This window comes from uncultured Eudoraea sp. (assembly GCF_947260015.1).
Lineage (GTDB): Bacteria > Bacteroidota > Bacteroidia > Flavobacteriales > Flavobacteriaceae > Eudoraea.
In genome coordinates this window covers 80,127-137,797 of sequence record NZ_CAMYOM010000001.1, presented here as the reverse complement: position 1 = coordinate 137,797, position 57,671 = coordinate 80,127, and the positions used below count along the sequence as shown (strand labels likewise).

At 35.2% G+C, this 57,671-nt stretch carries 62 protein-coding genes (2 of these 62 cut by a window edge); 26 read left to right on the top strand and 36 right to left on the bottom strand.

Annotation, left to right across the window (positions count from 1 at the left end; translation table 11 throughout):
• Both Q0X66_RS00655 and Q0X66_RS00650 read left to right on the top strand, forming a co-directional pair.
• Window positions 1-187 carry the 3' end of a sigma-70 family RNA polymerase sigma factor gene (locus tag Q0X66_RS00655; RefSeq protein ID WP_297702544.1) on the top strand. 395 nt of this gene lie to the left of the window's left edge, so 187 of the gene's 582 nt are visible here — the last part of the coding sequence; its start codon lies off the left edge, out of view; the stop codon is at window positions 185-187.
• Window positions 188-762: 575 nt separating this feature from the next.
• Window positions 763-1,344 (top strand): sigma-70 family RNA polymerase sigma factor, encoded by a 582-nt coding sequence (locus Q0X66_RS00650; protein ID WP_297702543.1) that lies wholly within the window; start codon window positions 763-765, stop codon window positions 1,342-1,344.
• 241 nt (window positions 1,345-1,585) lie between these two features.
• Here Q0X66_RS00650 and nth read toward each other — a convergent pair whose 3' ends face one another.
• On the bottom strand, window positions 1,586-2,248 hold the full coding sequence (gene nth, locus Q0X66_RS00645; protein ID WP_297702542.1) for an endonuclease III: 663 nt from the start codon (window positions 2,246-2,248) through the stop codon (window positions 1,586-1,588).
• Between the two features lie 55 nt (window positions 2,249-2,303).
• Between nth and bcp the strand changes: the two genes are divergently transcribed.
• A complete protein-coding gene (gene bcp / locus Q0X66_RS00640; protein WP_297702541.1) occupies window positions 2,304-2,753 on the top strand; it encodes a thioredoxin-dependent thiol peroxidase in 450 nt (149 codons plus the stop codon).
• A gap of 63 nt (window positions 2,754-2,816) precedes the next feature.
• Here the strand turns inward: bcp and Q0X66_RS00635 are convergent, their stop codons facing one another.
• A complete protein-coding gene (locus tag Q0X66_RS00635) occupies window positions 2,817-4,274 on the bottom strand; it encodes a TonB-dependent receptor (protein WP_297702540.1) in 1,458 nt (485 codons plus the stop codon).
• Window positions 4,275-4,359: 85 nt separating this feature from the next.
• On the opposite strand from Q0X66_RS00635, the gene Q0X66_RS00630 reads away from it, so the two are divergent.
• Window positions 4,360-5,124, top strand: a complete 765-nt coding sequence (locus Q0X66_RS00630) for an MBL fold metallo-hydrolase (protein ID WP_297702539.1) — start codon at window positions 4,360-4,362, stop codon at window positions 5,122-5,124.
• A 49-nt stretch (window positions 5,125-5,173) separates the two neighbouring features.
• Window positions 5,174-5,668: a hydrolase gene (locus tag Q0X66_RS00625; protein ID WP_297702538.1), complete on the top strand. Its 495-nt coding sequence runs from the start codon at window positions 5,174-5,176 to the stop codon at window positions 5,666-5,668.
• Here the strand turns inward: Q0X66_RS00625 and Q0X66_RS00620 are convergent.
• From Q0X66_RS00620 to Q0X66_RS00590, 7 genes are all read right to left on the bottom strand, one after another.
• Entirely contained in the window at window positions 5,665-6,324 is a 660-nt protein-coding gene (locus tag Q0X66_RS00620) for an alpha/beta fold hydrolase (RefSeq protein WP_297702537.1), read from the bottom strand. The genes Q0X66_RS00625 and Q0X66_RS00620 overlap by 4 nt on opposite strands.
• Window position 6,325: 1 nt before the next feature.
• Window positions 6,326-6,655 carry a hypothetical protein gene (locus Q0X66_RS00615; RefSeq protein WP_297702536.1) on the bottom strand — a complete coding sequence of 110 codons (330 nt, stop codon included), beginning with the start codon at window positions 6,653-6,655 and terminating at the stop codon, window positions 6,326-6,328.
• A 39-nt stretch (window positions 6,656-6,694) separates the two neighbouring features.
• Entirely contained in the window at window positions 6,695-7,948 is a 1,254-nt protein-coding gene (locus Q0X66_RS00610) for a dihydroorotase family protein (RefSeq protein ID WP_297702535.1), read from the bottom strand.
• The gene (locus Q0X66_RS00605; protein WP_297702534.1) at window positions 7,945-9,867 is read right to left on the bottom strand and encodes a BatA domain-containing protein; all 1,923 of its coding nucleotides are present in this window, start codon (window positions 9,865-9,867) and stop codon (window positions 7,945-7,947) included. Before Q0X66_RS00605 ends, Q0X66_RS00610 begins: the two co-directional genes overlap by 4 nt.
• Before the next feature lie 163 nt (window positions 9,868-10,030).
• Window positions 10,031-11,038, bottom strand: coding sequence for a glycosyltransferase family 2 protein (locus tag Q0X66_RS00600; RefSeq protein ID WP_297702533.1), 1,008 nt, complete (start codon window positions 11,036-11,038; stop codon window positions 10,031-10,033).
• A 171-nt stretch (window positions 11,039-11,209) separates the two neighbouring features.
• Window positions 11,210-11,902: an SGNH/GDSL hydrolase family protein gene (locus Q0X66_RS00595; RefSeq protein WP_297702532.1), complete on the bottom strand. Its 693-nt coding sequence runs from the start codon at window positions 11,900-11,902 to the stop codon at window positions 11,210-11,212.
• A gap of 164 nt (window positions 11,903-12,066) precedes the next feature.
• Window positions 12,067-12,927 carry a hypothetical protein gene (locus Q0X66_RS00590; protein WP_297702531.1) on the bottom strand — a complete coding sequence of 287 codons (861 nt, stop codon included), beginning with the start codon at window positions 12,925-12,927 and terminating at the stop codon, window positions 12,067-12,069.
• Between the two features lie 404 nt (window positions 12,928-13,331).
• Here Q0X66_RS00590 and Q0X66_RS00585 point away from each other — a divergent pair, with 404 nt between their 5' ends.
• Window positions 13,332-14,462 carry a Gfo/Idh/MocA family oxidoreductase gene (locus Q0X66_RS00585; protein ID WP_297702530.1) on the top strand — a complete coding sequence of 377 codons (1,131 nt, stop codon included), beginning with the start codon at window positions 13,332-13,334 and terminating at the stop codon, window positions 14,460-14,462.
• Window positions 14,463-14,547: 85 nt separating this feature from the next.
• On the opposite strand, the gene Q0X66_RS00580 is transcribed toward Q0X66_RS00585, so the two are convergent.
• The 3 genes from Q0X66_RS00580 to Q0X66_RS00570 all read right to left on the bottom strand — a co-directional run bounded on the left by Q0X66_RS00580 (window position 14,548) and on the right by Q0X66_RS00570 (window position 16,600).
• Window positions 14,548-14,943 (bottom strand): hypothetical protein, encoded by a 396-nt coding sequence (locus Q0X66_RS00580; protein ID WP_297702529.1) that lies wholly within the window; start codon window positions 14,941-14,943, stop codon window positions 14,548-14,550.
• Between the two features lie 157 nt (window positions 14,944-15,100).
• Window positions 15,101-15,865, bottom strand: coding sequence for a TIGR02757 family protein (locus tag Q0X66_RS00575; protein ID WP_297702528.1), 765 nt, complete (start codon window positions 15,863-15,865; stop codon window positions 15,101-15,103).
• A 33-nt stretch (window positions 15,866-15,898) separates the two neighbouring features.
• Entirely contained in the window at window positions 15,899-16,600 is a 702-nt protein-coding gene (locus tag Q0X66_RS00570) for an ABC transporter ATP-binding protein (protein WP_297702527.1), read from the bottom strand.
• A 196-nt stretch (window positions 16,601-16,796) separates the two neighbouring features.
• Between Q0X66_RS00570 and folE the strand changes: the two genes are divergently transcribed.
• Window positions 16,797-17,396: a GTP cyclohydrolase I FolE gene (gene folE, locus Q0X66_RS00565; RefSeq protein ID WP_297702526.1), complete on the top strand. Its 600-nt coding sequence runs from the start codon at window positions 16,797-16,799 to the stop codon at window positions 17,394-17,396.
• A gap of 56 nt (window positions 17,397-17,452) precedes the next feature.
• Window positions 17,453-17,746, top strand: a complete 294-nt coding sequence (locus Q0X66_RS00560) for a hypothetical protein (protein ID WP_297702525.1) — start codon at window positions 17,453-17,455, stop codon at window positions 17,744-17,746.
• Here the strand turns inward: Q0X66_RS00560 and Q0X66_RS00555 are convergent.
• From Q0X66_RS00555 to Q0X66_RS00540, 4 genes are all read right to left on the bottom strand, one after another.
• The gene (locus tag Q0X66_RS00555) at window positions 17,743-19,992 is read right to left on the bottom strand and encodes a TonB-dependent receptor (protein WP_297702524.1); all 2,250 of its coding nucleotides are present in this window, start codon (window positions 19,990-19,992) and stop codon (window positions 17,743-17,745) included. The genes Q0X66_RS00560 and Q0X66_RS00555 overlap by 4 nt on opposite strands.
• Before the next feature lie 417 nt (window positions 19,993-20,409).
• Complete coding sequence (locus Q0X66_RS00550) at window positions 20,410-20,727, bottom strand: DUF6787 family protein (RefSeq protein ID WP_297702523.1); 318 nt, start codon at window positions 20,725-20,727, stop codon at window positions 20,410-20,412.
• A 26-nt stretch (window positions 20,728-20,753) separates the two neighbouring features.
• On the bottom strand, window positions 20,754-21,215 hold the full coding sequence (locus tag Q0X66_RS00545) for a DUF6146 family protein (RefSeq protein ID WP_297702522.1): 462 nt from the start codon (window positions 21,213-21,215) through the stop codon (window positions 20,754-20,756).
• Between the two features lie 86 nt (window positions 21,216-21,301).
• Entirely contained in the window at window positions 21,302-21,934 is a 633-nt protein-coding gene (locus Q0X66_RS00540) for a DUF937 domain-containing protein (RefSeq protein WP_297702521.1), read from the bottom strand.
• A gap of 307 nt (window positions 21,935-22,241) precedes the next feature.
• Between Q0X66_RS00540 and Q0X66_RS00535 the strand changes: the two genes are divergently transcribed.
• Genes Q0X66_RS00535 through Q0X66_RS00520 form a run of 4 tightly spaced genes read left to right on the top strand, consistent with a single transcriptional unit; the run spans window position 22,242 to window position 25,118 of the window.
• Window positions 22,242-22,784, top strand: coding sequence for a hypothetical protein (locus Q0X66_RS00535; RefSeq protein ID WP_297702520.1), 543 nt, complete (start codon window positions 22,242-22,244; stop codon window positions 22,782-22,784).
• Window positions 22,781-23,638, top strand: a complete 858-nt coding sequence (locus tag Q0X66_RS00530) for an ABC transporter ATP-binding protein (protein ID WP_297702519.1) — start codon at window positions 22,781-22,783, stop codon at window positions 23,636-23,638. The genes Q0X66_RS00535 and Q0X66_RS00530 overlap by 4 nt, the downstream gene beginning before the upstream one ends.
• Window positions 23,635-24,468, top strand: coding sequence for an ABC transporter permease (locus Q0X66_RS00525; protein WP_297702518.1), 834 nt, complete (start codon window positions 23,635-23,637; stop codon window positions 24,466-24,468). Before Q0X66_RS00530 ends, Q0X66_RS00525 begins: the two co-directional genes overlap by 4 nt.
• Window positions 24,465-25,118: a hypothetical protein gene (locus tag Q0X66_RS00520; protein WP_297702517.1), complete on the top strand. Its 654-nt coding sequence runs from the start codon at window positions 24,465-24,467 to the stop codon at window positions 25,116-25,118. Before Q0X66_RS00525 ends, Q0X66_RS00520 begins: the two co-directional genes overlap by 4 nt.
• Before the next feature lie 116 nt (window positions 25,119-25,234).
• Here the strand turns inward: Q0X66_RS00520 and Q0X66_RS00515 are convergent, their stop codons facing one another.
• The 3 genes from Q0X66_RS00515 to Q0X66_RS00505 form a co-directional block, all read right to left on the bottom strand.
• Window positions 25,235-26,185 (bottom strand): D-2-hydroxyacid dehydrogenase, encoded by a 951-nt coding sequence (locus Q0X66_RS00515; protein ID WP_297702516.1) that lies wholly within the window; start codon window positions 26,183-26,185, stop codon window positions 25,235-25,237.
• 46 nt (window positions 26,186-26,231) lie between these two features.
• On the bottom strand, window positions 26,232-27,296 hold the full coding sequence (serC, locus tag Q0X66_RS00510) for a 3-phosphoserine/phosphohydroxythreonine transaminase (protein ID WP_297702515.1): 1,065 nt from the start codon (window positions 27,294-27,296) through the stop codon (window positions 26,232-26,234).
• Window positions 27,297-27,372: 76 nt separating this feature from the next.
• Complete coding sequence (locus Q0X66_RS00505) at window positions 27,373-28,434, bottom strand: acyl-CoA reductase (RefSeq protein WP_297702514.1); 1,062 nt, start codon at window positions 28,432-28,434, stop codon at window positions 27,373-27,375.
• Between the two features lie 112 nt (window positions 28,435-28,546).
• On the opposite strand from Q0X66_RS00505, the gene Q0X66_RS00500 reads away from it, so the two are divergent.
• The 5 genes from Q0X66_RS00500 (at window position 28,547) to Q0X66_RS00480 (ending at window position 36,046) form a co-directional block, all read left to right on the top strand.
• Window positions 28,547-28,897 (top strand): 4Fe-4S dicluster domain-containing protein, encoded by a 351-nt coding sequence (locus Q0X66_RS00500; RefSeq protein WP_297702513.1) that lies wholly within the window; start codon window positions 28,547-28,549, stop codon window positions 28,895-28,897.
• Window positions 28,898-29,193: 296 nt separating this feature from the next.
• Window positions 29,194-30,288, top strand: coding sequence for a redox-regulated ATPase YchF (gene ychF / locus Q0X66_RS00495; protein ID WP_297702512.1), 1,095 nt, complete (start codon window positions 29,194-29,196; stop codon window positions 30,286-30,288).
• 149 nt (window positions 30,289-30,437) lie between these two features.
• Entirely contained in the window at window positions 30,438-32,291 is a 1,854-nt protein-coding gene (locus Q0X66_RS00490; RefSeq protein ID WP_297702511.1) for a DNA topoisomerase IV subunit B, read from the top strand.
• Between the two features lie 31 nt (window positions 32,292-32,322).
• Window positions 32,323-34,998 carry a DNA gyrase/topoisomerase IV subunit A gene (locus tag Q0X66_RS00485; RefSeq protein ID WP_297702510.1) on the top strand — a complete coding sequence of 892 codons (2,676 nt, stop codon included), beginning with the start codon at window positions 32,323-32,325 and terminating at the stop codon, window positions 34,996-34,998.
• A gap of 121 nt (window positions 34,999-35,119) precedes the next feature.
• Complete coding sequence (locus Q0X66_RS00480; protein WP_297702509.1) at window positions 35,120-36,046, top strand: sterol desaturase family protein; 927 nt, start codon at window positions 35,120-35,122, stop codon at window positions 36,044-36,046.
• A gap of 62 nt (window positions 36,047-36,108) precedes the next feature.
• On the opposite strand, the gene Q0X66_RS00475 is transcribed toward Q0X66_RS00480, so the two are convergent.
• The 3 genes from Q0X66_RS00475 to Q0X66_RS00465 form a co-directional block, all read right to left on the bottom strand.
• Complete coding sequence (locus tag Q0X66_RS00475; RefSeq protein WP_297702508.1) at window positions 36,109-36,924, bottom strand: TerC family protein; 816 nt, start codon at window positions 36,922-36,924, stop codon at window positions 36,109-36,111.
• Window positions 36,925-36,926: 2 nt separating this feature from the next.
• Window positions 36,927-37,301 (bottom strand): DNA topoisomerase IV, encoded by a 375-nt coding sequence (locus Q0X66_RS00470; protein WP_297702507.1) that lies wholly within the window; start codon window positions 37,299-37,301, stop codon window positions 36,927-36,929.
• A gap of 68 nt (window positions 37,302-37,369) precedes the next feature.
• Complete coding sequence (locus Q0X66_RS00465) at window positions 37,370-37,738, bottom strand: helix-turn-helix transcriptional regulator (RefSeq protein ID WP_297702506.1); 369 nt, start codon at window positions 37,736-37,738, stop codon at window positions 37,370-37,372.
• Between the two features lie 268 nt (window positions 37,739-38,006).
• Here Q0X66_RS00465 and Q0X66_RS00460 point away from each other — a divergent pair, with 268 nt between their 5' ends.
• From Q0X66_RS00460 to Q0X66_RS00450, 3 genes are all read left to right on the top strand, one after another.
• The gene (locus tag Q0X66_RS00460) at window positions 38,007-39,110 is read left to right on the top strand and encodes a M14 metallopeptidase family protein (RefSeq protein ID WP_297702505.1); all 1,104 of its coding nucleotides are present in this window, start codon (window positions 38,007-38,009) and stop codon (window positions 39,108-39,110) included.
• 106 nt (window positions 39,111-39,216) lie between these two features.
• Window positions 39,217-39,696 carry a winged helix-turn-helix transcriptional regulator gene (locus Q0X66_RS00455; RefSeq protein WP_297702504.1) on the top strand — a complete coding sequence of 160 codons (480 nt, stop codon included), beginning with the start codon at window positions 39,217-39,219 and terminating at the stop codon, window positions 39,694-39,696.
• 135 nt (window positions 39,697-39,831) lie between these two features.
• Complete coding sequence (locus Q0X66_RS00450; protein WP_297702503.1) at window positions 39,832-40,353, top strand: DinB family protein; 522 nt, start codon at window positions 39,832-39,834, stop codon at window positions 40,351-40,353.
• On the opposite strand, the gene Q0X66_RS00445 is transcribed toward Q0X66_RS00450, so the two are convergent.
• Both Q0X66_RS00445 and aroB read right to left on the bottom strand, forming a co-directional pair.
• Entirely contained in the window at window positions 40,350-40,670 is a 321-nt protein-coding gene (locus tag Q0X66_RS00445; protein WP_297702502.1) for a hypothetical protein, read from the bottom strand. The genes Q0X66_RS00450 and Q0X66_RS00445 overlap by 4 nt on opposite strands.
• A 116-nt stretch (window positions 40,671-40,786) precedes the next feature.
• A complete protein-coding gene (gene aroB / locus Q0X66_RS00440) occupies window positions 40,787-41,848 on the bottom strand; it encodes a 3-dehydroquinate synthase (protein ID WP_297702501.1) in 1,062 nt (353 codons plus the stop codon).
• Window positions 41,849-41,986: 138 nt separating this feature from the next.
• Between aroB and Q0X66_RS00435 the strand changes: the two genes are divergently transcribed.
• A complete protein-coding gene (locus tag Q0X66_RS00435; protein WP_297702500.1) occupies window positions 41,987-43,153 on the top strand; it encodes a proline dehydrogenase family protein in 1,167 nt (388 codons plus the stop codon).
• A gap of 106 nt (window positions 43,154-43,259) precedes the next feature.
• On the opposite strand, the gene Q0X66_RS00430 is transcribed toward Q0X66_RS00435, so the two are convergent.
• From Q0X66_RS00430 to tsaE, 6 genes are all read right to left on the bottom strand, one after another.
• The gene (locus Q0X66_RS00430) at window positions 43,260-44,924 is read right to left on the bottom strand and encodes a hypothetical protein (protein ID WP_297702499.1); all 1,665 of its coding nucleotides are present in this window, start codon (window positions 44,922-44,924) and stop codon (window positions 43,260-43,262) included.
• A gap of 416 nt (window positions 44,925-45,340) precedes the next feature.
• Window positions 45,341-45,727: a DUF4258 domain-containing protein gene (locus Q0X66_RS00425; protein ID WP_297702498.1), complete on the bottom strand. Its 387-nt coding sequence runs from the start codon at window positions 45,725-45,727 to the stop codon at window positions 45,341-45,343.
• A gap of 3 nt (window positions 45,728-45,730) precedes the next feature.
• Complete coding sequence (locus tag Q0X66_RS00420; protein ID WP_297702497.1) at window positions 45,731-46,930, bottom strand: alanine dehydrogenase; 1,200 nt, start codon at window positions 46,928-46,930, stop codon at window positions 45,731-45,733.
• A gap of 138 nt (window positions 46,931-47,068) precedes the next feature.
• A complete protein-coding gene (locus Q0X66_RS00415) occupies window positions 47,069-47,716 on the bottom strand; it encodes a hypothetical protein (RefSeq protein ID WP_297702496.1) in 648 nt (215 codons plus the stop codon).
• A 97-nt stretch (window positions 47,717-47,813) separates the two neighbouring features.
• Window positions 47,814-47,951, bottom strand: coding sequence for a hypothetical protein (locus Q0X66_RS00410; RefSeq protein ID WP_297702495.1), 138 nt, complete (start codon window positions 47,949-47,951; stop codon window positions 47,814-47,816).
• Window positions 47,952-48,443: 492 nt separating this feature from the next.
• Window positions 48,444-48,830 (bottom strand): tRNA (adenosine(37)-N6)-threonylcarbamoyltransferase complex ATPase subunit type 1 TsaE, encoded by a 387-nt coding sequence (tsaE, locus tag Q0X66_RS00405; protein ID WP_297702494.1) that lies wholly within the window; start codon window positions 48,828-48,830, stop codon window positions 48,444-48,446.
• 156 nt (window positions 48,831-48,986) lie between these two features.
• Here tsaE and Q0X66_RS00400 point away from each other — a divergent pair, with 156 nt between their 5' ends.
• The gene (locus Q0X66_RS00400) at window positions 48,987-50,243 is read left to right on the top strand and encodes a hypothetical protein (protein ID WP_297702493.1); all 1,257 of its coding nucleotides are present in this window, start codon (window positions 48,987-48,989) and stop codon (window positions 50,241-50,243) included.
• A gap of 2 nt (window positions 50,244-50,245) precedes the next feature.
• Here the strand turns inward: Q0X66_RS00400 and Q0X66_RS00395 are convergent, their stop codons facing one another.
• Entirely contained in the window at window positions 50,246-50,611 is a 366-nt protein-coding gene (locus tag Q0X66_RS00395; RefSeq protein ID WP_366938649.1) for a hypothetical protein, read from the bottom strand.
• Window positions 50,612-50,893: 282 nt separating this feature from the next.
• On the opposite strand from Q0X66_RS00395, the gene Q0X66_RS00390 reads away from it, so the two are divergent.
• Window positions 50,894-51,178: a DNA-binding protein gene (locus tag Q0X66_RS00390; protein WP_297702491.1), complete on the top strand. Its 285-nt coding sequence runs from the start codon at window positions 50,894-50,896 to the stop codon at window positions 51,176-51,178.
• Between the two features lie 366 nt (window positions 51,179-51,544).
• Here the strand turns inward: Q0X66_RS00390 and Q0X66_RS00385 are convergent, their stop codons facing one another.
• The 4 genes from Q0X66_RS00385 to Q0X66_RS00370 form a co-directional block, all read right to left on the bottom strand.
• A complete protein-coding gene (locus Q0X66_RS00385; protein WP_297702490.1) occupies window positions 51,545-52,288 on the bottom strand; it encodes a VIT1/CCC1 transporter family protein in 744 nt (247 codons plus the stop codon).
• A gap of 56 nt (window positions 52,289-52,344) precedes the next feature.
• A complete protein-coding gene (locus Q0X66_RS00380; protein WP_297702489.1) occupies window positions 52,345-53,457 on the bottom strand; it encodes a histidinol-phosphate transaminase in 1,113 nt (370 codons plus the stop codon).
• Between the two features lie 220 nt (window positions 53,458-53,677).
• A complete protein-coding gene (locus Q0X66_RS00375; protein WP_297702488.1) occupies window positions 53,678-53,968 on the bottom strand; it encodes a hypothetical protein in 291 nt (96 codons plus the stop codon).
• Between the two features lie 27 nt (window positions 53,969-53,995).
• Entirely contained in the window at window positions 53,996-54,439 is a 444-nt protein-coding gene (locus Q0X66_RS00370; RefSeq protein ID WP_297702487.1) for a hypothetical protein, read from the bottom strand.
• Window positions 54,440-54,877: 438 nt separating this feature from the next.
• Here Q0X66_RS00370 and pxpA point away from each other — a divergent pair, with 438 nt between their 5' ends.
• Genes pxpA through Q0X66_RS00355 form a run of 3 tightly spaced genes read left to right on the top strand, consistent with a single transcriptional unit; the run spans window position 54,878 to window position 57,196 of the window.
• Complete coding sequence (gene pxpA, locus Q0X66_RS00365) at window positions 54,878-55,624, top strand: 5-oxoprolinase subunit PxpA (RefSeq protein WP_297702486.1); 747 nt, start codon at window positions 54,878-54,880, stop codon at window positions 55,622-55,624.
• On the top strand, window positions 55,621-56,358 hold the full coding sequence (pxpB, locus tag Q0X66_RS00360) for a 5-oxoprolinase subunit PxpB (protein WP_297702485.1): 738 nt from the start codon (window positions 55,621-55,623) through the stop codon (window positions 56,356-56,358). Before pxpA ends, pxpB begins: the two co-directional genes overlap by 4 nt.
• Window positions 56,351-57,196: a biotin-dependent carboxyltransferase family protein gene (locus tag Q0X66_RS00355; RefSeq protein ID WP_297702484.1), complete on the top strand. Its 846-nt coding sequence runs from the start codon at window positions 56,351-56,353 to the stop codon at window positions 57,194-57,196. The genes pxpB and Q0X66_RS00355 overlap by 8 nt, the downstream gene beginning before the upstream one ends.
• Here the strand turns inward: Q0X66_RS00355 and Q0X66_RS00350 are convergent.
• Window positions 57,193-57,671 carry the 3' portion of a nitroreductase family protein gene (locus Q0X66_RS00350; protein ID WP_297702483.1) on the bottom strand. Its footprint extends 256 nt past the window's final position, so the window shows 479 of its 735 coding nt (coding positions 257-735); its start codon lies off the right edge, out of view; the stop codon is at window positions 57,193-57,195. The two genes, Q0X66_RS00355 and Q0X66_RS00350, sit on opposite strands and share 4 nt — an antisense overlap.

The window sequence follows — 57,671 nt, the reverse complement described above, 5'->3', positions numbered from 1 at the left end:
ATTAATAGAAGAACTCCCAGATGATCAAAAAGAAGTCCTGGTAATGCGTATATATAAGGATATGAGTTTTAAAGAAATAGCTGAAAATACAGGAGTAAGTATTAATACTGCTTTAGGACGAATGCGCTATGCCTTAATTAACCTAAGAAAAATCATAGAAAAGAATAATATTGTTTTAACGAATTAATAGGTTCTATAGCGATTAATACACATGGTTCCATACTAGTTGCGTTATTTAGACATAACAATATTATATATGGAACAGATTTACCCCAGACAGCAAAACAAATGCAAACTTGTAAAAGTTAAACCAGAGCGTGTAAAGTTATTACTTCAGTATTCCAAGGCATTAAATATTGTAAATCATAAAGGACTTACATTTGAAAATAATTTGAATTGATCATATACCCATTTTATTAGGATATACACTGATCCCTTTGATAATACATCAAGGGGATTTTTAGTTTCTGGTAGTTACTAAAGTCTCTTATTTAATTAAATCGAACTAAACCGGGGATATATTCAGGCTTCTGGAAAATCAATTTGCAACTAATTTATTTTGGATTTATTGTGTCTAAAATTGCTAAATCGCTCTTTGACATCAAAAATCAGGGGTTTGACAACATAGTTTTTCTCAGACCTCGCTATTTAGATACTTTTAAAGTATAATTATGAAATCATAGCTACTAAAATATTTAAACTATTAACCCAAGGGCCACCAAAAAGAAGCTCCTTTATATTAACCAAAAAATACTACCGATTATGGAATTTAAAATTGATGATTCAGAATTAGTAAGAGATTATATCAGTGGCGACGAAAAAGCACTTGAAGTTCTTATAAACAGACACAACCAACGTATAAGTAGCTTTATTTATTCCAAGGTAATGGACAGGGATATAACTGAGGATATTTTTCAGGATACCTTTATCAAGGTAATCAAAACCCTTAAAAAAGGATCTTATAGTGAAGAGGGAAAATTCTTGCCATGGGTAATGAGAATTTCACATAACTTGATTATTGATCACTTTAGAAAGAACAAGCGTATGCCTAAGTTTGAAGGAAGTGATGATTTTAATATTTTCTCAGTTATAGGTGACGACAAGCTTAATGCAGAAAAGCAGATTATTAAAGATCAGATAGATAGTGATCTTGGATCTTTGATTGAAGAATTACCTGATGACCAAAAAGAAGTTCTTCTTATGCGAATTTACAAGGACATGAGTTTTAAAGAGATTTCTGAAAATACCGGAGTTAGCATAAATACAGCTTTAGGAAGAATGCGATATGCACTTATAAACCTCAGAAAGATAATAGAAAAGAATAATATTGTTTTAACAAATTAAGAGCAAGGAATACAAAGGAATACATCAGAGCAATATTTCCATATTAGTTGCGTTATTAGTAATAATAATACTATAATAATATGGAAAAAATTTACTCTGAAGAACAAAACGCTTGTAAACTGGCCAAAACCAGTCCTGAAACAATACAGTTCTTACTGAATTATTCCAGGTCCTTCAGAATTACGAGGTACAAGACATTCAAATTTGAAACAACTTTGAATTAAGACAAGATGGCCCGCAGTTAGCGGGCCTTTTTTATTTTATAATAGTCGTGTAATACTTTTTTTCTCCCTATCGTTTTGGTTATTAAGTCTTTGTCTAGATCCCAGCCTCTGGCAGGGGAATATTGACGACCATACCAAATAATTTGAAGATGCAAATCGTTCCATATTTCTTTGGGAAATAACCTCTTTGCATCTCTCTCGGTTTGAACCACATTTTTACCATTGGAGAAACCCCAACGATACATCAAACGGTGAATATGGGTATCAACCGGGAAAGCAGGTATACCAAATGCCTGAGAGACCACTACACTTGCAGTTTTATGACCCACTGCCGGTAATTCTTCCAATAAGCTTAATTCCGATGGAACATTACCCTCGTACTTTTCTATCAATATTTCGGATAAGCCATGGATTCCCTTCGATTTCATAGGTGAAAGTCCTACCGGCTTAATGATTTCCTTTATTTCCTCAACAGACATTTTAATCATATCGTAGGGATTGTCGGCTTTTGCAAATAATATAGGTGTTATCTGGTTTACACGTACATCAGTACTTTGGGCCGATAATAATACGGCGATTAACAATGTATATGGATCTTTATGTTCTAACGGTACGGGTATTTCAGGATATAATTCCTTCAGTACTTTTATTGCAAAGGATACTTTTTCCGATTTGGTCATTTTTGTTTAATTTTACAATGAATAAAATAAACACAAAATTAATTGAAAATAAATTATGAACACACTTAAAGAAGGTGATAAAGTCCCTGACTTTTCATCTGTTGATCAGGATGGCAATTTGGTAAAATTAAGCGATTATTCCGGTAAAAAGTTAGTTGTATTTTTTTATCCGAGGGCTAATACCCCAGGATGTACTGCTGAAGCCTGTAATCTTAGGGATAATTATGCAGAACTGCAGTCAAAAGGCTATGAACTATTGGGGGTCAGTGAGGATTCTCAAAAAAAACAAGCTGGTTTTAGGAATAAATACGAATTTCCTTTTCCACTTTTGGCCGATGAAGATCATACCGTAATTAATGCATTTGGAGTCTGGGGTCCTAAAAAATTTATGGGCAGGGAATACGATGGTATTCACAGAAAGACCTTTATTGTTGACGAAAACGGTTTCGTTCTAAAGGTTATTGACAAAGTTAAAACCAAAGATCACGCTGCCCAGATTCTTTAGAATGAAACTATCAGCATTAAAAAAGGCCCTAATAATTAAGGCCTTTTTTTATCGAATTTAGCGTTAAACTTTTTCTTTTAGTTTATCGTCAGTTCGCATAAAAAGGTGTTCTTTCTTTATTATTTCCGAAATACCTTCTGGCAACATTTTCTCCCAACCACCTTCTCCACTCGTGATTTTTTTCAATACATCTCTGGAGAATATGTCCATAATTTCAGTATCGTAGTCTATAATATCCATTACTTTCCCATTGTACTTAAAAAATTTGTATAACTCTTTCATTCTCGGATGAACCTTCACATTGTTACTAGTCATGATCTGACCGGTCTCCGGATTCTTCATTGGATAGAGATATACAATGAGTTCTTTAAAGAATAACTTGCCAAAAGCTTCTAAAATACCACCACTTAGATGTCTGTAATATTTTTCATCAAAAATGTCTACAAGATTATTAACTCCCATTGTAAGACCAATTTTCGCTTTCGTATAGTTGTTAAAGTATTCAACCAACTTAAAATATTCCTGAAATTTGGATATCATTACCGAATGTCCTAATGAACACAATAATTTGGCCCGGTCCATAAAATCACTTTCATCTATTTCACCAGAAGCTCTTAAATTAGACAATGTAATTTCAAATATTACTATGGAATTATCTTCATCAACTGCCGGATCACGTATAAAAATTTCATAGGATTTTTCAAACATATCCATGTTCACCTTAGTCACAGGCCTAAAACTCCCCCTAAGTGCAAGGATATTCTTCTTATATAGAATAGCAGCCGGAAGAAGATTATTTCCGTCAGGGCCAAACATGACCGCATCAGTCATATCATTTCTGATAAGCTGAAGACTCATTAGCCTATTGTCAACATTATTGAAATTTGGACCCGAGAAATTTACCATATCAATCTCCAGGGTATCCCGGTCAATATGATCATAGAGGTATTTTAATAATTTTCTGGGTTTATTATACTTGTAAAATGCACCGTAAATGAGATTTACACCAACTATACCTAGGGTCTCCTGCTGTAGTCGTGCTTCGTTTTGCATAAACCTGACATGCAAAATGATTTCGTCAAATTCCTTTTGAGTTGGATCTAATTGAAAACGAATTCCTACCCAGCCATGGCCTTTATATCGCTTTGAAAAGTCTATAGTTGCGACCGTATTTGCATAAGTAAAGAAAAGTTTATCCGGATTTTCTTCTCTACTAATCCGTTCTTCCATAAGTTGCATTTCATGCGAAAGCATTTTTTTAAGCCTGCTTTGAGTAACATACCTTCCTGCAGATTCTACACCATAAACGGCATCGCTAAAGGATTTGTCATAGGCACTCATAGCCTTAGCTATTGTGCCTGAGGCGCCACCTGATCTGAAAAACCACCTGGCGGTTTCTTGTCCGGCACCTATTTCCGCAAAGGTCCCGTAGATATCGGGATTTAGATTTATTCTAAGGGTCTTAGCCTTTATTGAGGGCATATTTTCAAAAGCCCGATCCTTTTTGAATACTGAAGCCATATATAGTTTGCTTTAAGCAAAGTTAATAAGATTGGGGTATCTATTAAATAAATAAGTTATAAATTTGAAATAAATAGATGACAGGTTGAAAATAACTTTTTTAGGCACTGGCACATCGCAGGGAATTCCGGTTATTGGCAGTAATCATCCGGTCTGTTTAAGTAAAAATCCCAAGGATAAAAGACTTCGAGTTTCTGTTCTGATTTCATGGAAAGACTATAATTATGTAATTGATTGTGGTCCTGATTTCAGGCAGCAGATGTTAACTCATAAAGTTACCAAATTAGATGGTATTTTATTTACTCATGAACATGCAGATCATACATCAGGTATAGATGATATCCGCCCTTTTTTCTTTAGACAGGGGGATATTCCTGTTTATGCTCATGAAGATGTAATACTCGCATTAAAAAGGAGATTTGACTATATTTTTGCAGATGAGAACAGGTATCCGGGGGCTCCGGCGATAAAGGTTAAGCTGATACAGAATAATGAACCCTTCATAATCGGAGACCTGCAAGCAATACCAATTGAGGCATTTCATAATCGGTTAAGGGTTTATGGATATAGAATAGGTGACTTTGCATACCTTACAGATGTTAAGACTATTTCTGATGAAGAAATAAATAAAATAAAAGGAGTTAAGGTGCTGTCAGTAAATGCATTACGTATAGAGCCACATCATTCTCATTTAAACCTGGAAGAAGCTCTTGAATTAGTTGATATAATTAAACCAGACATAGCGTATCTTTCTCATATCAGCCATTATATGGGTTTTCATGATGAAGTGGAAGAGAAATTACCTAAAAATGTGCATTTAGCATATGACAATCTTGTTGTCTCGGTTTGAGCTACAAAAAAATAATTTTAGATAGTTTGATAATTGAATCTTTAATTTTATGAAAAGTAGAATATTTATTTACCTGTTCATTTTTGCCGCTTTGTTATCGCTTTACTTATTTGTAAGTAGCAATACCATGCTGGAGAATAAGGATTTAAAAATTCAGAACCTGGAGTCTGAAGTTAACGTACTTCAGGATTCTGTGCAAAAATTACAACTTCAGGTTTTTGATATGCAATATTTTTCATTGCAAAATAATGATGATGCCTTGTCATATTATGATCACCTTAGACTGGAAAACCCTTCGCGCTATATTTCAGATAAGTTATTGGAAACCAATGAAAAGAAAGGAGATAATCCATTAGTTCCGTATGAAGGTATGGAAAGTGATTTTAAGATCAATAAGATAAAAATACTGAATCATCAATGGATAATAGCCGATTTTTCCGATGGTAAATATTGGGGAGAACTATTTTTGAGATACGAGTTAAAAGATGATATGGGTGTTGATTTTACAATGATGGATCATCTTTTATATACCAGGAGTAATTAAATATTTTCTTCTAGCCATTTTCTAAAGGAATAAAAATTTTCGGCCGAAACCCCATGACCTACTGGAAATTCCTCATATTTATGGTTAATGCCCAGTTTTTTTAAGAGAATGGGCGCTTTTTGAGCCCATTCAGATGGGATTACCTGGTCTACCTGACCGTGGGATGCGTAAATGTTAAGATTTTTATGGTCTTTTTGAGCATAATCCTTCTCGAGGATATTCTCGTCTATATAGCCGCTTAGGGCCACTACATTTTTAACCTTATCCGGAAATGAAAGTGCAACCGCATAGCTCAATACTGTACCCTGGCTAAAGCCCAGCAAGGTGACATTGTCTTTATCCAATTGATAAGCTTCACAAGCTTCCTCAATAAAATTTACAATTTTGTTTCTGGATGAGATTGCCTGTTCCTCATCACTCCATTTTCCATATGATGCATCAAAGTTGATGGCATACCAGGCATTACCAAATGGAGGTAATTGGTATGGACCTCTGGTAGAAATAATAAAACATTCTGAAGGTAATTCTGAGGCGAATGAAAACAAATCTTCTTCGTTGCTGCCGTAACCATGAAAGAGAAAGATAACAGGTGGTCGCCTATCTTCTATTAAGGAAGGACGAATTATATGGTATAAGGATAAGGGAACTGTTTTCATATTATTGAATAAATGTAAACCAATGCTGAAATGAAGATCCGAAGATTGGAACAGCTTGTTTTTTATTATTTAGGGCGCCCAAAAGTCCATACATCCAAAGGACAAAATAAAATATATAAAGGCCCAACCATACAAAAAAATTGAACCACTGACTTAAGAATAGTGCGCAGCCCATAAAAACCAGATGTAAACCAAATGCCTGCCTGGTATGGAATCTGGCAAATTCATTTTTTGGCTCCATATTCATGGTTATTGCTATTAAAGAGCCAATAATAGTGAAATAAGCTATTATTGCTGTTGTTTTACCTTTTGCTACTGAATCTTGTCCCAAAGCCTTATTTTTATAACAATTACTTAAATTATTCTTTGATCAGACTATTATTTGATTGTTTGCTATTATTCCGTAAACCTTACCTTTCATTTTTTCGCCAAAGAACATACTGTTCTTAGAAGTCGATTTACTATGTTTTTTTGTGTAAATAAATTCAGACTCAGGATCAAAAAGAGTAAGATTCGCCAAAGAACCCTTTTTTATCGTCACCGGACTTAATCCGAAACGTTCCCTCCCTTTAGATAAAAAGGAGACGGCCGTTTCGGTGTCGAACAGCTCATTTAAAACACCAAACGCATTTTCAAGACCTATTGTGCCATAAGCAGCATTGTCAAATTCTATGCGTTTTTCTTCAATATCAATTGGTGTATGATCTGAGGTCACAAAATCTATAATACCTTCTTTAAGACCTTTTTTCAAAGCACTTATATCTTTGCTTGTTCGAAGTGGAGGTAAAACCTTGTAATTACTATCAAAGCTGTCCAAAACATCGTCAGAAAATAACAAATTATGCACAGCAACACTGCAACTTACGTTAAGCCCCTTTCGTTTAGCTTCTCCAATAAGCCTAACTGACTTGGCTGTAGATATCGTGGGGATATGGAGAAATCCACCTGTGTATTGCAGAATAAAAAGGTCTCTGGCAATTTGAAGTTCTTCCGCCAGTGCCGGAATTCCCTTTAAACCAACCCTTGTTGAAGAAATACCTTCATTAACAATACCTTTACTCATTATTTGCTTATCCATTGGAAAAGAATAAACTAATCCCTTAAAATCCTGGGAGTATTGCAATGCTATCTTTAATAGATTGGAATTTGAAATAGATCTCTTAAAATCATAGAAACCAACGGCTCCAGAATTCTGCATGTCATAAAGCTCAGCAAGATCAATGCCTTCACTAAGTACTGTAAGAGTCCCTAAAGGGTGTATTTTTGTAGTCTGTCCTTTTGCAGCATTTTTCAAAAAAATAATTGCGCCGCTGCTATCCGGAAGTGGATAAGTGTTCGGGTTAAGAACAATATCTGTATATCCGCTTCTCGCAGCCACAAGGAGCCCATTATTAATGGTTTCACGTTCTTCATATCCAGGTTCACCAAAACTTACACTGCTGTCAAACCAACCAGTAGAGACATGCAAATTTTTGAAGTTTAGTGTTTTTGTATTCCTGGCAGGTTTAATCAAGGTAGATATTTCTTCAATAACCCCATTAAGAACAAGAATATCACGTTTTTTTAGATGAAGTTTACTGTTGGTTTTATCAACAATTGTGGCAGATTTTAGAAGGATGTTCATTTAAATATTTTTTGAATAAGAACTTCGGCCAGCATAAAAAGCAAAGCAAAAATAGCAAACCATTTCCATAGCTCAGTTACTCTGTTGTCTTTTTCCATGGTTTCAAAGACTTCCGTTAAATTATTTAAGGTGGTATTCCTATTTAATGTGTCCAAATCAGCATATATAGCTTCGCTTTCTGTTCTGGGGTAATTAAAACTAATATTTTGAATAGGTCTGGATTCTTCACTAATCACATAAACACCATCTTTATTAGGATTGTAATTAAAGGTTAAAATAGTTTTATTAGAAAAAGACTGCTGTTCTGGAATAAATTCATATTCTTTCTGAGTGACCTTTAGAATATTATCCCTTGCACTTACAGCTTTAACATCTATTGTGGTTATTTGACCCATGGTATTATATAATTTGGGCGATTTAAGACTATTTGCTCCAATACTATAAATTGTAGGTACAATAAGAGGTGAATTCTTAAAATTAGAATTTGTATTAATCATTGCAGCGGTAAACAAGTATATACCATCCTGTCCTACAAGGAAAGGAGATTGATCCTGTAATGAAAGTACTTTAGGCGCCATTGTTCTTGTTTTGAAATAGCTCGTTACCCTTGGATATTGAAAATTGTTTACTCTTTGGGCAAATACATTCTTGTAAAGAGGATGATCAAAATTAATTCCCGTTACGTTACGTTCCTCATCAATTCTATTTACAAAAGAAGTAGAATAATAATTTCCGATGAAGCTATTATAACTTTCAATATTTGCATCAAAAGCCGGGATAATCATCAGATGACCACCTTTTTGAACATAATTGCTTAAAGTGTTTTTGAGTGATACAGGAATAGTTTTAATTTCGTTTAAAATTATAAGATTTTGCGACTCCAGTATGCTGTAATTAAGATTATTCATTCGCACATCTGTAAATATGAATTCATCTTCGGTAAATATTCTTTTTAAAAACTCACTATCTGACTCACTTACAGATAATACTTTGATTTTGTCCTTTTGGTTAATATTAAAAAACAACTGATTGTCATAAGGCAACCCAATATCTGATATTTCAATTTTGCCAATAATAACTTCATTTGAAGGTAATGTAAATACAACATTAGATTTTCTGTTCTTATCAAAAGTTGCTGCCGTTTTGGCAATTAACTTATCATCATTATATAAAGAAACAGGGATAGTCTCCAAAGAACCTGTTGTAGTTAAATTAACAGAAAGGTCTATTGTAGTTGCATTTACCTCAGCTATATACGCCGAATCCAAAACAGTATTTTCAAGATTTACGGCATCAAAGCGAACCATAAAAGTTTGGATATTTCCAAGAGTATCGGATTCCCGGATGGCGGTTCTGTTTTGAAAATCTGAGACCAGTACCAAATATTTAATAGATTTTTCATCTTCACTAAAGAAATTATTCCCCTTAAGAAGCACATCCTTAAGCCCTAACTGATTATAAGTATAGGGTAGGGTCAAAAGCTCATTGCCAATATCCATCAAGGTAACGTTCCTAAAAACTTGCTCATTAGTGAAAATACTAAAAGTATTATCCTTAGGAAGACCTTGTAATAACTTCTGAACTGCATCCTGTAGCAGGGTTCCATTCTCTGTTTTAGCCTGCATGCTAAATGAGTTATCCAGGTATATTACGGTTTCTTTGGCATATGAGACCGACTCCTTAGCGAAATACGGTTGTGAAAAAGCAAGGATAAGACCCGAAAGTAACAATAGACGGGAGAAAAGTAACAGCCATTTTTTTATAGTACTGCTTTTACGGGATTGCGCAACTACTTTTTGTAAAAGCTTTACGTTGGTAAAAGGAGTTTTTTTAAATCTCCGAAGTTGAAAGAGGTGAATTAATATTGGAATTAGCAGCAGAAAAAAGGCCCAAAGGAGTTCCGGATATTTAAACAGCATTCCCAATTTTGATTTGACAAATATATAAAGTATTGAGAAGATATTGCCTAGTAATTATGACAAAATTAGGAAGTAAAACGAGTTGAATGAAAAAATAAAATTAATATATATGCTGAGTCCACCCAAAATAGATTATTCATGGTTGGTTAAAAAAATTTATTCTTTAACAAAAGAAAAAATAATCGAACATTGGGGATTGACCCAAATTTGAAAAGAAATTTGTGATCATTTCCTGAGCCTCTTCATTTGCAACAGTAATTATACTTTGGGGGTTTTTAAGTTCAATTAGAAAATTAAAATGCATTAATTCCTGTCCATAAATATTTTTACCTATTTTTTTTGGGTTATCACATAACCAATAAAACGGAATATTCTGTTTTAACAGCTCTCTGGCAGTGCTTTTCCCTTTTTCCCCGGCACCCCAAACGGTTAAAGGTCGCATGTGATCATGGTGAAGCTTTAGAAAGTAATATAGTTTTAAATGTAAAAAATAATTCTGAGCATAGTGCTCACTGGTTCTTGAGGTTCTGCTGTCATAGTCGCGCCAAAGGTGTAATATCTCACTACAGGGAATACATTGCAAACCCCGTTCATAAAATCGAAATGCAAGATCATAATCTTCGGGGTATCTATTATGCTCAAAAGCACCGCTTTCTTCCAGATCTTTTTTATGGACCATCCAGCAAGGGGAGGGGATAACGCATTCTTTATAGATTTCAGAGTAGTTTTCTCCTTTGGCGGTGAGTTTGTTCAACCATTTTTCATATCGCATATAACCATTGCCGACTCCACGATCCGAAAAATAACGAACACCTCCTATGGCAATATGTCCTTTTCCATGTTTTTCTAATGCTGAAGCCATGATTTCCAGCTTATTGGAATTCATAATATCATCAGAATCCATTCTTGTAAACAATTGACCTTTGCTCAAATAATAGGCTGTCCTGAGTGCTGAAATTATACCATCTCCTTTATTAGAATGTACTTTTATTCTGGTATCTCTTGATGAATATTGTTCAACTATAGCACGACTGTTATCCTCCGAGTGATCGTCTACAGCAATGACCTCCCAGTTTTGGTAACTTTGAGATAAAATGGAATCAACGCACTCCGGCAGGTAAACCGAAGTATTTTTAAATGGTATTAATATGCTAATTAGTTGATTTTTCATTAAAAAGGTAATTGGCGAATTTGTTTTATTGTTTCCAAAAAATCATTCAAAAGCACAGTAGATCCATTTTTTGCAGAAACTTAGAAGCCTCCGGAATCTTTAACACTCTTGTATAATTTTATGCCGGCAGCTGAAATGGTCTGGGTATAACCTTTTTACACTATTGCAGCACTATTGCCTACCCAATGCATCAGCGATGGCTTTTTCAGCCAATGGAGCCATTAGCTCAAATCCTTTTTTATTAGGGTGAACCCCGTCACTACCAAGATCTTCTCTAAGTCCATTTTTGCCATCGGTCATTGAAGAAAAATAATCCAGGTAGACAAAGCCTTTACGACCGGCATAGCTCTTTATCATATTATTTAGCACCGGGATTTTTTCATTTGGATTAAGCCCCTGGGCCCAGGGGTAATCATAAGCGGGCAATACTGAACATAAAACAACTTTTATACCATTGGCCTCTGCCAATTCTGCCATAGACATTAAATTATCTGCAATCATTTGCAAGCTTGAGGGTCCTGTGTTCCCGGCAATGTCATTTGTTCCTGCAAGTATAATAACCACTTTAGGCTTTAAATCAATAACATCCTCTCGGAACCGCACCAGCATTTGGGGAGTCGTCTGGCCACTTATTCCCCTATTTACATAAGGTTTACCCTCAAAGAACTCCGGTTGATGATCAGACCATCCAATGGTAATAGAGTTTCCCATAAATACCACGCGGCTTTCATTGGTTTTGGCATCGGGTAATTCTTTATTAGCAGTGTCAAAGTGTCCAAGTTGGGCCCAGTCCTGGGCACTCAAAATGGAAACCATTAAAAAAAGGCAGATAACTAAAAGGTTTTTTGGCTTAGTAAAAATCATGATAGGCAGATATAATTTATTGTTTCAAAAGATACAAAATGTCGAAAATATAAATGCCTAAATTTAATATATCAATTGGTAATTGGATTTCTAGAGAGAATAAGAATTAAAAAACCCTGCATCCGTTTAGATGCAGGGTTATATAATATATTTAAAATTCTTAATTATTCACATTGAACGTCATCACCATTACTATCCCAGCAATGCCATAATTCATCTTCAAAGTAATCAAATGCCATTACTCTTCCCACAAAGGTATCTCTGCTCCATTCAATTCTAATATCACTAAAATCCTGTAAGTTGCTGTCGTAAGCGTATGCTTTAAAATAAGCATCCAAATCACCATCCTGAAGTCCATATTCGAGATAGCTGTCTTTAAACATATCGTCATTCTCTTGTTCATCCAGTGCTCTGACCCACGTATATCGAATATTGCCAATTTCGTCATTTGAACGTTCCCAGTCTATTCTTAACATTGCATCTGGTCTCTCTGCACTTTCATTTAATAACCAATATCCACTATTACCATCCATTGCGGAACTTCCTGTAAACCATAATAATTTTTCAAAAGCTCCAATTCCTTCCTTGGTAATATACATTTCCCAAAGAACTTCTTCTCCGGTTACCTCACCTGTAAGAAGCGCCGTATATTTACTTGTAAAGCCATCTACGCTATAAGTCCACTGCCATTTATTATCTCCTAAATTTTCTGGGGAATTTGCAAAAGCAGATTTGAAGGAGGCCACGGGTACTGCCAAGGTGGTAAAAAGTGCTGAATTCCAAACCCCTACAACAATTCGTGAAAAAAACCAATTGCCATCGGGGGCTTTTTCATCATACATCAGGGCCGTACTTTTCCCCGAATTTGAATCATCGATAAAATCGCTAAAATCTATAACCATAGATTCATATGGCGGTAATGCCAGATTATTGGCAACATCTGTTCCTTCATCAGAGTTCTCACAGGAAGTTGTAAAAACTAGTGCGAAAACCAGGAATATGCCATATACTTTCCAATTTTTCATAACTTAAAATATTTGTTTATTAATTACATTGATATGTTCTTTTAACGCTTAAGTTGTAATAAAAGTGTGGTAGAATAAGTAGTTTATCGAAAACTTTAAAGTAAAATTTTTCGATAAACGGAGATTAATTCAGAAGGAATCTCAATTTCAGTTAAGACAATAAAAATCAGTTGCTATGTCATGAAGGAATTTAGTAGCATATGTCTTGAAATCTGGTATTTGGCATTGAAATAAGTGTGGTACTGTCATAATATTTAGACTGAACCAATACATTCAGATAAAGATTCTGTGCCATGCCCTGTCCAGATTATCTCGAATATTAAGATTAAAAAGAATAAAAATTGGATCACTTTCTTTAAATTTAGCTTAGATGAAAATGATTTCGAACAACTAATTTGGTAAACATGAAGAATATTTCCAGAAGATCCTTTAATAAAAAACTATCCAAAGGAATAGGCGGAGCCGCACTTCTCAGTGGAATGCCCTGGGCTTGTGCAATAGATGATCAAAAACAGAAAAAAAAGAAATTAGGTATAGCATTAGTAGGATTGGGAAGCTATAGTACTTATCAGTTAGCACCTTCTTTATTGGATTGTGAATTATGTTATTTGGCAGGGATAGTTACCGGAACCCCTGAAAAAGAAAAGATATGGCAGGATAAATATAAAATCCCCGATGCCAGTATTTATAATTATGAGAATTTTGATAATATCATTTCTAACGACTCCATAGATATAGTCTACGTTGTACTACCTAATTCTATGCATGCCGATTTCTCCATAAGAGCGGCCAAAGCCGGAAAACATGTTATATGTGAAAAACCCATGGCCGTTAGTGTTGAGGAATGCGATACAATAATTGAAGCATGCAATAAAGCAAATGTAAAATTAAGCGTGGGTTACCGTCTTCATTCAGAACCCTATACTCAGGAAATAAAACGATTGGTTAATGAAAAGGTTTTTGGAAATGTACAGTATATATCCGCAGAAGCTGCCTACAGATCTGTTGCTAATCCGGATCAATGGCGATTAAACAAGGCGCTTTCCGGAGGAGGAGCCTTAATGAATATGGGTGTTTATGCGATCCAAAGCGCAATTTATGGAACCGGAGAAAACCCCATATCCGTATGCGCACAGGAGTTTAGTACGAGACCGGTTTATTTTAAGGATACCGATGAGACTATCACCGCACAATTCGAATTTTCCAGCGGCGCTTTTGGTAATATCATGACATCACATAATACGAATGTAAATAGAATGTATGCCTCTTGTGATAAGGGCTGGTTTGAATTAAATCCTGCTAGTTCCTATGGTCCTTTGGCAGGTAAAACTTCCGGCGGCGACTTGAGTTTCCCGCATGAACGCCAGCAAAAATTACAGATGGATGATTTTGCAAGACATATTTTAAATGATACCCCAAATGTTGCTCCCGGCGAAATGGGCAAACGGGATATGATTATTGTTGAAGCTATTTACGAATCGATTGAGAAAGGAAATTCAAAAATTGATTTGAAATTAGGTGCTATGGGTCTGTAGTGAACTAAAGATATATTTCTTAGACCTTTTTGATTATTATGAGGATTTGATCCGAATTAATTTTTAATATAATACAATGGTTGATTTAGGATGTTGAGTCTAAAAATGGTTCATCTTCCCTGTCGTGAATTAACCATACTTTCGCATTTTCATCAGATTCAAAAGTGCGTATCAATGCACGTCTGTTGGTGGCCACTTTTTGTAGGAATCTATTGTGGTTTTCTCCATCCCAGACCAGGGCAAGTTTAATATGATCTCTTAAAACATTAGCGACGTGCTCGCCCAGAAAAAATAGCTCAACAAGGGGAATTTCAGTTTTAACTACCTTAATTACATTCACTAAAATTTTATATTTTTTTTCTGTTAGACATTGATTTCTAATGATCTTAGGATACTTTATAAAATCTGCATAAGAATAATCTCCGGAAATAGTCATTACCAGATAATTTTCTTCTTTCTTAATTGAGTATAGACTACTCATACGATCCTTAATTTCTCGGCTAGGTTGTTATTGCAGAATAAGGCGTATTTATTTTCTATTAGTATAAATATAGTAAATAATCTAAATTTATTTGAGAAAATACTCTTATAAGTTATAATATAACAAATTGGGCTAATCAGGTTGAGTATTAAATATTCTAGAACTTTTCAAATACGCCCAGTCCAAATAGAGCAAAATCATATTTTACAGGATCTGATGGGTCCATTTTTCGAAGATAAGAATCAAGTTCATTCACAGCTCTAGAATCGTTTTGTTTCCGATGTAATAACCCAAGCTTTCTGGCGACATTCCCCGAATGAACATCCAGGGGGCAGGATAAAAGGGCAGGGGAGATGGATTTCCAGATCCCGAAATCTACCTTGGTTGTATTATCGCGAACCATCCACCTAAGAAACATATTAATGCGCTTGGCTGCGGAACCTTTAGCTGGATCAGAAACATGCTTTGTGGTTCTTTTTGGATGTGTTAACTCAAAAAAGGTTTGTTTGAATTTAGAAATTGCGGGCTGTGTTGATTTATCTGTGGTATGTTGGCCAAAAATTACTTCTAAACCTCCGTGTTGACTATATATACTTCTCAAAGCTTTTATAAAGTATACCAAATCAACGCTATTAAAAGTACGATGAACAAATGGTTCAAGCTTTATTAATTCTGATTCCTTGTGGTACAGGACAAAATTATGAGGATCATTATCCAATAAGTCCATTAAAAAACGGGCATTTTTGATAATACTTTTTCGATTACCCCAGGCAATTGTTGATGTGAGAAACCCACTGATCTCAATATCTTCTTTCTTAATGAACAAATGAGGAACCTGAATTGGATCCGAATCCAGAAATTGAGGATTATTGTATTGGATGACTTTTGCATCCAAAAAATCCTTTAACTCATTAAAAGTCAATGATGTATAATTTTAATGAGCTCATTCAGATAACTAGGGTTTTTTAGGACTACCCAAACTTCTCTCAACATATTGGTCTGTGATTTGTCCGTCTATCATGGTTAACTTTCTGTCCGCCATATCAGCTAATTCCTCATTATGAGTGACAATAACAAAAGTTTGACCAAATTCATCGCGCAATTGAAAAAAGAGTTGATGCAATTTATCTGCACTTTCCGAATCAAGATTGCCGCTTGGTTCATCCGCAAGTATTATGCTTGGATTGTTTATCAAAGCCCTTGCCACTGCAACACGTTGTTGTTCACCTCCGGATAACTCATTAGGTCGGTGGTGCATGCGATTGGAAAGTCCCAGGAAAATTAGCAGTTCCGTTGCTCGGGTCTCCGCTTCTGCCTTTCCTGTTCTTTTAATAAAGGCTGGAATACATACATTTTCTATGGCCGAAAATTCCGGTAATAATTGGTGGAATTGAAAAATAAATCCAATATGATTATTTCTAAATGCAGCCAGTGCTTTATCTTTTAATGAAGTAACATCAATGCCATTAATTTCCAGCTCACTTTCCTTTTTGTTCGACTGATTATCCAGTGTGCCTAAAATTTGTAATAAGGTTGTTTTACCGGCGCCTGAGGGTCCTACAATAGAAACCACTTCTCCAGCTTTTATGCGCAAATCTACCCCTTTCAAAACCTGAAGTTCTCCGAAATATTTTTGGATATTAGTGGCCTTAATCATCAATAATTAATTAGGGCATGAAAGTAAACAATACCCATAACACTTCAAAATGTAATGGACCGGGAATCTGCTGGCAGTAGCACAGTAGAAACTATCGATGTTTTCATTTTATTAATAATACATTAATTTAGGATTTTTAAGGGAGAAACCTTTAAATTCGAATTTATTTTAAATCAAGCCATTTATACTTTTTATTATGATATCATATCACAATCTGGAAGAATATAACATAGAGATTACTAATGAAATTACGGAACGTTTTTCAGGAATAATTCAGGAAATAGGTGAAGAAGTGGGTCGTGAAGGATTAATTAAAACCCCTGAACGAGCGGCAAAAGCAATGTTGTTTTTAACGCAGGGTTATAAACAGGATGCCGCTGCTATCCTCAGGAGTGCTATGTTTAATGAATCTTATAACGAAATGGTAATTGTTAAGGATATTGAATTGTATTCTCTTTGCGAACATCATATGTTACCTTTTTTCGGGAAAGCTCATATTGCTTATATCCCAAACGGACAGATCGTAGGGTTGAGCAAATTACCTAGAATTGTAGATGTTTTTGCACGAAGGTTGCAGGTTCAGGAACGCTTAACAGAGCAGATTTTAGATTGTATAAATGATACTTTAAAGCCTCAGGGGGTTGCTGTTGTAATAGAAGCAGCACATATGTGTATGATGATGCGGGGTGTTCAAAAGCAGAATTCCGTAACTACAACATCAGGATTTAGAGGCACTTTCCAAAAAGAAGAAACTCGAAATGAATTTTTAAAATTAATCAGTTCAAATCTGTCCTAATTTTTTCGCATAAATAGTTAAACAAATTGAATAGGACACTTATTTACAATTTCTAAATGATTAAAAATAAAAAATATCAACTCCTTTTATTAGGGCTCCTTTTCGATGGTATAGGAATGATTTCATTTATGTTACCAGGTATTGGGGAATTCACAGACCTGATTTGGGCTCCCATAGCTGGTTGGTTAATGACAAGAATGTACAAAGGGAATCCCGGAAAAATAGCCGGATTGATTGCTTTTATCGAAGAAATTGTGCCTGGTTTAGATATAATTCCTTCTTTCACCTTAATGTGGCTTTATACTTATGTAATAAAAAGAGATAAGACAATAACTTTGGAAGAAAACTAAAGTGGAATGCTTATCCCAATGCTAATATTCCTCCCAATATTTGAAATATCATCTATTTTGAGTCTTGACAAATGTGAAATATAATTTTTGTTGAGGATATTTACAGCTGTCAATTCTATTTCCGCATCTTTCTTAAAGAATTTGAGACTTGCCCCTAGTCCTATATTTAATAAATTATAACCCTCAGTAGGTGTTTCAAAGTTGGCTACTCTATTCTGATCAAAAGTGGTGTTTAGAGTGATAAAGGCATAACTATTCGTTATCCATTTTTGGGAATTATTAAATTCCAATCGAATGGTATTGCTTAATTTATTTGCCGGTATCAGTGGCAGGTAGTCATCATTATTCAATCTGCCTATTACAGATTCAAAGCTGCTTTGCACATGCAACCAGTCTAGCGGGTGTGGGTGAAAATGAAATCCAATTTCTCCGCCGTATAAATTGGCATTTTGTTGTATATAATTGTAGACCGGATTATCATCTACAAATTCGCCATTGGGTTCAATAAAAATATAATCGTTAATTATGTTGTAAAAACCATTAGCGAAGAATTCAAAATGCTGGCTGCTGTATTCCAGTGAGATATCTGTTTGTATGTTTTTTTCGTTCTTCAGATTTGGATTTCCGATTTCAAACCGGTTAGTTCCTTCATGCACCCCGTTTGAGGTAAGTTCTGCTAGATTCGGAGCTCTAAAACCACTGGCAAGATTTATTCTGCCAATAAGATGCTTCACAATATCAATCCGATATCCCAAAGCTGCATTAAAGCTGTTAAAACTACGGTCCAATTCGGCAATGTAACCTTCTTCGTCCATTGCCCCGGTTTCTTCACCTTTTATGGACCTGTTATCAAATCGTAAACCAATCTGTACATCACTTTTGTCAAAGTGGATGTGGGAAGTTGCCAAAACTCCTATATCATTAGTAGTAGCATTGGGAATCAACACTTCCTCACCAAAATTTTTGTTGCGCTGGCTCATCCCTTGAACCCCCGCAATGGTTTGTAATTTACTGATGACGGGTAAATTGTATTGGATATTGTAACTGAATGTTGAAAGGTTCATATCCAGCGCTGGATTTAATTCTTCAGGAGCATCAGAAGCCATATCTGTATCCTCTTCCTCTTCTTCAAATTCTTTCCTGTCGTTGGCTATATATCCCAAAGTTACCCTCAGACTGGAGGTTTTAAAGAATATGTCATTTTTTAAACTTAATATGTGATTGTTTATTTTCTGGTAGGGAAGGTTTGGCTTTCGCCCTAAACTCTGTATGCCAATTTCTTCGGGGATTCCCAAATCAGAGCTGTTTAAATTATAGCGAAATTCCGTTTTAAATCTGCCGAATTGATAGCCTAAAGCCGTTTTCAAATCGTATTCCTTAAAACGGGAATTCGTAACCCTTAAGTCATCTCCCCCTTTATAATCTGCGTGTGAGGAATATGATCCCCGAATTAGAAATTTAAATTTTTCACCTGAAGTCTTAAAACCTGCATTCCCCGCTATGCCTTGAGTGTTGGTAAAATAGTTTAAATTAATATCGCCCTCCGTTAAATTAGCACTAGCAAATTGTTCCGGATTTAAAAAAAGTACGCCCCCAAGTGCATCAGAACCGTAAAGTAGGGAGGCAGGACCCTTAATGACCTCCACACTTTCCACACCCGCTGCGCCTATGCCAAGACCGTGTTCATCTCCAAATTGTTGGTTCTCCAGTCTAATACCCTGAGAATATACCAATACTCTGTTTGAACTCAAACCTCTGATTACAGGTTTTCCTATTCCAATACCTGTAGAAACACTTTCTACTCCGGCAATATTGGTAATTCCGTCGGATAGAGTTATGGCGCCCATCTTTCTTAAAGTTTCAACCTTTGCCTGTTCTACTTTCATTACGTTTTCACGTTGTAATTTGTGGAATGGCGTAGATAAAATTACTTCTTCCATTTCTATGGCACTTGGTGAGAGAACAATATCCAAAGTAGTTGTGCCCATAGTAAGTGTAATGGTTGAAGAGTATGTTTGGTATCCCATAAAAGAAGCTACAATTTTATAGGTCCCTACCGGAAGATTATTCAAAACAAATTCTCCATTGCCTCCTGTCACCACACCTTTTTCCAATTGAGGGAGATATACAGAAACTTGTTCTAAAGGGCTATTTGAATCTTCCGCAAAAATACTCCCCTTAATTGTGCATTGTGCTTTGCTATTAAAATAAATTAATAGAATAATTATTGAAAATAAAACTTTCATAACCTGTTTTTAAATTAAAAAATCTAATAAATTGAGTTACGAAAATATGGGTGGAGCTCTAAGAGAAAATAGTGGAGTATCTGATTCCGGAGTGAAGAAATAAGTATGTGAAAAGTCATTTTTTATTAAAACAGTGGCTACTAATTGTGTTTTAAAAAGGGGTACATAATAGTGATGAGAAAAATTAAATTTATTAAAATCACAATGAAATTCTTTGGAATGGATATGTGACTCAAAAGTATTGTCACAGTTAATGACCAAATGATTAGACGCGTGTAAAAGTTGAATAACCGAAGGAAGCGTCAAAAAGACTATTAGAACTAATGAAATTATTGAAAATGATATTTTTTGTTGTTGATTTACCACCATACAAAGAAATCAAATAAAGCGATTGCGATAAGTTAAGGAAAGATTAATTTACTTAAAAAGAAAACCCAATCCCATTCTATTCAACATTTTCTTTTCAAAGTTCCAGAAAAATTTAAACTGTCCAAAAAGCCATCCGAACAGGACCAAAAGAATTTGGTAGAATGGGAAGATCAGCAATATTCTCAAAGTCCAGTACGCCCAGGAACTCCACCATGTTTCCGAAAAATTGCCTCTTTCCACTCCTATCCACTCAAGAAATGGTTTTGCAATATATACTGCTGCAGAACCAGTAATTGAGAATACAATTAGAATTATGATGAGCTGAAAACTGGATTCTATACCCCAGCGTTTTTTAAGTTTATCCATAAAAAAGAAAATCGGGGTAAATATATTCAATTTATTCGTGGTACAAACGGTCCGAGGCGTTGATTGTATTTGCGTTGAAAATAAATAAAATAATTATAAAGTTCATAGTTCACATCATACCCATAATCAATATTGGGATAATAATTGATCTGCAACTCATATAAATTAGGATCATACTTAAAAGGATCTAAAACCCGCTGATTCCAGTTTATAACATAAATTTGATTTCTGTTTTCCATAAATTCCTGTGTATAATATCCCCTTGGCCTTGCGATACTATTGAGCCATGTATTATAACCGATGTCCATAATTAATATTTCAAATTCCAGGCTATCGTTCTTAATGGTAACGGTGTCACTCATATTTTGATTAAATACTTCCTTTTCTTCTTTCGAAATATCGACACCTGCCTTAGAACCAGAACATTGAATAATTAATACTGTCAAAAGCAACACGGAAAAAATTCTAATTATAGCTTTAAGTTTCATAGCATTAATTTTATAGTATAAAATACAAAAAAAACCATTTGTAAAAACAAATGGTTTTGTTAAATATATAAGATAAAGCTTAAAATTTACTTTCCAAAAAGGCCACCTAGTAAGCCTCCCATACCACCTTTCTTTTTGGAACCACCCATAACCATCCCGGCTACATCGTCAAGTATACTGCCATCTCCATCGGCATCCAACAATGTAGTAAGAAGACTTTGGTTTTGCTCGGGTTGTCCACCCAACATACTTCCCAGCAGATTATTCATTCCACTCGCATCACTAACCTTATTTTCAGCCGTTTGTTTTGCTAAAACACCCATAACAAGTGGAGCTGCAATTTTTAAAATATTAGCAACAGATCCTGCATCTACCCCGGATCGCTGGCTTAAAGCGTTCTCAACAGTTGCCTGTTTGCCACCAAAAACATGTCCTAAAATACCTGCGCCATCATCCATAACCGATTGATCCACACCACCTCCAAATAGGCCACCCAGATCATCAAGAATGCTTCCATCATGTTTAGAAGATAAAGCATTCATCAACCCCTGTGCACCATCGGGAGTGCGTACATTTTTTTTCATTGCCCCCAATAGTAAAGGCATAGCCATACTCAATACATCGGCTGTTTTGTTTTCAGCTTGTCCGGTTTGTCCTGCAACACCGCTTATTACCTGTTTCCCAATGGGACTGTTTAATAAATCTAATAATCCTTCCATTAACTTAGTGTTTTGTTATTTATCATGGTAATGTACAAAATCTAATTGTTCAAAAAGAAAAGTCTTTATAAAAATTAGAATCAAAAACTATAATGGTTAATCCTATAATTTAGAATAAATGGACAGATCATGTTCTTTGATAACTGATGTTATTAATTTAGGTTGCTTTTTATGAGCTTTCTAGTGAGGTTCAAACACGAATTTTTGTAATATTTAACTTTAAGGATTCTCTTCAAAGACAAGGTTATTCATCGGTTTATAGCCTGTACCTTAAAATAAATTACTGTGTTTTTAGTTATCTTTGCATATGAATTATTTAGAACTTCCGGCTCAACCTCATCCGCTGGTTTCCTATTTACGCGTAGGAAGACTATTGCATTGGTCTTTGATACTGTTTCTATTGGAATCATGGTTCTATTGGGTTCAATTTGAAGCTTCTTTGGAACAATTTTCCCTCTTTTGGGTACCTTTTTGGCTTGGTTGTTTTCTTTTTTCTTTTGTACATATTTTTCTGGTTATTATGGACGGCTGGTCAAGATTTCAAAATTATAAAAGGGCTAAAGATCTTTTTTTTGTTCACGGGTTTAATTCCAGAATTGCTGATATGTACTCTGTCTCTAAATGTCAACGCAATGCGGCAATTGTTGCTGCGGAAGAGCTGGGTTATAATGATGAAATAACTTCTTATTTTCGGTCTGTAGGAGTAAAATGGTATCATTATATCCCTTATTTTATTGCTCAGGACCCACTATTTTTAATTCGAAATTACTTTTGGGAAAGAACATTTCTTGAAAAAGTTTATATCTCCAGATTTGACTACAGGAGACTACATATGGAAAGGGCAATATGATACTTGAAGCCAGGAATATTTCCAAATCCTATGATTCACTTGAAGTACTGAAAAATGTGACAATAGAATGTCATAAGGGTAAAATCTATGGGCTTATCGGGGCCAACGGTGCAGGCAAGACTACTTTATTTCGAATCTTATTAGGCCTCATTAGGGCAGACAGCGGAAGTATAGAAATAAATTCACAAGGAATAAAGCCAATTGGTGGAATAATAGAGAAACCAGCTTTATACGGATATCTTTCTGCTTATGGAAATCTAAAAGTTTTTGCCCAGATTCAGGGTTTAAATCTTACCAAAGAACTTTACAGTCAATCTATGCAACAGGTTGGTCTTTCGACAAAAAGAACAGATGTAGTAAAAAATTATTCCCTTGGAATGAAACAACGGCTGGGTCTGGCTATAGCCTTATTGAATAGTCCTGATTGCATAGTATTAGATGAACCTTTTTCAGGTTTAGATCCCATGGGGATTATAGCACTTCATGAATTGATTAAAAAGCTTAGCAGCCAGAATCAAATTACCATAATTATCTCATCTCATATTGTAAACGAATTAACAGATTTATGCGACACTCTTTATGTTCTTAACGAGGGAGAAATAATAAAAAAAGGGCCCACAGCAGAATTGCTTAATGAAAGTGTTACCACCTACAAAATTGTGGGAAATAATTTGGAAATGTCTGAAGTTTTGCAAAATATCAATGCTATATTTTCAAATAAATCGGTTTTTGTATCTCCTGAAACAATGAGCATTACTGAGATTCTACAAAAATTAATTGAAGAGGGGCAGGAAGTAACAGCCTGCATTCCGCAAACAGATTTAAAAGCCTTATTTGGCGGAGGAAAAATATGATATCCTTAATACGCTCAGAAATATATAAAATCCGCAAGCAGAGTAAAACGCTTTATGCATTGGCTGCCATACTTATTATAGAAGGATTTGTAATTGTTAGTGCCTATTATCAGGGTACAGGAATAATAGACCTTTTATTGGCTAACCTGAAGGATTCTTTTGAGTTCAAAGGCAATCTTCTAAATGGGAACTTAATTATTTATCTGATCCTGAATTCGTTGTGGTTTCATATCCCTTTAATACTAATGATAATTATTTCAGGATTTCTTACCTCTGAATATAAGGACAGGACCCTTGAAACAGTTTTGCTTCAGCCGGTGAATAAACTGAATTTTATCTTAAGTAAATATATTGTTTCAATAGGATTTACGCTATTAATTGTGCTCCTTTTGGCGGTTAGCACTTTTTTTGTCTCTTACTGGATTTTTGGCAGAGGGGATTTAGTTGTGTATTTGGATGGATTGAATTTTTTTGAATCGGATGAAGCTTTTTACAGGCTTATCTACGCCTTTATTTCCGGCGCCAATTCTATGATTTTCTTTTCGGTAGTAAGTTTAACACTGGCGGTTATATTAAAAGATGCCACAAAGACCTGGATCGTTTCGGCTATTTTTTTAATATGCAGCAATCTGCTGTTAAAGATCGACTTTCAAAATGAATTCCTTAATGAACTGTTTTTTTCCAAATTGACAGATAGCTGGCAATATTTTTTCTATTATAAAATACCGTATTCTACCATTTACTTTAAAAATTTCATGTTATTTGGTTATACCTTAATTACTATGATAATTGGGATAATTATTTTTAAAAGAAGGGACATTCAGGTATGAAAAGATTAAGTTTTATATGCATATTTTTTATAAGTCTGAACCTTATTAGCGGGCAGGAGATTGATAATGATCTCCTTCAAATAAAAAAGCGCATGGATTCTATAAAGTCTTTTAATGCCAATATAGAATTGGATGTGGACATCAGTTTTATTAACATGCCAACTAAATATGGAAAAGTCCGGTATAAATGGGGAGAATCTACTAAAGTTACGTCAGACGACTTTATTATGCTTCCTAAACGAGGCTTGGATCTTACCTTAAATGAAATCTTTAGACATCCATTTATTACCGTAAACAGGGGAGAAGAGTATCATAAGGATGTTTTATGTAAGGTTATTAATATAATTCCCACATCCTCAAAAGCTAACTTTTCCATAGCCACTCTTTTTATGGATGTCGGGGCAAAAAGAATTATGAAATCAGAGATAAGTTCTAAAACAGAAGGAGTTTTCACTACCTATTTGGGCTATCAAAACTATATGGATGCTCTTCCGGTAGCTATAGAGGTGCAATTTACGGTTAATAGCGTAAAAATACCTTTACGTTTCCTGGGGAAGGAAACGGAAGTTGATCGGGACGTCATTAAGCAGGAAGGATCTAAAACGGGCAAAATATTTTTAACACTATCAGAGATTCAAATTGTGAAATAGGCTTTTGAAAAAATCCAATGATTAGCTTAAGGAACATAACTGAAAAGCTCATGCTCCAAGAGGATCAAATCACTTTTAATATTTAAAACCAATGATTTTTTGTTAGTAGCTGTCGCTTATTTTAAAAGTGTAATAATTTGATTAGCCAATTCCAGGCCAATACGGTCCTGGGCTTCAGCCGTGGCCGCTCCAATATGGGGAGTTAGTGAAATCTTTGAATGCATCAGAATCTTTATTTCAGGAGTAGGTTCAGATTCAAACGTATCGAGGCCGGCAAAAGCAATCTTTCCACTCTCTAAAGCTTCAATAAGGGCAACTTCATCAATTACACCACCTCTGGCTGCATTCACTATACCAACCCCGTCTTTCATTATATCAAATTCCCTTTTGCCAATTACATATTCCTTTTGCGCAGGCACATGCACTGTAATAAAATTTGAATCTCTCAGTACCTCTTCCTTGGGTCTATTATCAAAATCGAAACTAACCGATTGCCCATCAAAGAAAGGCACTTTAATAGTTGCCGAATCCAAGAAAGGGTCGTGAAATATAACATTCATACCTATCCCAATGGCAATTTTTGCAGTAGCTTGCCCTATCCTGCCAAATCCAATTACTCCGAGGGTTTTGCCACGTAGCTCAACACCTTTAGCATAAGATTTTTTTAATTTTTTAAAATTGCTATCTCCTTCAAGAGGCATATTTCTATTGGCATCATATAGAAATCGGACCCCACCAAACAAATGAGCAAAAACCAATTCGGCTACAGATTCAGATGAAGCGGCCGGGGTATTAATGACATGTAAGCCTTTTTCCTTGGCATAAGCTACATCAATATTATCCATACCAACGCCACCTCTGCCAATAAGCTTTAAAGAAGGGCAATTATCAATAATATCCTTACGTACTTGAGTAGCACTTCTAACCAGGATCCCTATAATATCATTTTCATTGATATAATCTACAAGTTGTTCCTGGGCAACCGTGGTTGTGATTACTTCGAATCCGGCTTCTTCTAATGCGGAAATTCCATTTTGTGATATGCCGTCGTTAGCAAGTATTTTCATCCTCTGAGGTCTAAGTTTAAATTTATTTGGTTCTATAATACAGTAATTAACCTTTTCTTTCCAGATCACTCATTACATCAACTAAAACACCCACACTTTCCAATGGAAGGGCATTATACATTGATGCGCGATAGCCGCCTACGGATCTATGACCGTTTAATCCATTAATTCCTGCTTCTTTCCACATTTCGTCAAAGGTATCTTTAAGTGATTCATCAGTTAATGTGAATGTGGCATTCATATTTGAGCGATCTTCTTTTTTCGCAAATCCATTAAACAACGGATTAAGGTCAATCTCAGAGTAAATGAGACTGGCTTTTTTATCATTGATTTCTTCCATGGCAGTTATTCCTCCTAAATCTTTCAACCATTGAAGCGTAAGCATGGATACATACACTGCAAACACTGACGGGGTATTATACATACTATCCTTACTCAAATGAACCTGGTAATCCAACATGGAAGGAATTTGTCTGGATACTTGTCCAAGTATATCATCCTTAATAATAACCAGTGTTGCGCCCGCAGGGCCCATATTTTTTTGTGCTCCGGCATAGATAAGATCAAATTTGGAAAAATCCATTTGTCTTGAGAAAATATCGGAACTCATATCGCAAATTAAAGGAACTTTAGTATCAGGAAATTCCTTTATCTGTGTCCCGAAAATGGTATTATTAGAAGTCAGGTGCAGGTAATCGAGGTCATTCGGAACGACATAACCTCTGGGGATATAATTGAAATTCTTGTCTTTAGAAGAAGCAACCTCTATAACATTACCAAATAGCTTTGCCTCCTTGATTGCTTTAGAACTCCATGTGCCTGTATTGATATAACCAGCCTTGTTTTCCAAAAAGTTATAAGCCACCATAAGAAACTCCAGACTTGCACCTCCCTGGAGATATAAAGCCTTATATCCTTTTCCTTCAAGCCCTAAAAGTTCAAGAGCCAAAGACCTTGCTTTTTCCATAACAGCAACAAATTCTTTGCTTCGATGTGAAATTTCAATAAGAGAAAGACCAATACCATCTAATTCAACCACTGCTTCTGACGCCTTTTGCATCACTTCTTTTGGCAATATACATGGGCCTGCACTAAAATTATGTTTTTTCATCTTTAACTTATTTTTTTGAAGATCTAAAGGTCCTAAATAATAACGAAAAACTAATCAGTAATATAGATTATTTCTATTATGTTTTTAACAGGAATTCAACAGTATCTATTCCATCGGCATAATCCCATAAGTCTGGTTTTTGGGTTTTACCAAACGGCAGTGAATTTTCAATTATATCACTTCCAATAATACATTGAATCTGGTCAGAATCCCTAAGAAGTATTTTTCTCAATTCTTCAGTAGTGTTATATCTTTCGTAAAAAGCCGTGCCTATAGGTGAGGCGTACGCTGCATCTTCTTTTAGTAAGAAAAAACCATTGTCTAGAAATTTGAATTCACTCATCAAATAAACAGCCTTATTATAATCATAATTATTGGCATACTTATTTTGGTCAATTAGGCTTTGATAAGTATTTATACTTTTAAAAAAAGCATCAAAATTATAGTCCATAGGGACGAATAATTTGGAAACATTTCGGCACCCTAATCCGTAATAACGGAATATATCTTCGCCGAGCTCATTAAGTTGTTCTTTAGTTTCCTCTCCTGTAAGTATGGCAATGGAGTTTCTGTTTTTTCTTATGATATTGGGTTTATTGCCAAAGTAATGTTCAAAATAGCGAGCCGTATTATTACTTCCTGTTGCGATAACAACGTCAAATTTGTTTAGCTTTCCTTCACTAAACTCTATTTCAGAAATCAGCCCCGGTTCAATATGTTTTAAGTAATTCGCAATAAATGGTAAGAGTATATTGTCATTAGAGGAGCATTTTACTAAAACCTGGTTCCCACTTATAAGCGTAGCAACAAAATCGTGAAAGCCCACCAGTGGAATATTTCCGGCCATTATTATAGCAACAATTTTATGAGTATTATTCTCGAGAGGATAAGGATATAACCATTCATTGAGGTTTTTTTCTTTAAGCTGTTCCGCCCATGTACTTATGGCGAACATCAGCTGTTGTCTTGTAAACCAACCATTTTTATGGCCTGCTAAAGTGATAGCACTCTCAAATTTTGAATACCATTCATTGTTATGATCTACAGAACTTAAATTATCCGATGAAGTTTTCGTGAAATTTAAAAAAAACTCTCCAAGCTTGACAAAAGCTTTAAATCTCTGCTCCAGTGTGGCCATTATATTTGTGCAATAGTGTATAAGGATATACCTTTGCGCAAAAATATGCATGCCGGGGCATTGTAGCAACAATCAGGGCAAGTATATTGCATATTAAAAGAAAAAGAAAATTATGGCTATTATAATAACAGACGAGTGTATTAATTGTGGGGCCTGCGAACCCGAATGCCCAAATACCGCAATATATGAAGGTGCAGATGAATGGCGCTATAATGATGGAACCTCTCTTGAAGGAGAGGTTGTATTACCAGATGGGAAGACGGTAAAGGCTGAAGAAGTACAGGAACCAATAAGTGATGAGATATACTATATAGCACCAGATAAATGTACTGAGTGTATCGGATTCCATGAAGAACCTCAATGTGCTGCAGTTTGCCCGGTAGACTGTTGTGTTCCGGATGAAGATAGGGTAGAGACAGAGGATGAGCTACTGGCCAAGCAACAATTTATGCACCCTGAATAGATTAGTATTCTATGGGTTGTTCTCGATCATTTTCGAGATTATTTCTCTAAATAGTTTTGCACAAACCATAGCTGTCATATCGTTTATATCACGGGTTAGATTATATTCCACAATATCGGCTCACAGAATAGGACTTTTTAAAAAAGACGACTTCTCATCATATAAAATTCCCTGAATGGTAATTTTCTTCATAATGGCAGTTTAAATGATTCTAAATATACCGGTAAAAACTATATTTGCACCCAAAATATGGTAAGCTGGTTTTAACTTGCCAGGATGTTTCTAAGATATAATAGATGAAAGCAGGTATTGTAGGACTCCCTAATGTTGGCAAGTCAACTCTTTTTAATTGTTTATCCAATGCAAAGGCGCAAAGTGCAAATTTTCCGTTTTGCACGATTGAACCTAATATTGGTGTGGTCAACGTACCTGATTTTAGGTTAGAAAAATTGGAAGAACTGGTTAATCCTGAAAGGGTTATTCCCGCTACTGTGGATATTGTAGACATCGCCGGACTGGTAAAAGGAGCAAGCAAAGGAGAAGGTTTAGGGAATCAATTTTTAGCTAACATACGGGAAACCGATGCTATTTTACATGTTTTACGCTGTTTTGATAATGACAATGTAGTTCATGTGGATGGGTCTATAGATCCTATTAGGGATAAAGAGACTATAGATATGGAATTACAGCTAAAAGACCTGGAAACGGTTGAAAAGAAGTTAGACAAGGTAAATAGAGCTGCCAGAACAGGCAATAAAGAGGCTCAAAAAGAAGCCTTGGTCTTGCAAGCGGTAAAAGAAGGATTAGAAACCGGTAAATCTGTGCGCGCTTTGGCTTTTAAAGATGATGATCGAAATGATTTTATAAAACCTTTGCAGTTTATTACAGACAAACCAGTTCTTTATATCTGTAATGTAGATGAAGCGTCTGCGATCTCAGGAAATAATTATGTAGATCAGGTAAAAGCTGCCGTTGCAGATGAGCAGGCAGAGGTAATTGTTCTGGCTGTAGGCACTGAAGCAGACATTACGGAATTAGATACTTACGAAGAGCGACAAATGTTTTTAGAAGATTTAGGGTTGACAGAGGCGGGTTCGGCTAAAATGATACGAGCAGCTTATTCCCTGTTGCACCTTCAAACCTATTTTACAGCAGGGGTCAAAGAAGTTAGGGCCTGGACTATAAAGGTAGGCTCCACGGCACCGCAAGGAGCAGGGGTTATCCATACAGATTTTGAAAAAGGATTTATTCGGGCTGAGGTCATTTCATATAATGACTACATTGCCTATGGAAGTGAAACAAAAGTCAAGGAAGCTGGGAAAATGCGTGTTGAAGGAAAAGAGTACGTAATAAAGGACGGTGATGTTATGCATTTTAGGTTTAATGTTTAAGAGGCCCTATCACTCGATTTGTCATTTTGACCGGAACTATAATCTCGCTATCAACAATACATGCTGTTTTATTGTTAATTACTTTCTATAGTGCACATTTTGATTTCTGCCTTGAAACTTTATATTAGCATAGGTAATCCCCAAATATCATGGCAGAGTCACAATATACCGAAGATAACATAAGATCCCTTGACTGGAAGGAGCATATTCGCCTTCGTCCAGGTATGTATATTGGAAAACTTGGTGATGGATCTTCTGCTGATGACGGCATATATATCTTACTAAAAGAAACTATAGACAATTGTATTGATGAATTTGTCATGGGTGCCGGAAAAACCATAGACATTTCTATTCAAGGTGAAAAAGTAACCGTTAGGGACTATGGCCGGGGTATTCCATTGGGCAAGGTGGTTGATGTGGTCTCCAAAATGAATACCGGAGGTAAATACGATACACGTGCCTTTAAAAAATCTGTTGGTCTTAACGGGGTTGGAACAAAGGCAGTTAATGCCTTATCCGCGTATTTCAAAGTAGAGTCAAACAGAGATGGCAAATCCAAATCTGCTGAATTTGAAACCGGAGAATTAGTAAATGAAGAACTTTTGGAAGAAACTTCCAGGAGAAGAGGCACCAAGATTTCATTTATCCCTGATGAGGTTATATTTAAAAAATACAAATATAGAAATGAGTATGTAGAACGCATGCTCAAAAATTACGTATATCTTAACCGTGGGCTTACAATTGTTTTTAATGGAGAAAAATTCTTTTCCGAAAATGGACTTAAAGATTTACTGGAGGACAATAATACCCAAGAGAATTTATTGTACCCAATAATTCACTTAAAAGGGAATGATATTGAAGTGGCTATTACACATAGTAAAACACAGTATAGTGAGGAATACCACTCTTTTGTTAATGGTCAGCATACTACGCAGGGTGGTACGCATCAATCCGCTTTCAGAGAAGCCATTGTAAAAACAATAAGAGACTACTACGGTAAGAATTATGACGCTTCCGATATTCGAAAATCAATAATTTCAGCGATCTCTATCAAGGTGATGGAGCCTGTTTTTGAAAGTCAGACCAAAACCAAGTTGGGTTCAACAGATATGGGAGGTTCATTCCCAACTGTAAGAACATATATCAACGATTTTATTGGGAAACAGCTCGATAACTACTTGCATAAAAACGCGGAAACCGCGGAGAAAATACAGCGTAAAATTGTTCAGGCCGAGAACGAACGAAAAGAACTTTCGGGAATACGCAAGCTGGCACGGGAAAGAGCAAAAAAAGCAAGTCTGCACAACAAGAAATTACGTGATTGCAGGTTGCATCTGGGAGATATGAAAAGCGAAAGGCGATTAGAATCAACTTTGTTTATTACGGAGGGGGATTCAGCTTCAGGGTCCATAACTAAATCGAGAGATGTAAATACACAAGCCGTTTTTAGTCTTCGGGGCAAACCCCTGAACTCTTATGGCATGTCTAAAAAAATAGTCTACGAAAATGAAGAATTCAATCTGCTTCAGGCTGCTCTGAATATAGAAGAGTCCATGGAGGATTTGCGTTATAACAATATTGTAATAGCTACTGATGCCGATGTAGATGGGATGCATATCCGATTATTACTTATTACGTTTTTTCTTCAGTTTTTCCCTGAATTAATAAAGGAGAATCATTTATATATTTTACAGACACCCTTGTTTAGGGTAAGAAATAAAAAAGAAACGTTTTATTGCTACAGTCAGGACGAAAAGAATGAAGCAATAACCAAGTTGACCGGAAAACCGGAAATAACACGTTTTAAAGGATTGGGTGAAATTTCGCCGGATGAGTTTAAACACTTTATTGGAGATGACATACGTTTAGAGCCGGTTATGCTGGATAAAGCTTTGTCTATTGAAGAACTTTTAAAGTTTTATATGGGAAAAAATACTCCGAACCGCCAGGAATTTATTATTAATAACCTTAAAGTAGAGGTTGATTTAATAGAAAATAATTAACTATATATTAGATTAATACTAATCTTTCTTTATGGAGGAGAGTGACGAAGCAAGTGAAGCACATGAAGAAGACCATGGTAATGGCCAGGAGGCTCTTACCCGGGTTACGGGCATGTATAAGGATTGGTTTTTAGACTATGCTTCTTATGTGATTTTAGAAAGGGCGGTACCGGCTATTGAGGACGGCTTTAAGCCCGTGCAGCGTAGAATTATGCATGCGCTTAAGGAGTTGGATGATGGAAGGTATAATAAGGTTGCTAATGTAGTCGGACATACAATGCAATATCACCCGCACGGTGATGCGAGTATAGCGGATGCTATGGTGCAGATAGGCCAGAAAGAATTACTTATTGATACTCAAGGGAATTGGGGGAATATTTTAACGGGCGATGGGGCTGCGGCATCCCGTTATATCGAAGCCCGACTATCCAAATTTGCATTAGAGGTAGTATTTAGCCCAAAAATCACAGATTGGCAGTCATCTTATGATGGCAGAAGGAAAGAACCTGTAAATCTTCCGGTGAAATTTCCGCTATTACTGGCTCAGGGAGCAGAAGGAATTGCAGTTGGCTTGTCTACTAAGATTCTCCCTCATAATTTTAATGAGATTATTGCTGGATCTATTAAGCATTTGAAAGGTCAACGTTTTAAATTGTTTCCAGATTTCCCCACCGCAGGTATTATTGATGTAACCAACTACAACGACGGAATAAGGGGAGGCAAAGTAAGGGTTAGGGCTAAAATTTCACAACTTGATAAAAATACACTTGTTATTAATGAAATACCCTATGGTACAAATACTTCTTCATTAATAGATTCAATCCTGAAAGCAAATAATAAAGGGAAGATTAAAATAAAGAAGATTGAAGACAATACAGCCGCACAGGTTGAGATACTAATACATCTGCCCGGCGGTATTTCGCCAGATAAGACCATCGATGCCTTATACGCGTTTACTTCCTGCGAATCTTCAATTTCTCCTTTGGGTTGTATTATAGAAGACAACAAACCCTTATTTATAGGGGTTACAGAAATGCTTCAACGTTCTACAGATAATACGGTTGCTATGCTAAAAGCCGAATTGGAGATACAATTATCTGAACTCCAGGAACAATGGCATTTTGCGTCCCTGGAACGAATATTTATAGAAAACCGAATCTATAGAGACATAGAAGAAGAAGAAACCTGGGAAGGAGTCATAAGCGCCATAGATAGAGGGCTTAAGCCACATGTTAAACACCTCAAAAGAGGAGTAACGGAAGAAGATATTGTCAGGCTTACGGAAATCAGGATTAAAAGAATATCCAAATTTGATTTGGATAAAGCACAACAATATATTGACAGTCTGGAAGATAAAATTGCCAAAACTAAAGACCACCTGGCTAATTTGATAGATTACGCTATTTCATATTTTAAAGAATTAAAAAGTAAATATGGCAAAGGCAGAGAGCGTAAATCTGAAATTAGAATATTTGATGATATTGAGGCAACAAAAGTGGTTATCAGAAACACTAAGCTATATGTGAACAGAGTGGAGGGTTTTATTGGAACTTCATTAAGACGCGATGAATATGTAACAGATTGTAGCGATATAGATGATATTATCGTATTTACCAAAAGTGGACATATGATGATTACCAGGGTAGATTCAAAAATATTTATTGGCAAAAACATAATTCACGTAGCCGTGTTTAAGAAAAAGGACCAGCGCACAACCTATAATATGATCTATAAGGATGGAAGAGGAGGATCGAGCTATGTCAAGCGCTTTAATGTTACCGGAATTACACGTGATAAACTTTACGATCTTACTGCTGGTAAAAGTAGTTCTGATATTAGTTATTTTTCCGCAAACCCAAATGGTGAAGCGGAAGTGGTAACGATTCTTCTCAGGCAAGCCGGCAACATAAAGAAATTAAAGTGGGACCTGGATTTTGCCGATGTGATGATAAAGGGACGTGCTTCAAAAGGGAATATTGTAACTAAATATTCAGTAAAAAGAGTGGAACTTAAAGAAAAAGGACTTTCTACTCTTAAACCTCGAAAGCTATGGTTTGACGATACAGTTCAGCGGCTGAATGTGGATAACCGTGGGGAACTGATGGGTGAGTTTACGAATGAAGACCGACTTCTGATAATTAATCAAAAAGGAATCCTGAAAGCAGTTATTCCGGAGTTGACCATGCGTTTTGATGATGATATAATTGTTTTGGAAAAATGGGTCCCCAACAAACCTATATCTGTAATATACTGGGAAGGAGAAAAAGAATTGTTTTACATAAAACGATTTCTTGTAGAAAACTGGGACAAAGAAGAAAAAATAATTACGGACCACTCAAAATCCTATCTCGAAAAAGTATTTACGGATTATCGGCCTATGGCGGAATTAGTGTATTCGAAAAAACGAGGCGAAGAACGTAAAGACAACCTTACAATCAATATAGAGGAGTTTATTAGCGTTAAAGGCATTTCTGCCATGGGGAATCAACTAACTAAAGAAAAAGTCCTTGAAATAAATGCATTAGAGCCTTTGCCATATCAAATACCTGAAGTTCATGACACCCTGGATATTGAGGTAGTGGATGAAGAAAATATAGTTCCGGAGACCAAAGGGATAAGTAAAAAACCTAAGAAAAAAAATAATCTGGCAAATACCAAAGACAATCTAAGTAAGGAAGACGACGAAGGGCAAACAAAGCTTTTTTAGTAATATCTAAAGTATTTATAGGTTATAATTAGGATGGCATTAATTTTAACTTGGTAATTATAATTGTTTTGGCTATAATTACCAAAACTTGCAATAATAAAGAGAAAACTTCAGCAAATTTATGGATTTTACTAACCCCCTGATTTACGGCGTCCCCTGTTTCATCGCCCTAATTATTTTTGAAATTATATACAGCAAAACACATGGAGACGAACAATTATATAACTGGAAAGATTTGTTCGCCAGTGGTGCCATGGGCATTGGAGCTGCCATAATCGGACCGTTGTTTAAAATTATCTTTGCAATAGCACTTTTTGAGGTGTCTTACGAATTTTTTAACCCTGTTACGAATGGAGTGCGCACTAACCTTTTGGGGTATGAGTCCTTTGGCTATGCTTGGTATGTATGGTTACTTTGCATGTTGGCCGATGATTTTACCTACTATTGTTTTCATAGGGCAAACCATGAAATAAGATTATTTTGGGCAGGTCATATCGTCCATCATTCTTCTGATAATTTTAACCTGGGTACCGCAGTTCGCAATGGATGGTTCACAATTTTTCACAAACCTTTTTTCTATATGTGGATGCCCGCATTAGGTTTTCCACCAGAAATGGTAATTGTGTGTATAGGAATAGAGATTATGTGGCAATTTCAGTTGCATTCTGTCTATATTCCAAAAATGGGGTTCCTTGAAAAGATTTTTAATACACACACGATGCATCAGGTACATCATTCTACAAACGTAGAGTATCTGGACAAAAATCACGGGGGAATCCTCAATATCTTTGATAAAGTCTTCGGCACATGGAAAGAACTGGATAATGATACAAAGATTAAATATGGTGTTATTCATTCCCCAAACTCTTATAATCCACTGGTGATACTTACACATGAATACAAGGATATCTGGAAGGATGTTAAAAAGTCGAAAAAGTTATCTCATGCTTTGATGTACATATTCGGCCCACCTGGATGGAGTCATGACGGCAGTACTTTGACCGTAAAACAACAGCAACAAAAGCTTCAGGAATCACAAGTATTGTAGCTTATAGCGATGAAATGTCCTAAAAACTATTGTGATAAGGATTAAACATCATGGCTGGTTTCTTATGTATGCTTTTCCGGTATTTCTTTTGGATTATTTTTTTTCCGCATCTTTATATTTAAAAACTCTACTAACAAAGAAAAGGCTATCGCGAAATATAGATACCCTTTTGGAATAGCTCCAATCTCCTGCTCAAAAATTCTTGCATGGCTTAGATGCGCAGATTCTGCAATTAGCATAAAACCAATTAAAATTAAAAAGGAAAGAGCGAGTATTTGCATGGAAGGATGATTATTAATAAAAATCCGAATCGGATTGGCAAAGATCATCATGATTAATATAGAAACAACAACAGCAATAACCATAAGTACAAGGGCGTCCATAGGCTTATCACCAATGCCATTGGTCATACCAACAGCTGTTAATATTGAATCTATGGAAAATATAAAATCAATTATGACAATTTGTACAATAGCTTTGGAGAAACTGGTAATATTTTTAGATTTTAGCTCATCTTCATCATGTTGCGGCATCTCTACCTTTTCATGAATTTCCGATGTACTTTTATATAAAAGGAAAATACCTCCCAAAAACAGGATCAGGGCCTGGCCGCTAACCCCTATAGAGATCCAGGAGGCATTAATATAATAAAAGGGAATCCTTAAGCCAATAAGAAGTGAAACTGCAAACAGTAATATAATACGCTGTAGCATGGCCAATAATAATCCAATATTTGTGGCTTTTTTTTGATCTTTTTTGGGTAGTTTATTTGCGGCAATCGAAATAAATACAATATTGTCAATACCTAATATTATCTCCAAAAAAGTTAATGTTAGCAGCGCTACCCAGGCATCAGGGCTTGTTAAAATATCGAACATAATTACTTAATTTTTAATACTGTTCCCAAAGATTTATTTGTTTCTCCCACAATCCCATACTCGAAAGTGTAGGAGCTATCTGTTGTGGTTCGTATTTTCATGTGAATTGATTTCTCTTCGGCCATATTTCTTGGGTTCAATTTCTTCACTATATATTCACAATCATTTATCCACCTTACCGAGGAGGTGTCACTCTTTCCTTCATAAAAATCAATTTCAATATTATCATACCGAACAAAAGTGGTGGTCTTTTCTTCGTTATTTATTATTGAAGTAAAAGTAAAAGTGCCATTTTTAAATGCTTTGCAGTCTCTTTTAGGTTGGTAACAGGAGCTTGTGATAAAAAAAACACAAACTATGAGGTAAAGCCATTTCATAGATGCAAAATAACGAAATAGTACGGATATCTATGCTGAGTATTTAATGAATTTATCAGGCCTTGTTGCTATTGCCCCGCGTTTTTGTTAAAAGCCTCGAAACTACCATCTTCATAAAAAATTATTATTTTTTTAATGGATTTCGAGTTGGAAGGGTATTCTGTGGAGGATACAGTTTCGGTAGAGTGGGGCGTAGCTGTTTCTTTTTGAACCGCCGGAAATGTCCCTTTTCCATTTAGCAACCAATAAAGGTTAACTTCGGGAAACGACTTAACAACCTTCAGGACAAATTCAAGGCTGGGTTTATTTCTACCACTGAGTAAGTGGGAAATAGTAGATCTTTGGACGGCTATCTTATCCGCAAAAGCTGAAGCGGAAAGCCCATAATATTTTAGTATTTTTTCTAAACGCTGAACAAATTCCTCTGTGTTTACCATTGTATAATAACAGATTAAATGGTTTTATTTTTTTTGATATATTCGCAATATTTTAGTTAAAATATATTATAGTAACAATTTAAATAAATAAATATAAATATCTGATATATAGTTAATTAATATATAATATAAAACTTACATCCTAATTTGGTTACAACAGTACTCATATCTCCCGGACAAACCACCTATTTTGTTTACAAATGTAACTAATTTTGTCACATTTGTAATTGAAATTGCCTTTACATTTGTAATTTAAATTAAATTATCTGTGAATTTTTCTTCTTTAAATTATCCGGAAATAAAAGAGCTTTCTGTGCATGGAAGATATATTAGCAGTTTGCAACTTCAATCTTTTATAGAGAGGAATTCAATTCAGAATAAAATTTCTCCCCTGGGAAAATCTGTAGAAAATAGACTGATTTACAAAGTAACATTGGGTAGCGGAAAAATAAAAATCTTAATGTGGTCACAGATGCATGGTAACGAGACCACTACCTCGAAGGCCGTACTGGACTTAATTAATTATTTAAATAAGAGCGACGACCTTACTAATCAAATTTTATCATCGGTAACACTAACTATAGTTCCCGTCTTAAACCCTGATGGTGCTGCCGTCTATACGAGAGAAAATGCGAATAAGGTAGATTTAAACAGAGACGCACTCGAATTAAGTCAACCAGAAAGCAGAATTCTGCGGGATCTTTATGATGAAATAAAGCCTGATTTTTGTTTTAATCTCCATGATCAGCGAACGATTTTTAACGTGGGAAGCCTCAAGAAACCGGCCACTTTATCGTTTTTGGCCCCTTCTCATGATATTCAGCGCAACGTATCAGTTAGCAGAGGTCAAAGCATGAAAATAATTGTGGCCATACATAAAGCATTGTCATCCCTTATACCCGATCAAATTGGCAGATATGACGATGCCTTTAACCCCAATTGTGTAGGAGATACTTTTCAACTACTGGGAACACCCACCATATTATTTGAAGCAGGTCATTTTCCAGATGATTACCAAAGAGAGCGTACAAGGGAATTTATTTTTTACGCCTTAATTAAGGCAATATTGGTAATTGCGCAAAGCAAAATTGAAGGATATAGTTTGGATACTTATTTTGACATACCTGAAAATAATAAGCGTTTTTTTGATGTCTTAATCTTAAATGCAAATCTTATTAATAAGAAATTTGACCATAGTATTGGTATACTTTATAAAGAAGTATTGAATAAAGAAACCATAATGTTCAACCCTTTTATTGAAGTAACGGGTGAATTAAAGGATAGCTTTGGCCACAAATATCTAAATTGTAGTGATCAAAATGATCTGAACTTTTTGAAATCTGATAGAAAATTGTATCAACTTCTTTTTTGAACTATATGAGGAAAAAGTGTTTATTTTTTGCATATAACACAAAAAAACGCATTATTTATTACATTTTAATTCTTAAATTTAGCCCGAAGTAAAAATTATACTTAAAATGGGAAAAATAAAATTAGACGAAATAGACCATCAAATTCTGGATATGTTAATCGACAATACCAGGACACCATTCACTGATATTGCTAAAAAATTACTTATCTCTGCAGGAACAGTTCATGTACGAGTGAAAAAAATGGAGGAATCTGGGATTATTCGTGGATCTTCACTTACTCTCGATTATTTAAAACTAGGTTATGCATTCATAGCCTATGTAGGCATCTTTCTGGAAAAATCACATCAAACGAAATTTGTTTTAGAGCGTTTGAACCAAATTCCCTATGTTACTGTAGCCCATATCACTACCGGTAAATTCAATATTTTTTGTAAGATCAGAGCGAAAGATACTATCCACGCCAAGAATATCATATTTAAGATAGATGATATTGAAGGGATTAGCAGAACGGAGACCATGATTTCCCTGGAAGAGAGTATTAACGACAAAAAACGTTTAATGCACACCATTTTTAATGAGTTATAAATGGCAACATTTCCTGAACTCAACTTGCTGATGTTGTAGTTATGTTCAATTTTTATTGATTTAAGTTAAATTTCCCCGCAACTATTCTCTTTAATAATTCAAAACAGAAAGATATTAACTTTCTTATTGGCCACTATGAAGAATTCTGAACTGAAAAAAGAAGATTTCCATCCCTTTTACGAACCTTACATTGCAACTTTGGGGGATGTGGAACTGGTAGAGATGTTAAGAAGGCAATTGGAGAATTTTCCATTGTTTATTTCCAGTATTCCGAAAGATAAGTTTCATTATTCATATAGTGTTGGAAAATGGACTGTGGCACAGGTGTTGGTTCATATCTTAGATGCTGAGCGCGTATTTCAATATAGGGCTCTTCGATTTGCCAGAAATGATAAAACATCTTTACCAGGGTTTGATCAGGATATGTTTGTTGAAGAATCTAATGCAGATAGTTGGAATAAGGAAGAATTGATAGAAAATTATAGAACTATACGGAAATCTACGATTGCTCTTTTTGAAAAATTATCTGATGAGACATTGAAAAGAGTTGGTATTGCAAGTGATTCCCCTATGAGTGTTGCGGCTTTGGGATTTATTTGTTGCGGCCACCAGAGACACCATAGAAACGTTTTGCGTGAGCGTTACCTTAAAGACTAATCAAAACCTTTTTCGTCCTCATTTTCTTCTTCAATATTAAGTTCTAAGGAAGGCCCTTCAATAGATTCATCTATTATTGCTTCAATGCCTTCGGCTATGTTTTCATCGAAATTAGCAATGAAATGAGAAAGACTCTTACTTATTTTAATAAGATACAGGGTATCTGCAGTTTGAAGTTCTACTGCTTCAATGAATTCACCGTTAACATTTCTAAATGCAATTATATCTTCATCCCCGTATCCGTAAGGATAGGTTTCAATCAGAAGACTGGTTACATCGTGATTTAACTTTTTGTAATCTATAAGTATTCGTTTCATAAGCAGGTATTTGAATACAACCGTATCAGTTGTCTTAATCCTGTACCTAAACTATACTTTTTTTTTCTTTAGGAATTCAAAGAGTTGTAAAACAGCAATTTTAGTATATGAAATTGCTAATCTTTGTAGTAAGAAAATGCCTGGCTCAACATATCATCAGGAACTCTATTGTCAATCTGGGCTTCACCAATCCTTTTTAAAAGAACAAAGAAGATACTTCCGTGCGAGTTCTTCTTATCGAATTTTAAAAGATCTATAATCGCATCGATGTCGTTATCGTTAAAATCAACTTTTTCAAAATGTTTGAGTAAAGTCATTTTGATATCTTCCAATTGATTAATTCCCAAACCGGTTTGCTGATGTGACAAGAATGCTTCCAATATCATGCCGATGGCGATTGCCTCACCGTGAAGCAAGGATTCACGTTCCTGATTCTCTAAAAAATAGGATTCAATTGCGTGCCCAAAGGTATGACCAAAATTTAATATTTTTCTAAGACTTTTCTCTCTTGGATCCTGACGAACTATTTCATTTTTTATAACTATGGATTCGTAAATATGATCTTCCAATTGGTCAACAGAATTAACTTTTTTAAGAGCTCTCCAAAACGGTTCACTTGTGATTAGGCCATGTTTGAGCATTTCCGCGAAGCCACTATTCAATTGCCTTTTATCTAGCGTATTCAGAAATTTAGGAATAATGAGCACCATTTCAGGCTGGTTTATAACACCTATCTGATTTTTTAACATTCCCATATCAACTCCTGTCTTTCCTCCAACAGACGCATCTACCATGGCCAGTAAACTTGTGGGAACATTAATGAAATCTATGCCTCTCCTAAATGTTGAGGCTACAAAACCACCCAAATCTGTAATAACACCACCTCCCAGATTTATTAATAAACTCTGTCTGTCCGCACCTATTGCCGAAAGTGCTTCCCAAACCTGTATGCAACTGCTAATACTTTTGTTAATTTCACCAGATTTTATTTCTACAATCTCGAAGTTATAATCACCTCCAACACTGGCTAAAAATTTAGGCAGACAGTGCTCCCTTGTATTTTGGTCAACAAGAATAAAAATACTGGAATAGTTAGATTTTTTTAAATGATATTCAAAAGCTTCATATCCCAAATAATTAAAATGGATTTGGGCAGAAAAAGAAGTAATTGATTCCATGGGTTATAGTTTATATTGTCTTTCGTGATATTCTTAAATGAATGACTTATTAAAAGTAAAACACAAAATAAAGGCTATTTTTTAGTAAATGAATACAAATTCTGTTATTATCTTTGAATTGATAACAAATCAGCAATAATGAACAGAATTTTTGAAGATACTTCAACAGCATTTTCTCTTAAATCCGATTCTGAATTGGAGCGAGCCTATTTTCTTTTTAGAATGATAGCTAATGAACCGCTTGTTAAAATTGGTACGGCAATGACCAATTTTGCTCTAAAAGCAAGATTACCGGTTGATGGCCTTATTCGGGCTACAGTATTCGATCATTTTTGCGGTGGTGTAAGTGAGGAAGATTGCATGACAGTAGTAGATAAAATGTGGAACAAAGGTGTTTGTTCTGTTCTTGATTATTCTGTAGAAGGTAAAGATACAGAAGATCCTCTGGATGCTGCCCTGGAGAAAACCTTGAAGATACTAGAATTTGTAAAGAAACTAGATGCTATTCCTTTCGCAGTCTTTAAACCAAGTGGCTATGGCAGGGTGGCACTATTCCGAAAAATTGGAAAAGGCAAATCCCTGTCAAAAAAAGAAAAAGAAGAATGGGACAGAGTAGTGGGCCGCTTTGATACTACATGTAAAAAAGCATATGACCTGGATGTTTCACTTTTAATAGATGCCGAGGAAAGTTGGATGCAGGATGCTGCCGATGAATTGGTGGAAGAAATGATGCGTAGATACAATAAGGATAAAGCTATTGTATTTAACACACTACAACTTTACCGTTGGGATCGTATGGATTACCTTAAAGAGCTTCATGCCAAAGCCCGGAACGAAGATTTTAAAATTGGAATCAAGACCGTTCGTGGAGCTTATATGGAAAAGGAAAATGAAAGAGCTTTAGAAAATAATTATGCTTCCCCAATATGTGCTACTAAATCTGAAAGTGATTCTAACTATGATACAACAGTGGCCTATATCGTTGAACACCTGGATAGGATCTCCCTTTTTTCCGGTACCCATAATGAATTGAGTTCTTACAAATTAATTGATTTGATGAAGCAAAAAGGGATTGCTAATAATGACAACCGTATTTGGTTTGGCCAACTATACGGAATGAGCGATCATATTTCTTTTAATCTGGCGGAGAAGGGCTATAATGTAGCAAAGTATTTACCTTTTGGACCCGTACGTGATGTAATGCCTTATTTAATTCGACGGGCCGAAGAAAATACTTCGGTTGCGGGACAGACTAACAGGGAATTGGAGTTGATAAAAAAAGAACGTCGTCGACGAAAAATTTAGACAGACCATTTGTTCTATTAGTAAATTGGTTTTTGGAGCTATTAAATAAGATGCTTTTGCAAACAACCCAAATCAACTTTTTGTTAGCGTATTTTCCTTTAAGGAGTTATTGTTTTACACTTATTAATACTGCTTCGCAACTGGACAAGTCAGAATTCAGAACAATATTTTCTGCACTGGAACCATCCTTTATTTCTATGGAGACTGTGTTTGGAGGAAATTTTCCCAAATTATGGGCATAGAGAAAAAGATCATTCGATTTATTTAAATTCAGTTTTACCTCAAAACTTTTTTTAGTGTATGTTAATATATGATTAGCCACAATTTGCTCTCCATTAAGATAGATAGATACAATGTCACCATCTGCTCTGCCATGATCATAAAGACTTATGGTTATTGTCTCACTATCTACAACCAATTCTTTTTGATACGAAATTTTTCTTCCTTCAAAAACAGTTCTATTTGGGGTCTTAACTACTTCTGATACAGTTATTTCTTTCTCCTCTTCCTCCACTACAGCAATTGTCTCTTTAGGTTTTTGAACCGGCACCGCGGGTTTCTCAACTACTTTGGCGGGCTCTTGAACCGGCTCCACAATAACTTCTTTTACTGCAATAGGTATCTCTGCAATGTCAACAGGAGTTTCAACAATTTCAGCAGGGACCTCGACTATAATTTCTTCAGGTATCTTATCTGCTTTCTTTATCGTAAAATATGGAGTGGCATACTTTGCTATATGGTATTTATTTACGGGAAAGAGTTCAATTCCCATTATTTTATACTTATCTCCGGCGGGAAGTCCTCTTCTAAGCCTTACATCTTTTACAAAGTTCATGTTTTTGAAAACACCTAGTTCTTGCACCACCACATCGTCCCTGGTTAAAAAGAACTTAATAGTTTTGCTTTCATCCAAGTTAGATGTGGTCCATTTTAATTCAACAGGGCCAGGAGCAATCCAAACCGTTCCATTTGTTGGATATTTAATTTCTATGGTTGAACGCCATTGTATTCTTTCGCTTATTCTCTGTTTATTTAATTTATAAACGGAATTTTTAAAGTTATTATACGGTACATATGCAGTTAAGCCAATATTGGCTTCTTGCAATAACTGATAAAATTCTTCCAGTTCGGCCAGAACATTAATTAAAGGGATTTGACTTGGATATGTCTTCTTTATAAAATTTATTTTTGAAATTACTTTTCTTGCATTTTTCTTATTTGATACAGGATTATAATTGTCTGAACTGGCATTAGTTAAATTTTTCGCGAAACTAAGCTTGTTATATCCAAATCTATTTTCTAAAAACTTAATCGCATCTTCATTGCTTAGAGAATTAGATTCTTTAAATTTCTTTACTATGTCATAAGCTAAAAGATATTCTTTCAAGCTTTGCTCCATGCTTGCTTTGGCCACTTCTGCACTTGCTATGTCCGGTGAATTGACAGCCTGATTCAACATATTAAGAAAAATGTCTTTACTTAACAGTTCCTGTGAATTGCCAAATCCACCTTGGAAATAATCAAATACCAGACTTGGTGATTCCAACAAAATATAATTCTTGTTGGTTGCATTGGACGAGTTAGCGGATCCGTAAATATCAAGTATTCGTTGCTTTGCATCCTCGCTCCAGGAGTCGGCGCCCTCATTTATAATTTTCTTACTCAATTCGATTGGGTCATCAATCCGGGACTCAATAGAGGGAGTCTGATTATGAGCATGGTTTGGCTGACTAAAGAAAAACCATAAAAAAAGAATCAAAATATTTTTCATACAAATTTGTTATCACAGAGATATTATATTCACTTTAAGCCCTATTAACAATAGCTAACTTTCAATTTTAGAATACTATAAAAAGTATGTTATCTAGGGTTCGCTCCGGTAAAGTCTAATTAATAGCGACTTATCCTACATAATAACTCCAAAACGCCCCAATTTATTATACTTCTGAACTGATATACGGAATAATTTCTAATTTAGTTTTAGATGATAACAGTCTTTAATAGATCTGGATTTATAGTAAGTAAGAATAAGACTACAAAATATTAATATTCATTAATATTTTGTAAGAGCTTATCATTAAGAAGATAGTTAGCGTAATTTCTAAAATAGTCATCATTAATAGATTCTTGTTTATTAGTATCAAAAAAAATCTATTATAACTTTAATAAATATTACATATCTATTTATTAATCAAGGTCTTGTAAATTATCTATTATAACTATACTGTCGCAGTTCTTTATGGTTAAAGCCATCAATTTTTCCTTTACCATTCCTTCTATTAAATAGGTCTTACAAGTTGTATTTCTAATGTTACTTTTTTTAAAATTAACATCACCTTCATTCATAAAGTAGGCAATAGTAAGAGAATCCAGGGTTTGGTCAGCAACCATCTGATCTATCTGCTTGGAATAGGTGAGGGGTTTGGACCGCAATTCTTTTAATACCCTACAGTTAGGTAGGTAACAAAAGCTCACGCCGGTTTCATCAGATTTTTTTTTCAGAAAGAAGAAAAGGAAAACAAGTCCGATTGATAATCCTATTAGGTAAAATCCCAATCGTTTCAGAAATGCCATTAACTAAAAAATAAGGAAGTTGATATCACTGTATTTCAGATCGAACCATTCACCAACGGATTTATTAGTAAGTATGCCATGATACATATATAATCCATTTCGCAGGCCCCTGTCAAATCTCAATGAATTTTCCAGGCCTCCATCTTCTCCGATCTTGAGTAGATATGGGGTAAAAATATTACTGATAGACACTGATGACGTTCTGGGATATCTTGCAGGAATATTGGGCACGCCGTAGTGGATGACACCAAATTTTTCGCGAGTGGGTTTATCGTGGGTGGTAAGCTCACTGGTTTCGAAACAACCCCCCATATCTATACTTACATCAATGATTACTGATCCTTTTTTCATATGTTCTACCATAGTACTGGAAACTACAATAGGTGATCTGTCACTACCGCGTACGGCCCCTATTGCAACATCACAGCGCTTAAGACTCTTTAAAAGGTTCTTGGGTTGCAGAGTAGAAGTATATATGGTCTGTTTAAGATTAGTTTGAATGTTCCGTAATTTAGTAAGGGAATTATCAAAGACTTTTACATTGGCTCCGAGCCCTAAAGCGGACCTGGCTGCAAACTCTCCAACGGTTCCTGCCCCTACGATTACGACTTCTATTGGAGGTACCCCACTAATATTACCAAACATAAGCCCGTTGCCCTGGTTGGTAGCAGCCATGATTTCCGAAGCTATAAGCACCGAAGCAATACCCGCAATTTCACTTAAGGAACGAACAGCAGGATACTTACCATCCTCATCCCGAATATATTCAAATGCTATTGCCGTGATCCTTTTTTTGGCTAGTTCCTCAAAATAGTCCTTAGACCTTGTTTTTATTTGCAATGCGGAAATAATAGTCGCCTGTGGATTCATCAATTGAATTTCCGACAGGGTAGGGGGCTCTACTTTTAATAATAGCGGACATGAAAACACTTTTTTTGTGTCGCGTGTTATATTGGCACCTGCTTCTGTATATTCCTTGTCGGTGTAGCTCGCACTTTCTCCTGCGCCCGCCTCCATTAAAACCCGGTGACCATTTGAGGTTAAGGCATTTACGGCATCGGGAGTAAGGCAAATACGTTTTTCCTGGTATTGGTTTTCGTTTGGGATCCCAATAAAGAGTTCTCCTTTTTGTTTTAAAACTTCCAGTGTTTCTTCCTGTGGAAGTAGCTGCTGTTTACTAAATGGTGAGGAAGGCTGATGCATAAGAAGTAATTGGTAACCGTAAATTTACAGTCAACTCAAAATTACAATTTTTTTTTTGATGAAGCGGGTTTGTATGGATAAGGGGTAAAAAAAAATCCTGCTCTATGGGAGCAGGATTAAGACTAATTATTTTTTCTTCTATAAAAACATATTGAACAAACTTCTTAAAGAGTGTTGCAACTGCTTAAAGATATTTTTCAGTGCATTATCTGGTGTTTTTTGCGATAGATCCTCTTCCATTTTATCTTCAATTTTTGTCTTAAGACCTACTTTATCATTTTCCCGTCGCTCTTTGTCTTTGTAGTATTGGAGTTCTGCATCCATGGCGTCCAGGTCAATACCGTGTACATATTTATCGTAAAGCTTTACTCTAATAAAGTACACAAAGGGAATGACGACCATACACACCGGTAAGATCCACAAAGTGTTTTCTATATCTACAGTTTGATCATCATAGTAGTAAAAGGCTTCTAATATCTGGAAGGCATACATACATATAGGTACTAAAAGTATATGATACCACCAGTGTTTGTTGGTAAAGAACCAGATCAATAATAAATAAAAGGGAACTATTTTACCTAATAAGAACCACACATAAGTACGCACATTGGCAAATCCGTTATTATCAATAGTTATCCCCAGGAAATTGAAAGTGGCCTCCGGGTCTCTGGGTAAATAATCATGTAATTTAAAAATGAAAGGGGCGGCAATAATTAAAAAAATAGCTATAGATTCTATATACAATCTAGTTTTGGCTTTTTTACTCTTGAATGGAATTTGACTCATTAAAACAATATTTCGAGGGTATATATTGCTTTAACGTAAAAAAGGGCAATTTATGATTGCCCTTTTCTTTAAAAAGTAATTTTATATTCAATAATTTTTAATCTCTAAGAATAATATCCTTTTTCTCCACTGCATCTTCATACAATTGATCGTCTGCAGTACTGTTCGAGGTGCAGGATGCTGCCATCAGAATAAGGCAGGTGCAAATTCCAAATAAAGTTCTTTTAGTGTTCATCGTAATACGTTTTTCGTTAAAGATTTGATTAGCTCTCAATAACAAATGTAGGAAAAAATACACTACCAAATTGTTATTTGTCGGAAAAATACAACCTTTTACCGTAAAAATCATTCATTTTAACGATATTTTTACCGTTCGTCGAATTCAATGCAATAAAAAAGGGCCTTTTACGATAGCGAATTCCTCTCTTCTCGAACGAAATCACATCAATTCACTTGTCACAGACTAATTAGTTCTAATTCTTGATCGCACATTTATTATAATAATTCATGATTTAAAATCTAAAATACAGAAAGGAACATTCGTAGAAAGTCTTGTTTTCTTAAATAAAATTTTAACAAATGAGAAGAAAGAAGAATGTATATTTTCACCCCATCTATCATTGGTCGATGTTTTAGTGCACTTTATCGATGATATAATTAGTGGCATTCCTGGTAAATTAGTGCTTCAAAGTATATAATTCCATTATACTTAAGTCACTTTAAATTATTAATCAGCTTTTGTAATTTCAATTTTACGGGTAACAGGATCAACTATTTCCAGAGAAATTCTTGTGTAATTTTGGGGTAGTTGTGATCCAATCTTTTCGGGCCATTCTATAAATACCCAGGTATCCTGACTAAAATAGTCTTCCAGTCCCAGATCCAGGGCTTCTCCTTCACTCTCCAGGCGGTAAAAATCGAAATGATAACCCAAAAGCTCTCCTTTTTGAGTTTGATATTCATTTACAATCCCAAAGGTGGGACTATTGGCCTGATCGCCACCACCTAAACTCCGGACCAGCGCTTTAATTAGTGTGGTTTTGCCGGCTCCCATTTCTCCGTTAAAACAGAGGATTCTAGACGATACGTTGCCCAGTATCTCTTTCGAAACCATATCTAGTTCTTTAACTGTATAGATTATTTTCTGCATATATAGGATAAAATCAGTATATTTAATAGTCTGTTAATATATAATTAGAACATGCGACTAAACTTTTAGATATTTTCTAAAGGTAAAAATAGAATTTGTCAGTAAAAAAAATTAGTTTCAATGGCATTAAAATCTAAATGGCAACGAAAATATATGTTGGATGTAATAATGGCTTTTATCATAGCTGTTTTGCCATTTTTAGGTTATATTCATTTGCTTTTTAGCTCTGATTTCAGGGGATTTTCATTTTTTGGACTTGAATATTCGCATGACTTCCTTAGTAATAAACTTTTTGTTTGGTATCTTTTTAAAGATATCATTCCATTTACTCTATTATTGATATGGTTTACCTCAATTTCGACAAAGTGGAGATACCTGATCGCTCCTTTATTACTATTATACTTATACAACATAATAGATAGTTTATTTGAACCAATTAGCAAGTACTCTTATCATCTCTTTTATTTTGAGATTTACTCAATTACGGTTAAGGTTTTGCTGATTTCATCAACAATTATTATAATCTTTTTTTTGGATTCTTATTATTTTAAGCACTATCGGAAAATACAGTTAGAGATTTCAATTAAATCTATTATAAGTCGTAACATCAGTAACTCCAATAATGTTTACCGTCAAAATTTGGAATCTCTGATTGAGAAAAGAGAAAAAATAACTCGGACCAGTTATCTTCAAAAAATCTATAATGTAAAACTAATATTAGAAAATCGGCTTAATAGGCATTATAGCTCAATAAACGAGTTTGCTGGCGCACATCGAGATCGCCTAAATTTAATAGTAGTTTGTTTGTTAGTTTTTACACCGCTTCTTTGGTTTATACATTATTTAATTCCTGAAAACGAGCAGGAGTTGGAATTAGGGATAATTCAAGTCCACAACAATGGATTCCTGAATGTGAGAATTTTCATTTGGTTTTTGCTGCAAAAATTGATTATACTTATTCCGTTAGTGTTATGGTTTATTACCTGTCAGCAATGGTGGAAATACGCTATCCTTTCACCAATAATTTTATATTCCTTTCAGTTCTGGGAAGCCACACAGGATGTAAGTTCATTGGATGCAGCTGGTAATATAAGGGCGTTTCCCGCCATATTTTGTGTTGTACTTCTTCTTATAGTTATATCTAAAGCCATCAAATACCGGGTGGAAATATTAATAATGTATGAGCATCTGTCGGAGGAGATAGAAGATATTCTAAAAAATGCTGATTTTAACGCAAATAGCATGCTTAATAAAAATGTAAAAAGATTTAAAAAACTGAAGGAAGATATTGCTCAAGAAACTAATGGCCAACAGCAATTAATAAAGCTAATAACCTTAAGGGAAGAACTGGTAAAACAGTTAAAGATTAATTATTAATGCTATTCTTTTATACGCTTCTGCGTTTTTTCAATCTCTTCTGTAACTTCTTTTAGTAATCGTTTTAATTCCTCTTCCTGGCGTTCCTTGATTTTTTGTTCAATAAGATCTTCAATCTCTTGTTGCCTCGATTTGGGTAGATGATCAAAATCAAGAATTTCATCCTCTTCCTGCTTTTTCAACATATCACCTTCCCCAGTTATCAGCCAGACGACATTCAACTGTGGATAAACCTTAAGGATGTTTTCAATGACATCACTACCGATAGAAGCATTGTTCTTTTTCATTCGTAAGGTGTAGCCATTACTGGCACCAATAGATAAATCGAACTGCCTTGCACTGAGTCCGGCAAATTTAATAAACTGCATTAAGCGATCTATTGTTTTAAACATCTCCTAGAAAATAATCGACATAAAACTTCATTTTATCAAAGATAGGGTTTTAAAAAGAGATAAAAAAGAACTGAATTCCTGTGAGAGATATTATATTTTATAAGGAAGTAGAAAAATATCTACATATATTTGGAAATATAGAAAATATTCTATAATATTATAAAAGAATTAATATAGCTGGATTATTAAGCCATATTTCCAACAAACACTTTAAATAAATATCCCCGATAATTATTTTATGATACAAAAGGGTAGAAGATGAATAAAATTAAAACCTTGGAAAACTTACAAAAACTTCATTTACTAATTGAGTCAGAATGTACAGGTCCACCGCAGTCACTTGCAAGAAGAATGGAATTGAGCGAACGCTCTGTATATAATCTTCTGGAGGTTTTAAAGGATTTTAATGCTCCTGTAGCGTACAGCAGAAGCAGGAAAACGTATTATTACAGTAACCATTTTAAGCTCGATTTTCGAATTTCATTGTCTGTTACGAATAACAATGAAGTGACTGAATTATTCAAAGGGAGCTATTTAAATTAAGTATTCATTAAGAACGATCAAAGAGACGTATAGGATAAAGAGAATTGTTAATTAGTTTTTTGTTTGATCTCTCTTTAAAAGCCGGCTTTAACAAGCTGGCTTTTATTTTGCAATGCTATGAGGAATGCAGATTTTATGAAAACTTAAAAAGAAAAATATAAACCGACCAGAGGAAACAAAAAATAAAAAAACTATAAAGGATAAAGGAAAGTGTAGTTCTTTTTTTCATTAGATATGGGTTTATCAATAAATAATAAGAGCTCTATAATAATACTTTTCCTTCTTTTAAGCGTAGGAAGTCCGATTTTAGGTAGATATATTCGTTAAAAAGGGCTAATTTACTGTTTTGTGCTACCCTTATAATTTTTAATAAACTATTATCCGTTCCAGGAAATCTCCAATAAAATAGGCTACTATCGCTGCAATACATCCTAATAATAGTGTTTCCAGTATTCCTTTCCAAAAGGGCGTCTGATTTACAAAAGCTTTCAGCCAACCAATTATGATAAAACCTGTTCCTGTTAAAATGGAAGAAAGCAGAAAAAGATCACTTTCTAGTGGGTAAATGTAATCCACCACATATACTAAAAGTGGAATTACACCTATTATTATAAACGACATGTACGTAACACCACCAATTATTACCGGAGATTTATCCTCTTCAAACATTACTAATTCCTCTTTCATCATTACGTTTACCCATCGGTCTTTGTCGCTCGTTATCACTTTAACTACTTCTTCTAAAAGATCTCCTTCAAAACCCTGTTCCTTGTATATCACCCTTATTTCTTCTTTTTCCAATTCAGGAAGATTATCAACTTCCCAATATTCTATTTGTTTATGTTTATTGTAATTATCTTTTTTTGTTTTATTAGATAAGTAAGCTCCAACAGACATAGCGAACCCATCTGCCAGCAAATTTGCAAATCCAAGAATTATTACAATATTACTACCGAGGCCAGCACCTACAGAGCCTGCTACAACAGCAAAAGTAGTCACGCAACCATCTATTCCGCCATAAACGAACTCGCCTAAATATTTTTCATATTTCTTTAAAAACCCAGTGTGTTTATGTATGGTATTTTCATTATGTAATTCTGTACTTTCCATCAAAAAGTGTTCTATTGTATGCTGTAATATAAAAGAGAAGTGAAAAATAAAATAATTTAACTCATTACTTGTTTTAAAGCTTTACCAAATACCTCCATATCCGCTAATCTCCCGGTACTTATACGAGCCCATTGGTTTAAAGGGGGGAAAGGGCGACCAATAAGAACATTGTACTTTTTCATATCATCAATCACTCCTTGAATTGGCCTACCGGTTTTAAAAAAGACAAAATTGGTGTGCGACTTCACATATTCCAAGCCTAAATCATCCAGATACTGGTAGATTAGTGATTTTGCCTTAAAATTTTGCATAATACTATACTTGTAAAATTCATCATCTCTTAAGGCTTCCTTTGCTGCCTCAATTGCCAGTATATTGGTATTTGCCATTACAGCTGATTTCAAATTACGGGCGATCTCCGGCTTGGCAATTAAATAACCAACTCGTAATCCCGCAAGACCATAAACTTTAGAAAATGTTTTAGAAACGATAATATTCCTTCCTTCTTTTACCAACTCTACCATTGAAGGATATTCAGGTTCTGTAATAAAATCATAATAGGCTTCATCACTAAATATTACTGCATCATTATCATGGGACTTACAGAAGTCCAGTAAACTTGATTTATTCAAAATAGTACCGGTCGGATTATTTGGATTGCAAATAAAAATAAGCCTGGTATTCTTATTTATCTTTTCGGCCATAGCGGGCAAGTCGTGTTCCATGTCTGCATTTAAAGGGACGCGATGTACTTTTGCCTTAAATGTTTCTGCATACCGTAACATGGCCTGAAAAGTGGGGTCTGCAGAAATAATCTCGCCATTACCAAGTCCGTAGACAAGACCGGTGGCCTTTAGTCCTTCTGTAGAACCTCCGGTTACTACCACATAATCCTTGTTTACACCTTCTTTTAAGGCAATCATTTCTACTAAGCCGGATAAACTTCGAAACGGGTACCTACATGCTTCATCAAACGAATTTGTAAGTATTTTTCTAACCCTTTCGGAAGGACCATAGGGATTCTCATTGGCATTAAGTAACACCTTTGAATAGGCTAAATTACTACGAAGTGGGAAATCCAGTGCCATACTTTCCAATCCCCCCAATAAAGCGAAACTGCTGGTTAAACCAACTTTTTTTAACCATTGCCTTCTATCAATATTTTTCATATTCTGAAATTATGAAAAATAAATCACAAAGAATAATTGAAGAATTAGTTTTGATATTTGCTAAAGACCCAGAGGGAATTAATATTCAAGACTAATATCACCTGTTTAAATCTCCAATAAAAGCGAAGAATCAATCAAACTGAGTATAGGAAATTATAATAAATAGCCTTACGACTATCTAATTACCTGGTTTTGGCTAAGGTATATTTAGCTGTGTACTTTAATAAAGGGTATTGGAAATAAAGATGGTGACAATAAGTAGTACCATTGCCGAATTTACGGTTATTGCAATGATCTTCTTTTCATTAATCGGCTCATTACGACCTTTATAAAGGATGATTGTGCCAATTACACCTAAAATACCTGAGAGGATTATAGGTAAGCCAAAAAGGTATCTTGAAAACACGGGATTAATGTTAACCACAATTGCAAATGCCGCAAAAGTTAAAAGAAAAAGAATAAGTTTACTCAATTTATATGATCTTTCTGTATATGAATTATTAGCCTCCATAATTTCCGGGGTTTTGTTAAAACACAATTAGATTACTTTTATATTGGCTCTTAAGCCTTCTTTGATCCCCAATATATTATTTACTGTTTCTTTTAAATAGTGCTTGATAACTATATTAGGAATTCTTAAAGTTGTAAACCCATTTTGAAATGAGTACATGGTTTCCTCCAGATTGTTCATAGCCTGCTCATGGGTAAGCATTTGATATTCAGTATCTATTTCTATATTTAGTTTCACCCTTGAAAACGCAATGTCCACTGATTTTTTACCGTCCCACCATTCTAACATTGGATGAACTCCGGCTTGCTTAAGACCATAATAAAGCTTTATAGCCTCAATTGGGGTGTTATTTCGCCTGATGAGTCTGTCCATGCGCTTTTTGTGTTTGGAACACAATTCTACACCAAAAGATTCCATGGCTGTTCTATGATCCAAATAACTAAGCTCTTTTTTACATTCTATACACGTCATTCTTAAGTAGGTAAATTTTTAATTTGGGATAGTTATAACCCAGAGTTTTTTGGATTATTATATTTTATCGATGTATGGCCACTCACTTTTAGACGAACTGCAATATTTTAGACGAACTGCACTTTTTATGTTAATTTTTTTTAATTATAATTGAAATCCGAAGTTCCATTATTCTTTAAAGAGTCTATATTTTCTCCGCCATCTTTAACTTACTTCAGTTAAATGTTCAAGAAATTAGGCCCTGGGGCATTGGTTGCTAAGGCATTTATTGGTCCGGGTACAATAACAGCTTCTACTATTGCTGGTGTTGGATAGTGAATATACCGACAGTACCTGGAGATTTTAAGAATTCCATTTTGCAGAACGTAGCTGCAATTTTTATCATTATTTTAGTATAGCTCTTGGAGCTAAAAGTATTTATAGTGTTTTTGGAATAATATGATCAGAAAAGTGTTTATAGATATTAACTGTGACGTGGGAGAAGGTTTAGGTAATGAAAGTGCCCTTTTTCCGCATATTAGTTCATGTAACATAGCTTGTGGCGGTCATGCTGGTACTATAGATACTATGTCTGAAATAGTACGGTTGGCACTAAAATTTGATATTAAAGTGGGTGCACACCCTTCATATCCTGATAGAGATAATTTTGGTCGCAAATCAATGAAAATGGAAAAATGGCATCTAAAAGCAAGTATTAGGAAACAAATTAAAGGATTAGATGCTATTTTAAGCAAGGCCGAAATGCAGTTGCATCATATTAAAGCCCATGGAGCTCTATATAATGATATTGCCGGTGATTTGGATTTATCTAAAATATATTTGGAAAGCATCCTGGCGTATAAAGACCATGTTTTATTATACTTGCCTTATGGTTCAGTTATAGAAGAAGAAGCTCGCAGGCAAGGATATAAAATATCACTTGAAGCTTTTGGTGATCGGAATTACAATGAGGACTTAAGTCTTGTTTCCCGGCGTTCGTCACAAGGCATGATAAAAGAGCCAAAAAAAGTATTGGACCATATTATTTCAATGGTTATAAATAACAAAGTGTACACCCTAAATGGGGTTCAAATACCAATTCAAGCAGACACTTATTGTATTCACGGTGATACGGCTAATGCTTTACAAATATTAATGTATCTTTCGGACGAATTGCCTAAGCAGCATATTTTTCTAAAAAAGTGAGTTCCTATCCCATATTAATTAGACCTTTTGGAGAAGATGCAATTTTGATAGAATGGCCAAATGAGGTGTCAGAAGCTATTCTTTATGATATCCTTGATTTTGCTGAAAGTTTCAAATTGGTTTTTAAAGATTCCAATAAATGGGAGTTAATCCCGGCCTACAATTCTCTTACCTTAATTAATCGGGAGAATAAAATAGATTTTTCTAAAACTAAATTTCTACTACAGGAATGTTTTAAGAACAGGAAGGCTGGCGGCCATCCTCAACGTTATTTATGGAAATTGCCGGTATGTTATGACCTCGAATTTGGTATTGATCTTGAAGAAGTTTCCACAACTTTAGGAAAGAGTATTGAAGATATAATTAAGGCACATACTCATCACATTTACACTGTTTACGGCATGGGATTTTTACCTGGTTTTATGTATTTGGGAGGTTTGCCTAAAGAATTGGAAACCGCTAGAAAATCTGTACCCAGGCTCCGGGTATTTAAAGGTTCTGTTGGTCTTGCAGGCAAACAAACAGGCATTTATCCACAAGATTCTCCCGGAGGATGGAATATCATAGGCAATTGTCCGATATCTCTTTTTAATGTGAATCTTGAAAACCCCTGCTTTGTAAATGTTGGAGATCAGATTCAATTCTATGCTATTACCCGTGCAGAATATGATTTACATAGAATAGAGACAGAGGTTGGAATATATAACCTCGATAAAATCAAGATAGATGCTTAAAGTAATTCATCCGGGTTTTTTTACCACAGTTCAGGATACCGGGAGATTTGGATACCGTGAAAAAGGAGTCCCAGTATGTGGTTGTATGGATAATTACTCTGCCTCCATAGCCAATTCATTATTGGAGAATAAGGAAACGGACGCTGTGATGGAAATCACTATGACCGGTCCTGAACTTGAATTTCATACTTCGAGTTTTTTCTCTATAACCGGAGCTGAGATGTCTCCGACCTTGAATGGAATTCCTGTCAATTCCTATGAAGTACACAAGGCCAAAGAAGGTGATGTATTATCCTTCGGAAAACTAATTAATGGTTTTAGAAGTTATCTGGCTGTTAAAGGCGGCTTCCTGACGGAAGTTAAATTAAGGAGTAGATCATTCTACAAACCAATTACTGATAAGAATCGTATTAAGGAGCGAATGGAAATACCCATTGAAGAGCATACGGAATATTCTCCAATAATAAGTCATATAAAACCGGAGGCCTGGCATAAGGAACACGAACTAATAGTTTATAAAGGTCCTGAATACAAAATATTAAAGGATGATCAATTAAAGTTATTGTTTACTGGTAAATTTACCATTGCCAAGGAAAATAATCGAATGGCATATCAACTTGAAGAATTAATAGGAGCGCATTCTCATAGGATGTTAACTTCTGCAACCCTGCCTGGAACTATTCAATTAACCCCAGCCGGCAAATTAATAATACTGATGCGTGACGGGCAAACAACCGGCGGTTACCCGAGAGTACTTCAACTGGCAACTAAATCAATTGCTATCCTGGCCCAAAAGAAATTTAGGGATACGGTTTCCTTTCACCCTTTAAGACACTAGATTTCTTTATATACTTCTTGAAAAGGAACCCTGAAGCGCGGACCATATATACCTTTTGGATCTCGAATGCCACATGCGATAACCATATTGATTTCAGCACCTCTGGCTAAGTTTAAAACTCTTTTTATGCGCAAGGTATCTGATCCTTCCATAGGGCAAGTGTCGTAACCAATAGCTGCCATAGAGATCATAAAGTTCTGCGCGGCCAATGCGGCACTTTTGTGGGCGACAATGCGCATATCAGAGTTTCGAAGCTGTCTGTACACGGGTTTGAAGAGTCCGACCAGGTTAAATACTAAATAGCGTATCAGCCCCAAAGCACCTAAAAAGTCAATATATAGTGAGGGTATAAGCTTTTTGTAATAAGTTATTGCAAATTTTTCCTTGCTGTCGTATTCTTCAACCGGCTTATCACCAAAACTCTTCGTTAAAAAGTTAAGATTCGCTTTTGCCCTTTTATTCCAAAGATTCTTTC

Coding starts and splice junctions, on each gene's coding strand:
- Q0X66_RS00370 (WP_297702487.1), bottom strand. CDS start 54,439: ATGACGTGTATAGAATGTAAAAAAGAGCTTAGTTATTTGGATCATAGA.
- Q0X66_RS00475 (WP_297702508.1), bottom strand. CDS start 36,924: ATGTTCGATATTTTAACAAGCCCTGATGCCTGGGTAGCGCTGCTAACA.
- Q0X66_RS00445 (WP_297702502.1), bottom strand. CDS start 40,670: ATGAAACGAATACTTATAGATTACAAAAAGTTAAATCACGATGTAACC.
- Q0X66_RS00385 (WP_297702490.1), bottom strand. CDS start 52,288: ATGGAAAGTACAGAATTACATAATGAAAATACCATACATAAACACACT.
- Q0X66_RS00525 (WP_297702518.1), top strand. CDS start 23,635: ATGATATCCTTAATACGCTCAGAAATATATAAAATCCGCAAGCAGAGT.
- serC (WP_297702515.1), bottom strand. CDS start 27,296: ATGAAAAAACATAATTTTAGTGCAGGCCCATGTATATTGCCAAAAGAA.
- Q0X66_RS00500 (WP_297702513.1), top strand. CDS start 28,547: ATGGCTATTATAATAACAGACGAGTGTATTAATTGTGGGGCCTGCGAA.
- Q0X66_RS00375 (WP_297702488.1), bottom strand. CDS start 53,968: ATGGAGGCTAATAATTCATATACAGAAAGATCATATAAATTGAGTAAA.
- tsaE (WP_297702494.1), bottom strand. CDS start 48,830: ATGGTTTCGAAAGAGATACTGGGCAACGTATCGTCTAGAATCCTCTGT.
- Q0X66_RS00515 (WP_297702516.1), bottom strand. CDS start 26,185: ATGAAAATACTTGCTAACGACGGCATATCACAAAATGGAATTTCCGCA.
- Q0X66_RS00560 (WP_297702525.1), top strand. CDS start 17,453: ATGATTAAAAATAAAAAATATCAACTCCTTTTATTAGGGCTCCTTTTC.
- Q0X66_RS00435 (WP_297702500.1), top strand. CDS start 41,987: ATGAACAGAATTTTTGAAGATACTTCAACAGCATTTTCTCTTAAATCC.
- Q0X66_RS00620 (WP_297702537.1), bottom strand. CDS start 6,324: ATGAAAACAGTTCCCTTATCCTTATACCATATAATTCGTCCTTCCTTA.
- Q0X66_RS00425 (WP_297702498.1), bottom strand. CDS start 45,727: ATGGCATTTCTGAAACGATTGGGATTTTACCTAATAGGATTATCAATC.
- nth (WP_297702542.1), bottom strand. CDS start 2,248: ATGACCAAATCGGAAAAAGTATCCTTTGCAATAAAAGTACTGAAGGAA.
- Q0X66_RS00555 (WP_297702524.1), bottom strand. CDS start 19,992: ATGAAAGTTTTATTTTCAATAATTATTCTATTAATTTATTTTAATAGC.
- Q0X66_RS00455 (WP_297702504.1), top strand. CDS start 39,217: ATGGGAAAAATAAAATTAGACGAAATAGACCATCAAATTCTGGATATG.
- Q0X66_RS00380 (WP_297702489.1), bottom strand. CDS start 53,457: ATGAAAAATATTGATAGAAGGCAATGGTTAAAAAAAGTTGGTTTAACC.
- Q0X66_RS00570 (WP_297702527.1), bottom strand. CDS start 16,600: ATGATTAAGGCCACTAATATCCAAAAATATTTCGGAGAACTTCAGGTT.
- Q0X66_RS00600 (WP_297702533.1), bottom strand. CDS start 11,038: ATGAAAAATCAACTAATTAGCATATTAATACCATTTAAAAATACTTCG.
- folE (WP_297702526.1), top strand. CDS start 16,797: ATGATATCATATCACAATCTGGAAGAATATAACATAGAGATTACTAAT.
- Q0X66_RS00585 (WP_297702530.1), top strand. CDS start 13,332: ATGAAGAATATTTCCAGAAGATCCTTTAATAAAAAACTATCCAAAGGA.
- Q0X66_RS00410 (WP_297702495.1), bottom strand. CDS start 47,951: ATGAACACTAAAAGAACTTTATTTGGAATTTGCACCTGCCTTATTCTG.
- Q0X66_RS00520 (WP_297702517.1), top strand. CDS start 24,465: ATGAAAAGATTAAGTTTTATATGCATATTTTTTATAAGTCTGAACCTT.
- Q0X66_RS00610 (WP_297702535.1), bottom strand. CDS start 7,948: ATGAACATCCTTCTAAAATCTGCCACAATTGTTGATAAAACCAACAGT.
- Q0X66_RS00420 (WP_297702497.1), bottom strand. CDS start 46,930: ATGCATCAGCCTTCCTCACCATTTAGTAAACAGCAGCTACTTCCACAG.
- Q0X66_RS00635 (WP_297702540.1), bottom strand. CDS start 4,274: ATGGCTTCAGTATTCAAAAAGGATCGGGCTTTTGAAAATATGCCCTCA.
- Q0X66_RS00355 (WP_297702484.1), top strand. CDS start 56,351: ATGCTTAAAGTAATTCATCCGGGTTTTTTTACCACAGTTCAGGATACC.
- Q0X66_RS00605 (WP_297702534.1), bottom strand. CDS start 9,867: ATGCTGTTTAAATATCCGGAACTCCTTTGGGCCTTTTTTCTGCTGCTA.
- Q0X66_RS00395 (WP_366938649.1), bottom strand. CDS start 50,611: ATGCAGTTTATTAAATTTGCCGGACTCAGTGCAAGGCAGTTCGATTTA.
- Q0X66_RS00400 (WP_297702493.1), top strand. CDS start 48,987: ATGGCATTAAAATCTAAATGGCAACGAAAATATATGTTGGATGTAATA.
- Q0X66_RS00430 (WP_297702499.1), bottom strand. CDS start 44,924: ATGAAAAATATTTTGATTCTTTTTTTATGGTTTTTCTTTAGTCAGCCA.
- bcp (WP_297702541.1), top strand. CDS start 2,304: ATGAACACACTTAAAGAAGGTGATAAAGTCCCTGACTTTTCATCTGTT.
- pxpA (WP_297702486.1), top strand. CDS start 54,878: ATGATCAGAAAAGTGTTTATAGATATTAACTGTGACGTGGGAGAAGGT.
- Q0X66_RS00530 (WP_297702519.1), top strand. CDS start 22,781: ATGATACTTGAAGCCAGGAATATTTCCAAATCCTATGATTCACTTGAA.
- Q0X66_RS00535 (WP_297702520.1), top strand. CDS start 22,242: ATGAATTATTTAGAACTTCCGGCTCAACCTCATCCGCTGGTTTCCTAT.
- ychF (WP_297702512.1), top strand. CDS start 29,194: ATGAAAGCAGGTATTGTAGGACTCCCTAATGTTGGCAAGTCAACTCTT.
- Q0X66_RS00625 (WP_297702538.1), top strand. CDS start 5,174: ATGAAAAGTAGAATATTTATTTACCTGTTCATTTTTGCCGCTTTGTTA.
- Q0X66_RS00390 (WP_297702491.1), top strand. CDS start 50,894: ATGAATAAAATTAAAACCTTGGAAAACTTACAAAAACTTCATTTACTA.
- Q0X66_RS00540 (WP_297702521.1), bottom strand. CDS start 21,934: ATGGAAGGATTATTAGATTTATTAAACAGTCCCATTGGGAAACAGGTA.
- Q0X66_RS00650 (WP_297702543.1), top strand. CDS start 763: ATGGAATTTAAAATTGATGATTCAGAATTAGTAAGAGATTATATCAGT.
- Q0X66_RS00580 (WP_297702529.1), bottom strand. CDS start 14,943: ATGAGTAGTCTATACTCAATTAAGAAAGAAGAAAATTATCTGGTAATG.
- Q0X66_RS00415 (WP_297702496.1), bottom strand. CDS start 47,716: ATGAGTCAAATTCCATTCAAGAGTAAAAAAGCCAAAACTAGATTGTAT.
- Q0X66_RS00490 (WP_297702511.1), top strand. CDS start 30,438: ATGGCAGAGTCACAATATACCGAAGATAACATAAGATCCCTTGACTGG.
- Q0X66_RS00450 (WP_297702503.1), top strand. CDS start 39,832: ATGAAGAATTCTGAACTGAAAAAAGAAGATTTCCATCCCTTTTACGAA.
- Q0X66_RS00595 (WP_297702532.1), bottom strand. CDS start 11,902: ATGATTTTTACTAAGCCAAAAAACCTTTTAGTTATCTGCCTTTTTTTA.
- aroB (WP_297702501.1), bottom strand. CDS start 41,848: ATGGAATCAATTACTTCTTTTTCTGCCCAAATCCATTTTAATTATTTG.
- Q0X66_RS00505 (WP_297702514.1), bottom strand. CDS start 28,434: ATGGCCACACTGGAGCAGAGATTTAAAGCTTTTGTCAAGCTTGGAGAG.
- Q0X66_RS00550 (WP_297702523.1), bottom strand. CDS start 20,727: ATGGATAAACTTAAAAAACGCTGGGGTATAGAATCCAGTTTTCAGCTC.
- Q0X66_RS00480 (WP_297702509.1), top strand. CDS start 35,120: ATGGATTTTACTAACCCCCTGATTTACGGCGTCCCCTGTTTCATCGCC.
- Q0X66_RS00470 (WP_297702507.1), bottom strand. CDS start 37,301: ATGAAATGGCTTTACCTCATAGTTTGTGTTTTTTTTATCACAAGCTCC.
- Q0X66_RS00545 (WP_297702522.1), bottom strand. CDS start 21,215: ATGAAACTTAAAGCTATAATTAGAATTTTTTCCGTGTTGCTTTTGACA.
- Q0X66_RS00485 (WP_297702510.1), top strand. CDS start 32,323: ATGGAGGAGAGTGACGAAGCAAGTGAAGCACATGAAGAAGACCATGGT.
- Q0X66_RS00590 (WP_297702531.1), bottom strand. CDS start 12,927: ATGAAAAATTGGAAAGTATATGGCATATTCCTGGTTTTCGCACTAGTT.
- Q0X66_RS00465 (WP_297702506.1), bottom strand. CDS start 37,738: ATGGTAAACACAGAGGAATTTGTTCAGCGTTTAGAAAAAATACTAAAA.